51 protein-coding genes and 1 pseudogene (2 of these 52 only partly in view) are annotated in these 57671 nt (G+C 68.1%); 34 read left to right on the plus strand and 18 right to left on the minus strand.

Going from position 1 to position 57671, the window contains the following annotated elements; genetic code table 11:
- The 4 genes in view from D7316_RS04985 to D7316_RS05000 are tightly spaced (each overlapping or abutting the next) and all read left to right on the plus strand, a layout consistent with a single transcriptional unit that may run on beyond the window.
- Window positions 1-153, plus strand: the 3' end of a protein-coding gene (locus tag D7316_RS04985; protein WP_124707299.1) for an SDR family NAD(P)-dependent oxidoreductase. The gene continues 618 nt to the left of window position 1, outside the view; the window shows 153 of its 771 coding nt (coding positions 619-771); its start codon lies off the left edge, out of view; the stop codon is at window positions 151-153.
- On the plus strand, window positions 150-1343 hold the full coding sequence (gene cbiE / locus D7316_RS04990; RefSeq protein ID WP_124707300.1) for a precorrin-6y C5,15-methyltransferase (decarboxylating) subunit CbiE: 1194 nt from the start codon (window positions 150-152) through the stop codon (window positions 1341-1343). The genes D7316_RS04985 and cbiE overlap by 4 nt, the downstream gene beginning before the upstream one ends.
- The gene (cobM, locus tag D7316_RS04995) at window positions 1340-2107 is read left to right on the plus strand and encodes a precorrin-4 C(11)-methyltransferase (protein WP_124707301.1); all 768 of its coding nucleotides are present in this window, start codon (window positions 1340-1342) and stop codon (window positions 2105-2107) included. Before cbiE ends, cobM begins: the two co-directional genes overlap by 4 nt.
- Window positions 2100-2873: a cobalt-precorrin-6A reductase gene (locus D7316_RS05000; protein ID WP_124707302.1), complete on the plus strand. Its 774-nt coding sequence runs from the start codon at window positions 2100-2102 to the stop codon at window positions 2871-2873. The genes cobM and D7316_RS05000 overlap by 8 nt, the downstream gene beginning before the upstream one ends.
- Before the next feature lie 48 nt (window positions 2874-2921).
- On the opposite strand, the gene D7316_RS05005 is transcribed toward D7316_RS05000, so the two are convergent.
- Genes D7316_RS05005 through D7316_RS05015 form a run of 3 tightly spaced genes read right to left on the minus strand, consistent with a single transcriptional unit; the run spans window position 2922 to window position 6238 of the window.
- The gene (locus D7316_RS05005; RefSeq protein ID WP_124707303.1) at window positions 2922-4436 is read right to left on the minus strand and encodes a precorrin-2 C(20)-methyltransferase; all 1515 of its coding nucleotides are present in this window, start codon (window positions 4434-4436) and stop codon (window positions 2922-2924) included.
- The gene (locus D7316_RS05010; RefSeq protein ID WP_124707304.1) at window positions 4433-5056 is read right to left on the minus strand and encodes a precorrin-8X methylmutase; all 624 of its coding nucleotides are present in this window, start codon (window positions 5054-5056) and stop codon (window positions 4433-4435) included. The genes D7316_RS05005 and D7316_RS05010 overlap by 4 nt, the downstream gene beginning before the upstream one ends.
- Before the next feature lie 12 nt (window positions 5057-5068).
- Complete coding sequence (locus tag D7316_RS05015) at window positions 5069-6238, minus strand: precorrin-3B synthase (RefSeq protein ID WP_408610066.1); 1170 nt, start codon at window positions 6236-6238, stop codon at window positions 5069-5071.
- Between the two features lie 265 nt (window positions 6239-6503).
- On the opposite strand from D7316_RS05015, the gene cobN reads away from it, so the two are divergent.
- The 5 genes from cobN (at window position 6504) to D7316_RS05040 (ending at window position 14949) form a co-directional block, all read left to right on the plus strand.
- On the plus strand, window positions 6504-10133 hold the full coding sequence (gene cobN, locus D7316_RS05020) for a cobaltochelatase subunit CobN (RefSeq protein WP_124707306.1): 3630 nt from the start codon (window positions 6504-6506) through the stop codon (window positions 10131-10133).
- Window positions 10134-10242: 109 nt separating this feature from the next.
- Window positions 10243-10749 (plus strand): FxsA family protein, encoded by a 507-nt coding sequence (locus D7316_RS05025; protein WP_124711123.1) that lies wholly within the window; start codon window positions 10243-10245, stop codon window positions 10747-10749.
- A gap of 48 nt (window positions 10750-10797) precedes the next feature.
- The gene (locus D7316_RS05030) at window positions 10798-12438 is read left to right on the plus strand and encodes an amidohydrolase (RefSeq protein WP_124707307.1); all 1641 of its coding nucleotides are present in this window, start codon (window positions 10798-10800) and stop codon (window positions 12436-12438) included.
- Between the two features lie 65 nt (window positions 12439-12503).
- The gene (lnt, locus tag D7316_RS05035; RefSeq protein WP_124711124.1) at window positions 12504-14135 is read left to right on the plus strand and encodes an apolipoprotein N-acyltransferase; all 1632 of its coding nucleotides are present in this window, start codon (window positions 12504-12506) and stop codon (window positions 14133-14135) included.
- 31 nt (window positions 14136-14166) lie between these two features.
- Entirely contained in the window at window positions 14167-14949 is a 783-nt protein-coding gene (locus D7316_RS05040) for a polyprenol monophosphomannose synthase (RefSeq protein ID WP_232017130.1), read from the plus strand.
- Window positions 14950-15039: 90 nt separating this feature from the next.
- On the opposite strand, the gene D7316_RS05045 is transcribed toward D7316_RS05040, so the two are convergent.
- On the minus strand, window positions 15040-15384 hold the full coding sequence (locus D7316_RS05045; protein ID WP_124707309.1) for an RNA polymerase-binding protein RbpA: 345 nt from the start codon (window positions 15382-15384) through the stop codon (window positions 15040-15042).
- Between the two features lie 200 nt (window positions 15385-15584).
- Between D7316_RS05045 and D7316_RS05050 the strand changes: the two genes are divergently transcribed.
- From D7316_RS05050 to D7316_RS05080, 7 genes are all read left to right on the plus strand, one after another.
- Window positions 15585-15866, plus strand: coding sequence for a hypothetical protein (locus D7316_RS05050; RefSeq protein WP_124711125.1), 282 nt, complete (start codon window positions 15585-15587; stop codon window positions 15864-15866).
- The gene (locus D7316_RS05055) at window positions 15863-17002 is read left to right on the plus strand and encodes a DUF475 domain-containing protein (RefSeq protein WP_124707310.1); all 1140 of its coding nucleotides are present in this window, start codon (window positions 15863-15865) and stop codon (window positions 17000-17002) included. The genes D7316_RS05050 and D7316_RS05055 overlap by 4 nt, the downstream gene beginning before the upstream one ends.
- Window positions 17003-17042: 40 nt before the next feature.
- Entirely contained in the window at window positions 17043-17867 is an 825-nt protein-coding gene (locus D7316_RS05060) for an adenylate/guanylate cyclase domain-containing protein (RefSeq protein ID WP_164473726.1), read from the plus strand.
- A 212-nt stretch (window positions 17868-18079) separates the two neighbouring features.
- Window positions 18080-18301: a DUF3263 domain-containing protein gene (locus tag D7316_RS05065; RefSeq protein ID WP_124707312.1), complete on the plus strand. Its 222-nt coding sequence runs from the start codon at window positions 18080-18082 to the stop codon at window positions 18299-18301.
- 114 nt (window positions 18302-18415) lie between these two features.
- Window positions 18416-19396 (plus strand): oxygenase MpaB family protein, encoded by a 981-nt coding sequence (locus D7316_RS05070; RefSeq protein WP_124707313.1) that lies wholly within the window; start codon window positions 18416-18418, stop codon window positions 19394-19396.
- 145 nt (window positions 19397-19541) lie between these two features.
- Window positions 19542-19865: a hypothetical protein gene (locus D7316_RS05075; RefSeq protein WP_232016772.1), complete on the plus strand. Its 324-nt coding sequence runs from the start codon at window positions 19542-19544 to the stop codon at window positions 19863-19865.
- On the plus strand, window positions 19865-20539 hold the full coding sequence (locus D7316_RS05080) for a VOC family protein (RefSeq protein WP_124707314.1): 675 nt from the start codon (window positions 19865-19867) through the stop codon (window positions 20537-20539). The genes D7316_RS05075 and D7316_RS05080 overlap by 1 nt, the downstream gene beginning before the upstream one ends.
- On the opposite strand, the gene D7316_RS05085 is transcribed toward D7316_RS05080, so the two are convergent.
- Window positions 20527-21360 carry a glycoside hydrolase family 16 protein gene (locus D7316_RS05085; protein WP_232016773.1) on the minus strand — a complete coding sequence of 278 codons (834 nt, stop codon included), beginning with the start codon at window positions 21358-21360 and terminating at the stop codon, window positions 20527-20529. The genes D7316_RS05080 and D7316_RS05085 overlap by 13 nt on opposite strands.
- 123 nt (window positions 21361-21483) lie before the next feature.
- On the opposite strand from D7316_RS05085, the gene D7316_RS05090 reads away from it, so the two are divergent.
- Window positions 21484-23217, plus strand: a complete 1734-nt coding sequence (locus D7316_RS05090; protein ID WP_124707316.1) for an FAD-dependent oxidoreductase — start codon at window positions 21484-21486, stop codon at window positions 23215-23217.
- 43 nt (window positions 23218-23260) lie between these two features.
- Here the strand turns inward: D7316_RS05090 and D7316_RS05095 are convergent, their stop codons facing one another.
- Genes D7316_RS05095 through D7316_RS05110 form a run of 4 tightly spaced genes read right to left on the minus strand, consistent with a single transcriptional unit; the run spans window position 23261 to window position 27507 of the window.
- Window positions 23261-24391, minus strand: a complete 1131-nt coding sequence (locus D7316_RS05095; protein WP_232016774.1) for an FAD-dependent oxidoreductase — start codon at window positions 24389-24391, stop codon at window positions 23261-23263.
- The gene (locus D7316_RS05100) at window positions 24384-25292 is read right to left on the minus strand and encodes a DUF1295 domain-containing protein (protein WP_124707318.1); all 909 of its coding nucleotides are present in this window, start codon (window positions 25290-25292) and stop codon (window positions 24384-24386) included. Before D7316_RS05100 ends, D7316_RS05095 begins: the two co-directional genes overlap by 8 nt.
- Before the next feature lie 8 nt (window positions 25293-25300).
- The gene (locus D7316_RS05105) at window positions 25301-26332 is read right to left on the minus strand and encodes an LLM class F420-dependent oxidoreductase (protein ID WP_124707319.1); all 1032 of its coding nucleotides are present in this window, start codon (window positions 26330-26332) and stop codon (window positions 25301-25303) included.
- 50 nt (window positions 26333-26382) lie between these two features.
- The gene (locus D7316_RS05110; protein WP_124707320.1) at window positions 26383-27507 is read right to left on the minus strand and encodes an NAD(P)/FAD-dependent oxidoreductase; all 1125 of its coding nucleotides are present in this window, start codon (window positions 27505-27507) and stop codon (window positions 26383-26385) included.
- 122 nt (window positions 27508-27629) lie between these two features.
- Between D7316_RS05110 and D7316_RS05115 the strand changes: the two genes are divergently transcribed.
- Complete coding sequence (locus D7316_RS05115; protein ID WP_124707321.1) at window positions 27630-27977, plus strand: nitroreductase/quinone reductase family protein; 348 nt, start codon at window positions 27630-27632, stop codon at window positions 27975-27977.
- 24 nt (window positions 27978-28001) lie between these two features.
- Here D7316_RS05115 and D7316_RS05120 read toward each other — a convergent pair whose 3' ends face one another.
- The 3 genes from D7316_RS05120 to D7316_RS05130 form a co-directional block, all read right to left on the minus strand.
- Window positions 28002-29276 (minus strand): esterase/lipase family protein, encoded by a 1275-nt coding sequence (locus D7316_RS05120; protein ID WP_124707322.1) that lies wholly within the window; start codon window positions 29274-29276, stop codon window positions 28002-28004.
- 78 nt (window positions 29277-29354) lie between these two features.
- On the minus strand, window positions 29355-30875 hold the full coding sequence (locus tag D7316_RS05125; protein ID WP_124707323.1) for a catalase: 1521 nt from the start codon (window positions 30873-30875) through the stop codon (window positions 29355-29357).
- 206 nt (window positions 30876-31081) lie between these two features.
- Window positions 31082-32074 (minus strand): LLM class F420-dependent oxidoreductase, encoded by a 993-nt coding sequence (locus tag D7316_RS05130; RefSeq protein WP_124707324.1) that lies wholly within the window; start codon window positions 32072-32074, stop codon window positions 31082-31084.
- Between the two features lie 89 nt (window positions 32075-32163).
- Here D7316_RS05130 and D7316_RS05135 point away from each other — a divergent pair, with 89 nt between their 5' ends.
- Window positions 32164-32850 carry an HAD family hydrolase gene (locus tag D7316_RS05135; protein ID WP_124707325.1) on the plus strand — a complete coding sequence of 229 codons (687 nt, stop codon included), beginning with the start codon at window positions 32164-32166 and terminating at the stop codon, window positions 32848-32850.
- Window positions 32851-32890: 40 nt separating this feature from the next.
- On the opposite strand, the pseudogene D7316_RS05140 reads toward D7316_RS05135, so the two are convergent.
- The 3 genes and pseudogenes from D7316_RS05140 to D7316_RS05150 form a co-directional block, all read right to left on the minus strand.
- Window positions 32891-35484, minus strand: a pseudogene (locus tag D7316_RS05140) (LuxR C-terminal-related transcriptional regulator).
- Window positions 35485-35551: 67 nt separating this feature from the next.
- A complete protein-coding gene (locus D7316_RS05145) occupies window positions 35552-36640 on the minus strand; it encodes a catalase family protein (RefSeq protein WP_124707326.1) in 1089 nt (362 codons plus the stop codon).
- Window positions 36641-36660: 20 nt separating this feature from the next.
- Window positions 36661-38442, minus strand: coding sequence for a peroxidase family protein (locus D7316_RS05150; RefSeq protein WP_124707327.1), 1782 nt, complete (start codon window positions 38440-38442; stop codon window positions 36661-36663).
- A gap of 297 nt (window positions 38443-38739) precedes the next feature.
- On the opposite strand from D7316_RS05150, the gene D7316_RS05155 reads away from it, so the two are divergent.
- From D7316_RS05155 to D7316_RS05175, 5 genes are all read left to right on the plus strand, one after another.
- Window positions 38740-39582 carry a hypothetical protein gene (locus tag D7316_RS05155; RefSeq protein WP_124707328.1) on the plus strand — a complete coding sequence of 281 codons (843 nt, stop codon included), beginning with the start codon at window positions 38740-38742 and terminating at the stop codon, window positions 39580-39582.
- The gene (locus D7316_RS05160; protein ID WP_124707329.1) at window positions 39579-40028 is read left to right on the plus strand and encodes a helix-turn-helix transcriptional regulator; all 450 of its coding nucleotides are present in this window, start codon (window positions 39579-39581) and stop codon (window positions 40026-40028) included. The genes D7316_RS05155 and D7316_RS05160 overlap by 4 nt, the downstream gene beginning before the upstream one ends.
- 5 nt (window positions 40029-40033) lie before the next feature.
- Window positions 40034-40444, plus strand: a complete 411-nt coding sequence (locus D7316_RS05165; RefSeq protein ID WP_124707330.1) for a VOC family protein — start codon at window positions 40034-40036, stop codon at window positions 40442-40444.
- Between the two features lie 157 nt (window positions 40445-40601).
- Window positions 40602-42992, plus strand: coding sequence for an ATP-binding cassette domain-containing protein (locus D7316_RS05170; protein ID WP_124707331.1), 2391 nt, complete (start codon window positions 40602-40604; stop codon window positions 42990-42992).
- A gap of 133 nt (window positions 42993-43125) precedes the next feature.
- Window positions 43126-44547, plus strand: a complete 1422-nt coding sequence (locus D7316_RS05175) for a cytochrome P450 (protein ID WP_124711127.1) — start codon at window positions 43126-43128, stop codon at window positions 44545-44547.
- On the opposite strand, the gene D7316_RS05180 is transcribed toward D7316_RS05175, so the two are convergent.
- Window positions 44509-45465, minus strand: coding sequence for a LysR family transcriptional regulator (locus D7316_RS05180; protein WP_232016775.1), 957 nt, complete (start codon window positions 45463-45465; stop codon window positions 44509-44511). The genes D7316_RS05175 and D7316_RS05180 overlap by 39 nt on opposite strands.
- 175 nt (window positions 45466-45640) lie before the next feature.
- On the opposite strand from D7316_RS05180, the gene D7316_RS27375 reads away from it, so the two are divergent.
- From D7316_RS27375 to D7316_RS05195, 4 genes are read left to right on the plus strand one after another with little or no spacing between them, the layout of a single operon-like run.
- A complete protein-coding gene (locus D7316_RS27375; protein WP_232016776.1) occupies window positions 45641-46780 on the plus strand; it encodes an acyclic terpene utilization AtuA family protein in 1140 nt (379 codons plus the stop codon).
- Complete coding sequence (locus tag D7316_RS27380) at window positions 46777-47439, plus strand: AtuA-related protein (protein WP_456298016.1); 663 nt, start codon at window positions 46777-46779, stop codon at window positions 47437-47439. Before D7316_RS27375 ends, D7316_RS27380 begins: the two co-directional genes overlap by 4 nt.
- Window positions 47436-48950 carry a CoA transferase gene (locus D7316_RS05190; protein ID WP_124707333.1) on the plus strand — a complete coding sequence of 505 codons (1515 nt, stop codon included), beginning with the start codon at window positions 47436-47438 and terminating at the stop codon, window positions 48948-48950. Before D7316_RS27380 ends, D7316_RS05190 begins: the two co-directional genes overlap by 4 nt.
- 16 nt (window positions 48951-48966) lie before the next feature.
- Window positions 48967-50244, plus strand: a complete 1278-nt coding sequence (locus tag D7316_RS05195) for an acyl-CoA dehydrogenase family protein (protein WP_124707334.1) — start codon at window positions 48967-48969, stop codon at window positions 50242-50244.
- On the opposite strand, the gene D7316_RS05200 is transcribed toward D7316_RS05195, so the two are convergent.
- Window positions 50232-51071: an alpha/beta hydrolase gene (locus D7316_RS05200; RefSeq protein ID WP_124707335.1), complete on the minus strand. Its 840-nt coding sequence runs from the start codon at window positions 51069-51071 to the stop codon at window positions 50232-50234. The two genes, D7316_RS05195 and D7316_RS05200, sit on opposite strands and share 13 nt — an antisense overlap.
- A gap of 260 nt (window positions 51072-51331) precedes the next feature.
- Between D7316_RS05200 and D7316_RS05205 the strand changes: the two genes are divergently transcribed.
- Genes D7316_RS05205 through D7316_RS05220 form a run of 4 tightly spaced genes read left to right on the plus strand, consistent with a single transcriptional unit; the run spans window position 51332 to window position 55150 of the window.
- On the plus strand, window positions 51332-52171 hold the full coding sequence (locus tag D7316_RS05205; protein WP_197718188.1) for an alpha/beta fold hydrolase: 840 nt from the start codon (window positions 51332-51334) through the stop codon (window positions 52169-52171).
- Between the two features lie 27 nt (window positions 52172-52198).
- Complete coding sequence (locus D7316_RS05210; protein ID WP_124707336.1) at window positions 52199-53164, plus strand: AraC-like ligand-binding domain-containing protein; 966 nt, start codon at window positions 52199-52201, stop codon at window positions 53162-53164.
- Window positions 53165-53178: 14 nt separating this feature from the next.
- Window positions 53179-54165 carry a helix-turn-helix domain-containing protein gene (locus D7316_RS05215; RefSeq protein ID WP_124707337.1) on the plus strand — a complete coding sequence of 329 codons (987 nt, stop codon included), beginning with the start codon at window positions 53179-53181 and terminating at the stop codon, window positions 54163-54165.
- 25 nt (window positions 54166-54190) lie between these two features.
- Window positions 54191-55150 (plus strand): helix-turn-helix transcriptional regulator, encoded by a 960-nt coding sequence (locus D7316_RS05220; protein WP_124707338.1) that lies wholly within the window; start codon window positions 54191-54193, stop codon window positions 55148-55150.
- 15 nt (window positions 55151-55165) lie between these two features.
- Here the strand turns inward: D7316_RS05220 and D7316_RS05225 are convergent, their stop codons facing one another.
- Window positions 55166-55750, minus strand: a complete 585-nt coding sequence (locus tag D7316_RS05225; RefSeq protein WP_124707339.1) for a universal stress protein — start codon at window positions 55748-55750, stop codon at window positions 55166-55168.
- 175 nt (window positions 55751-55925) lie between these two features.
- Between D7316_RS05225 and D7316_RS05230 the strand changes: the two genes are divergently transcribed.
- Complete coding sequence (locus D7316_RS05230; protein WP_232016778.1) at window positions 55926-57083, plus strand: sensor histidine kinase; 1158 nt, start codon at window positions 55926-55928, stop codon at window positions 57081-57083.
- Window positions 57080-57671: the 5' portion of a response regulator transcription factor gene (locus D7316_RS05235; protein WP_124707340.1), read on the plus strand. It continues 113 nt past the right edge of the window; only the first 592 of its 705 coding nucleotides appear in the window; its start codon is at window positions 57080-57082; its stop codon lies beyond the right edge, outside the window. The genes D7316_RS05230 and D7316_RS05235 overlap by 4 nt, the downstream gene beginning before the upstream one ends.

Genomic DNA, 57671 nt, shown 5'->3' on the forward strand with positions numbered 1-57671 from the left:
CCGTTCTCGGTGAACGCCGATCAGGTCGCCGAAGCGGTGGCCCGCGCCTATCGTCGCGGCCGCGGCGAGGTGTGGATTCCCGGCATCCTCCGGCCCGTGTTCGTGGGCATGCGGCTTCTGCCGCGCGCGATCTGGCGGCGGTTGCCACGATGAGCGCCCGGTTCGTGGTGATCGGCGTCGGCGCAGACGGCTGGGACGGCCTCGGCCGACGCGCTCGCGATGAGCTGACCGGCGCCGACGTCGTCTACGGATCGGCGCGACAACTCGCCCTGCTGCCGGAACTCACCGCGGAGCGCCGACCGTGGGCCTCGCCGATGAGTGCCCACCTGGCGCGAGTCCTCGACGACGACCGATCGGGGATCGTGCACATCCTGGCCAGCGGCGATCCGATGTTTCATGGCGTGGGCACCTCCATCGTGCGTGCCGTCGGCGCGGATCGTGTGCACGTGATCCCGACGGTCTCGAGCGCCACCCTCGCGTGTGCGCGGCTCGGTTGGGATCTCGCCGACGTCGCGATCGTCACAACGGTGACCCGCGACGTCGATTCGGTCGGTGACGCGATCACCGACGGCCGCGATCTACTGGTCCTCAGCCGCGATCAGGACACGCCGGAACAACTCGCGGAGTTGTTGATCGCCAACGGGTTCGGCTGGTCGGCGATGACCGTCCTGGAGCAACTCGGCGGTCCGGACGAGCGCATCATCCGCGGTGTCGCGCGGACTTGGGCGGAGCCGGCCGGCGATCCGCTCAACGTCGTCGCGATCAGTTGCGTCGGGCCGCGCCGAAGCCGAACTCCGGGCCGCGACGATCACGAGTACGACCACGACGGCCAGATCACCAAACAGCCCGTCCGCGCGTTGACGGTGTCCGCGCTGGCGCCGAGCCGTCGACAACTCTTGTGGGACATCGGGTCCGGGTCCGGCAGCGTCGCGATCGAATGGCTTCGCGCCGAGGCGACGGGTCGGGCGATCGCGTTCGAGCAGGACGCGACCCGCAGCGCACAGCTCCTCGTCAACGCCACCCGCCACGGTGTGCACGAGCGGCTCACCGTGCGCGGTACGGCGCCGGAGGCGTTCGCGGACACACCCGATCCGGACTCGATCTTCATCGGTGGTGGCCTCGGTGAGCAGCTGCTCACCGAGGCCTGGGCGGCACTGCCGAGCGGCGGGCGATTGGTGACCAACGCGGTCACGCTGGAGAATCAGACGCTGCTCGCGCAATGGTATGGGCGACAGGGTGGTTCCCTTCGGCGCCTGTCGGTCGAGACGGCCGCGCCGCTGGGGACGATGACCACCTGGCGACCGTCACTGCCGATCGTCCAGTGGGCGGTGGACAAGCCATGACCGTCTACGTCATCGGCGCCGGCCCCGGCGCGCCCGACCTCATCACCGTCCGTGGCGCGGAGATCCTCGGCCGCTGCCAGACCTGCCTCTACGCCGGTTCGCTGGTGCCGACGGAACTGTTGGAGCGATGTCCGCCGGGTGTGACCCTCATCGACACCGCGCGGATGCGGTTGCCGGAGATCATCGCCCACATCGTCGCGGCCGATGCCGCGGGCCATGACGTGGCACGCCTGCACTCGGGCGACCCCTCCCTGTACTCGGCGATGACCGAGCAGCGCCGGGAACTCCTGGCGCGGGGGATCGAGGTGGAGGTGGTCCCCGGCGTGCCTGCCTTCGCCGCCGCCGCGGCGGCGCTCGACGGAGAGCTGACCGTGCCGGGGGTGGGCCAGAGCCTGCTGATCACGCGGGTCTCGACGCTGTCCACCGACATGCCGCCCGGCGAAGATCTCGATCGGCTGGCCGCCACCGGTGTCACGCTCGCACTGCATCTCGCAGCCCACCGGACCGAACAGATCGTGGACGCGTTGGCGCCGCATTACGGTCGCGACTGTCCCACGGCCACAGTCGCGTTCGCCAGCCGTCCCGATCAGCAGATCGTCCGCTGCGCGCTGACCGAGCTGCCCACCGCGCTGAGCGAGGCGGGTATCCGTCGTACCGCGGTGATCTTCGTCGGACGGGTTCTCGACCCGAACGCCTCGACCACTGTCAGCGACAGCTATCTCTACTCCGAGGCCCGGATGACGAAGCTCCGCACCGATGGGTGACCGACCCATCCTGCTGTTGGGCGGGACGGGGGAGGCGCGGGCGCTGGCCGCCGAGCTGACCACGGCGCGGTTGCCGGTCGTCAGCTCGCTCGCCGGGCGTGTCCGCGACCCGCGGCTGCCGATGGGCGAGGTCCGGATCGGTGGCTTCGGGGGCATCGACGGTCTCGTCGACTGGCTGCGCGCCCACGACGTGATGGCGGTCGTGGACGCCACACATCCGTTCGCGGCGACCATCAGCGAGCACGCAGCCGCCGCCGCGGCCACCGTCGACCTGCCACTGCTCCGGTTGCGGCGCCCGTCGTGGACGCCGGGTCCGGCCGACACGTGGGAATCGGTACCGGACATGACTGCGGCGGCACAGGCTGTCGCCGCACACGCGGCCGCGCGCGGCGACCTCCGCGTGCTCCTCACGACGGGCCGACAGGACGTCGGCGTGTTCGCCCCCATCGAGGCGGCCTGGTTCCTGATCCGGGTGGTCGACCCGCCGACCGCCGAGCTCCCACCTCGGCACCGCATCCTGCGGTCACGGGGCCCCTACGACGTCGAGGGGGAGCGAACACTGTTGCAGCAGAACGGGATCGGCCTGCTCGTCACCAAGAACAGCGGAGGAGAACTCACCCGGGCGAAGCTGGTCGCGGCCGCCGAGCTCGGCGTCGGGGTGATCATGGTGCAGCGACCGCCCGAACCCGGTCATGGTGACTCGGTCGAATCGGTCTCGGCAGCCATCGAGTGGATTCGTCATGGCGTCACCCCGTCGGAATCGTGACCGTTGCGCTGCGACCCGTTCGAGCCATGACCCCGACGACGGAGCCCGTCAGCCGGAGTGATGGCGGGGTGTGTAGACCAGGTCACCGGCGCGGCGCCGCACGGCCGTCGTCGCCGACGAACCGACGATGAGCAGCGTGCGCATGTCCACGATCTCCGGGTCCAGCGCGCCCACCGTGGTGGTCGTCAGTCGCTCCTCGGGTCCGCCCACATCCCGCCCGAGCACCAGCACCCGGTCCGCGGACGCCGACTCTAGCAGGATGTCCTTGAGCGCGCCGACCTGCCAACCACGGGCCGCCGACCCCGGGTTGTAGATGGCGACGACCAGATCGGCGGCGACCGCATGACGGATCCGATCGGCGATGACGTCCCACGGCTTGAGCCGATCCGACAGCGAGATCACCGCGAAGTCGTGACCCAGCGGCGCGCCCACGGCCGCGGCGACCGCACTCGCCGCGGTGACGCCCGGCGCCACCCGGATCGGCACATCGTGCCAGCGGGGCTCGGCGGCGACCTCGGCCACCGCTGCCGCCATGGCGAAAACTCCCGGATCGCCCGACGAGACCACCGCGACGCGCGCACCGCGGGTGGCGAGATCGAGAGCGAACTCCGCCCGCTCGGCCTCCACCCGGTTGTCGCTGGCGTGCACTCGTTGACCCGGTCGCGGAGTGACGCGCGCGAGGTAGGTCTTGTAACCGACCAGGTCGGTGGCGCGCGCCAACTCGGCCTGCACAGCCGGTGTGGTCAGGTCATCCGCACCGGGCCCCAACCCGACGATCACCACCTCACCGCTCACGCTCCCCACCACCTGCCGATGGGGGTTGTTCCGCGGTCCGGGCACCACCACCATCGAGAAGTACGGCACGTCTTGGGGATTCACCTCGGTCAACGGCAGAACGCGCTGCACCGATGTGGAGGCCCGTTCCACATACCATGCCTCGTCGGCACGTCCGGCGGCCTGCAGTGCGTCCCGCACGCGGACGAAGGTGCGCCCCAGCTTCAGCACGGCGATGGCATCGGCGGCCCGGAACCGAGCCGTCAACTCGGTCGCCGGCAGCGTGCCGGGCACCACGGTCAGCGTCTCGTCACCTTCCACGAGGGGGATGCCGACCGCGGCCGAGGTCGCACTCACCGACGTCACGCCCGGGATGATCTCGGCGTCGAACTCGTCGACGAGCCGCTTGTGCATGTGCATGTAGGAGCTGAAGAACAGCGGATCACCCTCGGCCAGCAACGCCACGTCGCGGCCGGCGCGCAGATGGGCGGCGAGACGTTCGGCGCTGTCGGCGTAGAAATCCTGCAGGGCGCCGGCATAGCCGCCCGGGTGGTCGGTGCCCTCGGTGGTCACCGGGTACATCAGTCGTTCCTCGACCTGGCCGTCACGCAGATACGGCGCCGCCACCGAGCGAGCGATGCTGTTGCCATGTCGCGCACAGTGATACGCGATCACGTCGGCGGCCCCGATGACCCGCGCCGCCTTCACCGTGACCAGCTCGCTGTCGCCGGGCCCCAGACCGACACCCCAGAGCTTGCCGGTCGAACTCGTGTCAGTCACAGATCTCACTCCTCGGGTGACGCGAGCGCGTTGATCGCCGCGGCGGTGATCGCGGAGCCGCCGCGGCGTCCGGTCACCGTGATGAACTCGAGGTCGGCGCGGGCGGCCAACGCAGCACACGATTCCGCCGCACCGACGAAGCCGACCGGGGCGCCGACGATCGCCGCGGGCCGTGGGGCGCCCGCGTCGATCATGTCCAGCAGCGCGAACAGTGCGGTCGGCGCGTTGCCGATCGCGACCACCGATCCGGCGAGGTTCGGTCGCCAGAACTCGAGGGCGGCCGCGGTTCTGGTGGTGCCCATCCGGACCGCGAGATCCGGCAGCGTGGGTTCGGACAGGTGGCACCGCACATCGTTGTCGGCCGGCAGTCGTTTGCGGGTGACCCCCGCCGCGACCATCGATGCATCGCACAGGATCGGCGCACCCGCACGGAGTGCGGCGCGTGCGGCATCGACGACACCTGCGGTCGCGACCACATCGTCGGTGAGGTCGGTCTGCCCGCATGCGTGGATCATCCGCACCACCACGCCGGCGACGTCGGGACCGAACGACGACAGGTCGGACTCGGCTCGGATGGTGGCGAAGGACTGGCGATAGATGGCGGCGCCGTCACGCAGGTAGTCGGTCATGGTGGCGCAAGCCTATCGACGGTGGGTGCGATACCCGCCGTCGGGATCGGCCTCGACACCGGTGTGCGGACCGGCCGGGGAACCGCAGCGCCGCCCGCAACCCACCCAGTGCTCACGCTCGTCCACGGGTTGTCCGTCGCGTACGCGCGCCAGCAGGTCATCCCGGACCGGGGCCAGCGCGTTGGAGCAGCCGGGTGCACCGACACAGCAGCTCACCAATGCCCACGGCGAGGTCGCGTCGAAGATCAGTCCCATCGGAGCGAGCACCCGGACGACGGTCTCGGCGACGCCCTCGTCCAGGTCGCAGAGCAGGATCTCCCGATCGGGCGTGACGATGATCGGGGCGTCGACGGCGGCCAGGAATTCGGCAAGGCGCGCGGGGATACGGCCCAGTTCCACCACGGCGCCGAGCAGGACCCGTCCGTCGTCCTGATCGAACCAGCCGACGATCGGGTCGGCGGGCGCCGGATCGGGCCCGCCGATGGGTGGGGCCAGGCGTGCCCTCGCCCGGGCGCAGAGTTCATTTCTCTGCGCGTCATCGAGATCGGCGACCCGCCAACTCCCGGGCGCGATGTCGATGAGGTCATGGACGACGTCGATCAGCGCGTCCACGACGTCGCCCGCTCCACGCGCCGAACCGACCGCGCTGCCGCCGACGAGCACGTCGGCCGCCATGTCGTCCGTTCCCGCCGAGACCCGGACCACCGCGCACACGTCGGGGTCGTGGCGCACGATGTCGCCGCGGCCGTCGTCGAGTCCGAACAGGAACCGACCGGACATACCGGCGGCGGCGACATCACCGCGCAACCGCTCGTCGAGCAACTCGGCCAACGGCGCGACGTCGGCGAGCCCGCCGATGCGGCCGGTCAACGGACTGACCTCGATGTTGCGGACCTTGTCATGCGTCGTACTCGGCGCGAGCCCGGCCTCGATGACGGCGTCCGCGACCGCGTCGACGTCGGTGATGCCGCGCAACTGCAGATTGCCGCGGGCGGTGAGGTCGAGATGGCCGTCGCCATGGGCTGCCGCGGCCTGGGCCAACAACTGCAATTGTTCGGCCCGGAGCCGACCGCCGGGCAGTCGCACGCGGGCGACTGCGCCGTCGGCGGCGGCGTGGGTGCTGAAGACACCGGGGCAGCGATCAGCGCCAACACGTGGGGCGGGCTCGGTCACGGTCTCCAGGGTAGGTGGCACCGCGGAAGCGAGCCGCCCGCCACCGGAACCAGGCCTCGCCACCGGGCCGATGATCGTCTCCCACTAGGCTGAACGCACCGAGAGCGGCAGAAGCCGGTGCAAGTCCGGCACGGTCGCGCCACTGTGACGGTGCACCCGATCATCGACCGGGATCACCGAAGTCAGACCTGCCTCTCGGGACAACCGACAGCACCATCGTCCACCGGCACCACCGACCACACGCACCGGGCGCGGATTCCCGGCGAGGAGACCCATGATCCTGTTGCTCTCGACCTCGGACACCGATCTCATCACCGCGGCCGCCGGCGGCGCCGACTTCGTGGGTGCCAACCCATCCCGCATCCTGGTCGACGACATCGGATCAATGTCTGCCGACGCCGACCTGATCGTCGTGCGCATCCTCGGTGGCATCCGGGCGTGGGAGGAGGGCCTGGCCGCCGTCGCGGCGACGGGCAAGCCGGTCGTCGTCTGCTCCGGCGAGCAGCAACCCGACCCCGATCTGATGGCGCGGTCGACCGTCCCCGCAGGCGTCGTCGCCGAGGCGCACAACTACCTCGCGGCCGGTGGCGTCGAGAACATCGTCAATCTGTACAACTTCCTGTCCGACACCGTGCTGCTCACCGGCCGGGGATTCGACCCGCCGCAGCAGACCCCCGCCTGGGGAATCCTGGAGCGCACGCAGCGCGCATCGGTAGAGGGCGCCCCGACCGTTGCCGTCCTCTACTACCGGGCCCAGCATCTCGCCGGCAACACGCGATACATCGACGCGCTGTGCTCCGCACTCGAGGACCGCGGCGCCCGCGCCCTGCCGATCTTCTGCGCCTCATTGCGGACCGCGCCCGACGATCTGATCGAGCTCCTCGGCACCGCGGACGCGCTCGTGGTGACCGTCCTCGCGGCCGGTGGCGCGACGCCGGCAACGGCATCGGCCGGCGGCGACGATGACGCGTGGAACATCGAACAACTCGCCGCACTCGACATCCCGATCCTGCAGGGCCTGTGCCTCACCGGTTCCCGCGCCGACTGGGCCGCGACCGACGACGGGTTGTCCCCCCTCGACGTCGCGACCCAGGTCGCCGTGCCGGAATTCGACGGCCGGATCATCACCGTGCCGTTCTCCTTCAAGGAGTTCGACGACAACGGGTTGCCCTGGTATCAGCCGGACACCGAGCGCTGCGCCCGCGTGGCCGGCATCGCGGTGGCCCACGCGCGACTGCGCACCATCGCGCCGGCGGAACGCCGTGTCGCCCTGATGTTGTCGGCTTATCCGACCAAACATGCGCGTATCGGCAACGCCGTCGGCCTGGACACGCCCCGCAGTCTGCTGCACCTGTTGACCGCGTTGCGAGCGGCCGGTTACGACATCGGCCCCGTCGCCGGACCCGACGCGATACCCGGGCTGGCCGAGGACGATTCCGATGCCCTGATCCACGCGATCGTGGAGAAGGGCGGCCAGGACGCCGACTGGCTCACCGAGGAATCGCTGAGCGCCAACCCGATCCGGGTCTCGGCCGACGACTACCGCCGTTGGTTCGCGACCCTGCCGGATGGACTTCGGGAATCCGTCGAGCACCACTGGGGACCCGCACCCGGTGAGCTCTTCGTGGACCGTTCGGCCAACCCCGACGGCGACATCGTCGTCGCGGCGATGCGGTTCGGCAACATCGTGCTGATGGTCCAGCCGCCCCGCGGCTTCGGCGAGAACCCGGTGGCGATCTATCACGACCCCGACCTGCCGCCATCGCATCACTATCTCGCGTCTTACCGCTGGCTCACCGGCCGCGATACCGGCACCGGCACCGACATCGCCGGCTTCGGAGCCGACGCGATCGTGCACGTCGGCAAACACGGCAACCTCGAGTGGCTGCCCGGCAAGACGCTGGGCATGTCGGCCGAATGCGGCACCGACGCCGCCCTCGGCGATGTCCCGTTGATCTACCCGTTCCTGGTGAACGATCCCGGCGAGGGCACGCAGGCCAAACGTCGGGCCCATGCCGTCCTCGTCGACCACCTGATCCCGCCGATGGCCCGCGCGGAGTCCTACGGCGACATCGCCCGTCTCGAACAGCTGCTCGACGAGCACGCGAACATCTCCGCCCTGGATCCGGCCAAGCTGCCCGCGATCCGCCAGCAGATCTGGACACTGCTGACGGCCGCGAAGATGGACCACGACCTCGGTCTGTCCGAACGTCCCGACGAGGACGTCTTCGACGACATGCTGCTGCACGTGGACGGCTGGCTGTGCGAGATCAAGGACGTGCAGATCCGCGACGGCCTCCACGTGCTCGGCTCGCCACCCGAGGCCGACGCGGAGGTCGACCTCGTCCTGGCGATGCTGCGGGCCCGCCAGCTGTGGGGTGGGAGCCAGGCGCTGCCCGGTCTCCGCGAAGCCCTGGGGCTGAACGAGGACGGCACCGCGGCGCGCGGCACCGTCGACGACGTCGAGGCCACCGCACGCGGTCTGGTGGCCGCCTGCGCCAAGGGGGAATGGACCGGGCAGGCCGTCGCGGACGCAGCAGACGGACACCCGGCAGCGGTCGCCGACGTCCTGGCCTTCGCCGCGACCGAGGTCGTGCCGCGCCTGCGCCGGACGACGCGTGAGATCGACCAGATCCTGCGGGCCCTCGACGGCAGGTTCATCGAGGCGGGTCCGAGCGGGTCACCACTGCGCGGCCTGATCAACGTGCTGCCGACCGGGCGCAATTTCTACTCCGTCGACCCGAAGGCGGTGCCGTCGCGGCTGGCGTGGGAAACCGGTCGCGCCCTTGCCGATTCGTTGGTGGAACGCTATCTCGGCGAGCACGGCGGGTACCCGGCGTCGGTCGGCCTGTCCGTGTGGGGGACGAGCGCGATGCGGACCTCCGGCGACGACATCGCCGAGGTGCTCGCCCTGCTCGGGGTGATGCCGGTCTGGGACGAGGCCTCTCGTCGCGTGGTCGATCTCGAACTCATCGACATCGCCGAGCTCGGCCGCCCGCGGATCGACGTCACCGTCCGCATCTCCGGGTTCTTCCGGGACGCATTCCCGCATGTGGTCACCATGCTCGACGATGCGGTGGCCCTGGCCGCCGCGGCCGACGAGTCCGACGAACAGAACTTCGTCGCCGCCCACGTGCGGGCGGCGATCGCCGACCACGGTGACCGCCGGCGGGCCGCGACCCGGATCTTCGGCTCCAAGCCGGGCACCTACGGTGCCGGCCTGCTGCAACTGATCGACTCCCGCGAGTGGCGGAGCGACGCCGACCTCGCCCGGGTCTACACCGAGTGGGGCGGTTACGCCTACGGCCGGGACCTGGCCGGCGTCCCCGCGGTCGACGACATGCAGGCCGCCTATCGGCGGATCGCGGTCGCCGCCAAGAACACCGACACCCGCGAACACGACATCGCCGATTCCGACGACTACTTCCAGTACCACGGCGGCATGGTCGCGACCGTGCGTGCGCTGACCGGATCCTCACCCGATGCCTACATCGGTGACAGCACGCGGCCGGATTCGGTGCGCACCCGCACCCTGTCGGAGGAGACGAGCCGGGTCTTCCGCGCGCGCGTCGTGAATCCCCGCTGGATCTCCGCGATGCAGCGTCACGGATACAAGGGTGCGTTCGAGATGGCGGCCACCGTCGACTATCTGTTCGGCTATGACGCGACCACCGACGTGGTCGCCGACTGGATGTACGAGAAGCTGACCGAGGCTTACGTCCTCGACGAGGACAACCAGCGGTTCATGCAGCAATCCAATCCGTGGGCGTTGCACGGCATCGCCGAACGCCTCCTCGAGGCCGTCGAGCGTGACCTGTGGGAGGAGCCGCCCGCCGACATGCTCGACCAGCTGCGCCAGGTCTACCTGCAGACCGAGGGCGACATCGAGGGCCGGGCGGACTGACATCGACGCCCCGATCCAGAAATCGGGTGAGATCGGGAGAAAAACGCGACATCCGATCGTTGAACGGGGTGATGGACCGGAAATGTCCGGTCAGAAAGGCAGAGTCCCCATGCGGATGTTCTATGTACTCGCCTATTTCGCACTCGAGATCGGTGCCTTCGTGGCGATGGCGCACTTCCTCGGAATCGGCTGGGCGGTGCTGATCACGCTCGGCGCGGTCGTCGCCGGCTTCGTCCTGCTCCAGCAGCAGGGCCGCAAGGTCTTCGCCGAACTACGGCGTGCCTCGCGCAACGAGGTCGATCCACGCGGTCCGCTCACCGACACGGCGCTCCTCGCACTGTCGAGCCTGCTCCTGGTGATCCCCGGCATCGTGTCCACGCTGGTCGGCGTCGTGCTGCTCATCCCGCCGGTGCGCCGGATGATGCGCCCGGTGGTCGCCGCCGCCGGAGCGCGTCGATTCGCCGCGTCGATGGATCGCGCCGGCCTGTACGCCAGCGGTATGTACGTGCGTGGCGGCACCGTCATCGACGGTACGGTCGTCGACGACGACGGCACCGTGGTGTCCTCACCCTCGCCGACCACGATCGTCGGACGCGAACTGCCGCGCGGCCACTGACCGGGGGCGTTGAGACCGGCGCCGATCCGCAGGGCACACTGGACACTCGTGACAACGGAACTGCTCCTCGGCGGCGTCGTCTATTCGCCGGCCGCACCGGACGCAACAGCGATGGCCGTCACCGACGGGACCGTCGTCTGGGTCGGCAGCGACGACGTCGGGCGCGCACTGCACCCCGACGCGCAGATCACTGATCTGCACGGCCGATTCGTCGCTCCCGGATTCGTCGACTCGCACGTACACCTCACCTCCACCGGCCTGGGTCTGGCCGGTCTCACCCTCAATGACGCCACCGATCGGTCCGACTGCCTGCGCCGGGTGGCCGAGTTCGCGGCGGTCACCGACGAGGGCGAGCTGATCTGGGGCCTGGGCTGGGACGACTCGGCATGGCAGGGTGTCGATCCCGACGAGGGCCGGTACCCGACCACCTCCGAGATCGATGCGGTCGTCGGTACGTTGCCGGTCTATCTCGCCCGGATCGACGAACACTCCGCGGTCGCATCGACCGCGCTCCGACGGCTCGTACCCGACCTCGCCGATGCGGTCGGACATCATCCCGAGGAGCCGCTCGTCGCCGAGGCCCATCACCTGGTTCGCGGCGCGGCACGCCAGCTCGTCACCGCTGCCCAGCGCACGCGTGCCCAGCGACGGGCCCTCGACCTCGCCGCCGCCCACGGTGTCGTCGCCGTTCACGAGAACGGTGGTCCCGACATCAGCGGCCTCGACGACTTCCTGTCGCTCGCCGACCTCGAGCATCCGGTCGAGGTCCGCCGGTACTGGGGTCAAGCCGTCGAGACCGCCGAGCATGCGCGGGAACTGCTCGCCATCAGCCGGGCGGACGCGCTGGCGGGCGACCTGTTCATCGACGGCGCCATCGGCTCGCACACGGCGTGGCTGACCAGTCCCTACACCGACGAACCCGGTCACACCGGGATCAGCTATCTCGACTACGAGACGATCCGTGACCACATCCGCGCCTGCACCGAGATCGGCGTGCAGGCGGGCTTCCACGTCATCGGCGACGCCGCGACCGAGTCGGTCGTCGCCGCGTTCGACGAACTGGCCACACAGCTGGGCACACCCGCCCTCGCACGGTGCGTCCATCGTCTGGAGCACGCCGAGATGGTCTCGGTCGCGCAGGCCGCGGTGCTCGCGCGGTGCGGGGTCGTCGCCAGCATGCAACCACTCTTCGACGCGGAGTGGGGCGGGCCGGGCGACCTCTACGAGCAGCGCCTCGGCCCGGAGCGCGCGGCCGGCCTGAACAACTTCGCCGCGCACGCACGGGAGGGCCTGGCCCTGTCGTTCTCCTCGGACGCCCCGGTCACCCCGATCGACCCGTGGTCGTCGATCCGTGCGGCCGTGCATCATCACCAGCCGCGCAACGCCATCTCCGCTCGTGGCGCCTTCGCTGCCGCGACGCGCGGCGGGTGGCGGGCGGCGGGGATCAACGACGGCCTCACCGGGACGCTGGTTCCGGGCGCGCCGGCGAGTTATGCGGTGTTCGACATCGACGATCTGGTGGTCGCGGGTTCGCACGCGAGCGTGCAGCGCTGGTCCACCGACCCCAGATCGCGGGTCCCGGCGTTGCCGGACCTCGCGCCGGAGGCACGGCTGCCACGCTGCGTGCGCACGGTGCACCGCGACCGGGTCGTGTTCGACGCCGGGATCCTCGACGGCGGTCCCGCGTGACGTGGACCCCGCCCGGTCGGGATCTCCTGCTCCGCACGGCGGCGGCCGCGTCCGCGGGTGTGGCGATGTGGGCATCGTTCCCACCGCGGAACCTGTGGTTCCTGGCAGTCCTGGGCCTCGGCGTGATGGCTGCGATTCTGGGCATCGGTCGACCACGTGCACGAACCGGTGCGTGGCTCGGGTTCGTGTTCGGCCTGGCGTTCTTCGTCCCCCTGCTGCCGTGGATCGGCGTCTATGTCGGACCGCTGCCGTGGCTGGCGCTCGCGGCGGTGCTGTCGGTCTACCTCGCGTTGTTCGGGGTGATGGCGACGGTGACCATGCGACTGCCGGTGCCGCCGGTGTGGTTCACCCTGGCCTGGGTGTTCGTCGAGGGCATCCGATCTGCGTTTCCGTTCGGTGGATTTCCTTGGGGGAGAGCAGCCTTCGGTCAGGTGGACGGACCACTGCTCCCGGTGGCGTCGGTGGTCGGTGCGCCCGGCCTGTCGGCCGCGGTGGCATTGCTCGGCGCGGCCATCGCATGGCTCTGCCAGATCATCGTCCGCGCGGTGCGCGATGGTGAGTACCACGGGCGTGCGATGGTCCGTTCCGCCGCGCTCGCGGTGGTCCTGGCGCTCCTCGGGCCGATCGCCGCGATCGCCCTGACCCCGGCCACCGTCGACCGCAACGTCGCCGCGTCGTCGATCCGGGTCGCCGCGGTGCAGGGCAATGTGCCCCGGCTCGGACTCGACTTCAACGCGCAACGTCGGGCCGTGCTGGACAACCATGTCCGCGAGACCGAGCACCTGGCCGATCAGATCCGCGCCGGCACCGCCGAACAACCCGACTTCGTGGCATGGCCGGAGAACGCGTCGGACATCTCGCCGCTGACCAACGCCGACGCCGCCGAGGAGATCACTGCCGCGTCGATCTCGGTCGGCGCGCCGATCCTGGTGGGCACGCTGGTGATGAACCCCGACGGACGACCCACCAACACCGTGCTCGTCTGGGATCAGGAGCGCGGCCCGGTCGACCGGTATGACAAGCACATCGTCCAGCCGTTCGGCGAGTACCTGCCGTGGCGTGGTTTCTTCCGCATGTTCTCGTCCTACGCGGACATGGCCGGCAACTTCCGGCCCGGGACGGGACCGTCGGCTCTCACTGTGCCCGGACGGTCCGGGGACGTGCGGGTCGGTGTCTCCACCTGCTGGGAGGTCGCCTTCGACCGATCCGCCCGCCAGGCCGTCGACGACGGCGCCCAGATCCTCTACGTCCCCACCAACAACGCGACGTTCGGCCGCACCGAGATGACCTACCAGCAGCTGGCCATGTCCCAGGTGCGTGCCGTCGAGCACGGGCGTGCCGTGGTCGTCGCCGCCACCAGCGGTGTGAGCGCGATCATCGATCCCGACGGGATGATCATCGCGCAGAGCGGCATCTTCACGCCGGATGTGTTGTCGAGCCGTCTGCCCCTGCATGACCAGAAGACCGTCGCCACCCGGTTGGGCGCCTGGCCCGAGATCGTGGCGATGATCATCGCGGCGCTGGGCTTTTTGTTCGCGCTGGGACGGCATACTAGGTTCTCATTCAGGCCACGCACTCCGCGTGGCCCGGATTCGGACAAAGCGTCCGCAGACCTGGCACAGCCGAATGGCCAGGTGGCGTCGAGGGAGCCGGCGGGGCCCAAGGATCAAGCAAAGGAGCTCGGTGGCATTGGGTAGTCCGACATCTGGGAACGATCAGCCGGAGAACATCCGTCCTGCCGACGACGCACAGTCCGTCGTCGGCGCGCAGGGCGGTCACGCGCTGGTCGTCATCCCGACATTCAACGAGCGGGAGAACCTGCCCACCATCGTCACGCGTCTGCAGGCTGCCCTGCCGGACATCCACGTGCTGATCGTCGACGACTCCAGCCCGGACGGCACCGGCGAGATCGCCGATCAGATCGCCGCCGACGACGCCGACAGCCGTGTCCACGTCCTACATCGGACCGAGAAGGACGGTCTGGGCAAGGCCTACCTGGCCGGCTTCGCCTGGGGTCTCGATCGCGAGTACGCGGTCATCATCGAGATGGATGCCGACGGCAGCCATGCTCCCGAGCAACTCCACCGACTGCTCGACGCCATCAATGGCGGTGCCGATCTCGTGATCGGCTCCCGGTACGTCCCCGGCGGGCGCCTGGTCAACTGGCCGAAGCGACGTGAGGTGCTGTCCCGCGGCGCCAACACCTACGCACGCCTGGCCCTCGGGGCCCGGGTCCACGACATCACCGCCGGCTTCCGGGCCTATCGTCGGCAGGTGCTCGAGAAAATCGCCCTCGAGTCGGTCGAGTCGGCCGGGTACTGCTTCCAGATCGATCTGGCCTGGCGGACCGTGCGCGCCGGGTTCGACGTCCGCGAGGTCCCGATCACCTTCACCGAGCGTGAGGTCGGGGAGTCGAAGATGAGCGGTGGTGTGATGACCGAGGCTTTCCTGATGGTCGCGCGTTGGGGGCTCGAGAGCCGGGTCGAACGATTCGGGGCGCGCAGACGGTGACCTCGCGGTCGGCGCCTGTGCGCCGGCTGCCCCCGACAACGCGAAACGGCCGGACGAGACGAGGTCTCATCCGGCCGTTGTCGACGTCGATCAGTTCGTGACGCCCTTGCGGCGCTGCTTGAGCAGGTCGAGGCGCTCGTTGAGCAACACCTCGAGTTCCTCCTCGGAGCGGCGTTCGAGCAGCATGTCCCAGTGGGTACGCGGCGGCTTCGTCTTCTTCTCCTCGGGCTCGGCGCCCTCGAGCAGAGTGCCCTCCATACCGTTCTTGCACGGCCACTTCGACGGCACCTCGGCGTCGTCGGCGAAGGGCACGTCGAAGATCTCACCGTTGTCGGTGCGGTACTGGACGATGCGTCGTGGTGCGAGGTCGTGATCGCGATCGGTTTCGTAGCTCACCGCACCGAGGCGGCTACCCCGAAGTACTCGATCTGCCATGGACAATTCCTCTCAACATTTCACGGGCATGAAAAACAGGGCCAACGGCCCGTTCGTCATCGCTCAACATATCTATTCTACGCGTTCCGACCGTTCGGCCGAGCACGCCACGTGGCGCGCCACCCGGAGGGCGCAGGTACGGTCATACCGTGGACGACCCCCGCCGACGCCCGTATTCCTGCGCGTGGTGTGGCCGCAGCATGATCGACTCCGAATCCGGACGACGCCGCAAGTACTGCAAACAGTCCTGTCGGCAGCGCGCCTACGAACAGAGAGCGCTCACCCAGGGCACATCTATTCCCGCGGATGCGGTGATCTTGACGGCCGCCGAGGCCGAGGACTTCGGTGACCGTCTCTTCGCGCTCCGATGTGCGGCCGAGGATCTGGTGACCGCGGTGTCCGAACGCGCCGACACCGCGACGCTCACCGGTCTCGGCGACGACCTCCTGAATCTCGCCCGGGAAGCCGAGCGCCTGCGGTGATCGTCCGCATCTTCGGCCTGTCCGCGGTCGTCACCGTCGCCGCACTCGTCGCCGCATTCCTCTATCAGGGGTGGACGGGCCTCGCCCTGTGCGCGATCCTCGGTGTCCTCGAGGTCTCGTTGTCCTTCGACAACGCGGTGATCAACGCCACCGTCCTCGAACGGATGAGCCTGTTCTGGCAACGGATGTTCCTGACCATCGGCGTCATCATCGCCGTGTTCGGCATGCGGCTGGTGTTTCCGCTGGCGATCGTCTGGATCACCGGCGGGCTCAACCCGGTCGAGGCGTTCGACCTGGCGATGAACCCGCCCGCGGGCGGCGCGGAGACCTTCCCGGACGGCAGTCCCAGCTACGAGACCATCCTGACCGACGCACATCCGCAGATCGCGGCGTTCGGTGGCATGTTCCTGTTGCTGCTGTTCCTCAACTTCGTGCTCGCCAACCGTGACCTCACCTGGCTGTCGTGGATAGAGCGGCCACTGGGCCGGCTCGGCCGGCTCGATCAGCTGTCGGTGGCCCTCGCGGCGATCCTGCTGGTCGTCGTCGCCGAATACCTGGTACCCGACGACGGTCGGTCGACCGTGCTCATCTCGGGCCTGCTGGGCCTGATCACCTACATCCTGGTCGACGGCCTCAGCTCGCTGTTCCAGCAGGAGCAACCGGGTGGAGGCGAAGCGGTGGCCGAGCCCACGCCGGCGGCCGGCCCGACGCGGGGTCCGACGCCGGTCACCGTCGCGGCCGGCAAGGCGGGCTTCTTCATGTTCCTCTACCTCGAGGTGCTCGACGCGTCGTTCTCGTTCGACGGGGTGATCGGCGCCTTCGCCATCACGCCCGACCCGATCCTCATCGCGCTGGGCCTCGGCTTCATCGGGGCGATGTTCGTCCGATCGATCACCATCTACCTGGTCCGGCAGGGCACGCTGGGGGAGTACCGCTATCTCGAGCACGGCGCGCACTGGGCGATCGGTGCACTCGCCGTGATCCTGTTGCTGAGCATCCATTTCCACATCAACGAGGTCGTCACCGGTCTGGTCGGGGTCGCGTTCATCGGGGCGTCGCTGGTGAGCAGCGTCCGCGCCAATCGCCGGGATCAGCGCCGCAAGCAGGAACGAGCGGCGGTGGGGGCGACACGCTGATCGCCTCGGTGGGCGACTGCCTGCCGATAGACTTGCGCCCGTGACCGGCACCGACCCGCACGATGGGCCCCACCAGGAGGACGACGGCACCGGCCGGGAGCCGCGACGACCCGTGCGTCGCGCGGCCGAGGCGCTGGCCCGCTCGGACGCCAGCGCAGGAGCGGTGAAGGCCGCGCGTGCGGCGCGCGACCTCATTCCCGGCACCACCCCGTCGGTGGCCGGCCCGCGGACCTCGGACCGGGTCGCGCGGCTGATCGCCGAGTCACGCCCCGAGCAGCCCAGTGTGCTGCGCGAGCTGGGCCTCGGCGCCGTGGCGGCATGGCAGGCCCTCATCACCCGTTGGGGTCCCCGGGACGACAAGCCGGTACCCGCGACCATCCTGTTCACCGACCTGGTGGGCTTCTCCACGTGGGCGCTCGGTGCCGGCGACGACCAGGTGCTGCGTCTGCTCGCCGAGGTGAACACGGCGACGGAGACGGTGGTCTCGGCCCGGGGCGGGAGCATCGTGAAGCAGCTCGGCGACGGGGCGATGGCGGTGTTCCTCGACGGCACCGAGGCCATCGAGGCGGCGTACGAGGCGATCTGCGCCGTCAGCGCACTCACCATCGACGGTTACCGGCCGCAGTTGCGGGCCGGCCTGCACACCGGCGCGCCGCGCGCGGTCGGCGACGACTTCCTCGGCGTGGACGTGAACATCGCGGCTCGGGTCGCCGCGGCTGCGGGTCCCGGCGAGTTGTTCGTCAGCGAGGCCACGCTCACCGCCGCTGATGCCGCCAGATACCACAGCCGGCGCCGGCGATTCAAGGCGAAGGGCGTCCCGCGCGACCTCGCCGTGTTCGCCGTCGTACCCCGCTACGACGATTGAAAGTTATTGTCCAGAAGGACAATCGGGATCGGTCAATCAGGCGCCATGTCGCGTTCAGATATCCGACGGCACCGGTTGGCCTCACCCGGTGACACTGGCGTGCAGCCGGGGCAGAATGAGTGGCATAACTGTCGGTCGACCGGGCCTGGGCCGGGAGTCGGCCGGGGCCGGCCGGTAGGAGTGTCCGGGAACGAGCGCAGGGCGTGGTGGCAATGGACAACAAGCAACAGCAGATGATCGATTTCGAGAGGCGTTGGTATCCACTCGGTGGGGGATCGTCGAGCGCGATCACCGAACGGTTCGGCCTCGACGACCGGGATTTCTTCCGCGAGGTCGACCGTATCGTCGAGAGCGATCCGCCCGAGACGCTGACCTCCGCGGAACTACGCCGCATGCGCAGCGTCATCCGCCGCCGCCTCTGGATGGCCCGCTGACCGGCGCCATCGGTCCGGAACACGAAAGTCCTCGACTGTGCGGTACGCGCACGCTAATCTGACTACAGCAGTTATCAGATTGCTCGGTTCCTCGATGCGCGGAGGTCGGAAGAAATGACACTCACCCAACCGTCACCGGTCGTCCCCGATGACGCGGTGATCTCCCATGCCGACGACGAGATCGAACTCGTACCGCCGGATTCGCTGACCGCCGAACTCACCGGCCGGTTCACGTTCCTGCCGGTCAACGGCGCCGCCTTCGTCATGCAGGTGATGCACCCGGTGATCGGAGACGTCGTCGGCAAGTACTCGGTCTATCGCACCGATCCGCTCGGACGGGCGATCCGGTCGATCGATTCGGTGTTGCGCTGGGTGTACGGCGGGCAAGAGGCCATCGAAGAGGGCAAACGGCTGCGTCGCATGCACCGGCCATTGCAGATGCGCAACGCCGAGGGTCGCCACATCAGCGCCCTCGACCCGGAGGCGTACCAGTGGGTGATCGCGACCGCGTTCCCCACCTCGTGCAGCGCCGCCCCGCTGATCCTCGGGCGTGACTTCACCGAGGCCGAGCGCGAGGAGGTCTTCCGCGACAACCGTCGGATCGCAAAGATCGTCCAGGTGCCGATGCGGGGGTATCCGGAGTCGATCGACGAGTTCGGGCCGTACTTCGACGACATGGTGGAGAACACGCTCATCGCGCACCCGGTGGCGATCGACCTCATCGAGCAGATGCAGGCCGCACCGAGGCTCGACGGCGCGGTGCCACCGGCGGTCGTGCGGCTCGCCAACACGGTCGCTCGGGTGGCGTCGGTGCCGGTCCAGAAGCTCAACTACCTCACCACGGTCGGCGTGATGGACCCGCGGGTCCGGGAGATCCTCGGATTGTCCTGGACCACCGACGAGCAGCGGGAACTCGAACGGATCCATGCAGCCATCCGGCTGTCCTATCGTGTTCTCCCGGAACGGCTGACCTACTTTCCGTTGGCCTACCACGCCCGCCGGCACCACGCCGCCATCCAGGCGATGAAGCGCCGCGAGGGCGCCGGAGCGGCGTACAAGGTGGACCGCTCACACGGACAGGTCACCACGAGCTGACCCGACATCCCGGTGGCTAAACTGGGTTCGTGCCGTTCTCCGACGACGATCTCGACGCCTTCTATCGGGAGATCGAGGCGCGCACCGAGGCGGCATCCGGTCGACACCGGCGCGAGAACGGCATCCCGCCACGGCGCCCCCGGGAGTGAGTTCGGCCCCGCCCGGGTCGTCGGCGCCACACGCCGATCCGCCACCGAAGGGCGCGATGTCCGACGACGATCTCGCCGCCTACTACCGGGAGATCGAGGCCCGTACCGCGGCCCGACCGGTTCGGCGTCGCACGCGTGATCGCCCGTCGCGGAGAACCGCGCTCGCCTGCCCGACGCCCGACAAGGAGGCGTTCGACGCGGAGGTCCTGGCCCGCGACGGCATCACCCGCATCCGGCAGCGCTCCGGCCCGGGCGTCCCGCTCCGATGCTACGAATGTGTCTGCGGTGCATGGCACATCACGAGTAAGCCGGTCTGGTGATGGGACTCTCCCCACGTGGCGTCGTCGTCGATCTCGCCACCGCAGCGGGCGAGGACACCGAGGTCGCCTACGCCCGGTTCCTCGGTCGGCCGCCGACTACGACCGTGTCCGTGGGCAATGGCTCGCTGCGCTGGCATGCCGAATCCGGCGGCGCACATCGGGTGCAGTTCGGAGTTGCCGATCTGCCCGGTGCCACTCAGTTGCTCCGCCGCCGGGGTCTGTCACCCGAGGAGCCGGTCGCGGTGACAGACGATCCGCGCGCAACCGTGATGGCGCACGCCGACATCCCGGCCATCGATCACCTCGTCTTCACCGCTCCCAACCGTGACCACGCGCTGGCCCTGTTCGGCTCGACCCTGGATCTCGACTTCCGACTCGATCGTGCGATCGGTGACGGCGCACGGCAGTTGTTCTTCCGTGCCCAGGATCTCGTGGTGGAGGTGGTGACCGGGGCGGAGTCCGTGACGGGTGGACTGCCGCGGTGCGCGTTGTGGGGAGTCGCATGGCTCAGTGTCGACGCCGACGTGACCCATCGCCGACTGACCGACAGCGGGGTGGCGACGAGCGGGATCCGGACGGGCCGGAAACCGGGTACCCGGGTCTTCACCGTCCACGACCGCGCCCTCGCCACCCGCACCGTGGTGATCGAGACGACCCCGCGTCAGGCGGAGTAGGCGCGGATCCAGTCGGTCAACATGTACGACGGATTCGGTGTCGTGAGATCCGGTGCGCCAGGCCAGTTCCCGCCGATGGCGAGTGAGAACAGGACGTACGTCGGCTTGTTGAAGACCCATTGCTGGCCGGACCGCAACTGACCGGCCCGGTAGGTGCCGACCGTTCGGCCGTCCAGGGAGATCGTGATGGCGTTGCGCGACTTGGTGACCGAATAGACGTGGTAGTCGGTGGACAGATCCGCGATCGCGCCACCATTGCCGAGCTGCCAGTGGCCACCGGATGTCGTCGGCCCGTGCAGGTGATTGGTGTACGAGGTCGTCACCGACGGCGTCTCGATGACGTCGACCTCACCGCTGCGTGGCCAGCCGACCGAGTAGATGTCGGTGCCCATCAGCCAGAACGCCGGCAGCAGCCCTTTACCTGCGGGCAGCTTGATCCGGGCGGACACGGTCCCGTAGGTGAACGAGAACTTGCCGAGCGTGTTCATCCGCGCCGACGTGACGAACCCGTTGTCCAGCCGCCCGACGATCGCCAGTCGGCCGTTGCCGTCGAGGCGGGAATTGACCCGTGAGTTGGTATACGTCTGCCATTCATTGTTGCCCCAACCGCCGCCACCGGTTTCCCAGTTCCACCGGCTCGCCGCGGGGGAGGTACCGCCCGTGCCGGTGAACTCGTCCGACCACACCAGGGTGGCCGCCGATGTCTGCGGCGGGTCGACAACGGTCGCGCCGACCGCCACCGCGACGAGGATGGGTAGTGAGGCAACACGTCTGCGCCACCGTCGTCGGCTGGTCACTGTCGATCCGGATTGTCTCGTCACTGCTCGACTCCTGTCTGTGGTGGCCCGAGGATCAGCTTCACGGAGGAATCCGGACATATCGGGAAAACAGCGCCGTCGACGCCAAGCAGAGACCAATGCGAGATCTGATGGAAGACTGGGATCATGACCACACCGTCCGCGAACAGCGGCCCACGACCGGCGATCGTCGTGGTGGGCGCCGAGAACACCGAGACCCTCATGGCCGAGTTCGAGCGGTATGGGCGCGACTACGACATCACGTGCGCCGCTTCCGCGATCGAGGCGATCACGCTGCTCAGCCGGTTGCGCAGCGACGGCCATCCGGTGGCGCTCATCCTGGCCGAGTCCGAACTCCCCGACATGAACCTGTTGGAAGCCCTCTCGACGTTTCGGAGCATCGTCCCGACCGCCCGACGCGTGGTGGGCATCGGATGGAACCGCTTCGCGTTGCACACCGAGACCCTGCGCCCGGCCTTGCAGAAGGGCAAGTTCGACACCTTCCTGCTGATCCCACGCGGGGCCCGGGACGAGGAATTCCATTATGCGATCACCGAACTCCTGTCCGACTGGGGTGCGACCGTGGCCGCGCCCGAGGTCGAGGTACTCCGGATCATCAGTTCCGGGCTGACCCCGCTGACGATGGAGATCCGCGACCTTCTCGACCGCATCGGGATGCCGTACCGGACCTACCCGCCGGACAGTTCTCAGGGCCGCACCGCGATGGCCCTGCTACCGGCCGACGTGGTCGCCGCCCACCCCGACGGCGAGATCCCGCTGCCGCTGGTGCAGTCCCTGCGGGGCACCGGCGACGAGGTCATCGCGCCGGCCGCGGTCCGCGACGTGTCGGCGATGATCTACGGGCGGCCATCGGACATCGAGGTGGACACCGTCGTCGACCTCGCCGTCGTCGGGGCCGGGCCGGCCGGCCTGGCCGCCGCGGTGTACGCGGCCTCCGAGGGACTGAGCACGGTCGTCGTCGAGTCCGAGGCGGTGGGCGGTCAGGCGGGCACCAGTTCGATGATCCGCAACTACCTCGGCTTCCCGCGCGGCATCTCCGGCATGCGGTTGGCCCAACGGGCGCGGACCCAGGCGCTCCGATTCGGCGCCCGGTTCTACTCCGGCTGGCCGGTCCAGGGGATGACGATCGAGGACTCCGTCGCGCCGTACCGGGTGATCACCGAGGGTGGCGACGTCTGCGCGCGGTCGGTGCTGGTCAGCACCGGCGTCGCCTATCGTCGGCTGGGGGTGGGTGACCTCGAGGCACTTGTCGGCATGGGCGTGCACTACGGCGCGGCGATGAGCGCGGCGCGCGAGATGGACGGACAGGACGTCTTCGTGGTCGGTGGCGGCAACTCCGCCGGTCAGGCGGCGATCCACCTCGCCCGCTATGCCCGGTCGGTCACCATCGTGGTCCGACGGCCGGATCTCAGCGCGACGATGTCGCAGTACCTGATCGGCGAGATCGCCTTCAATCCGCGGATCACGGTGTGCGGTTCCTGCGAGGTCGTCGACGGCGGGGGAGCCGGTCGCCTCGAATGGATCACGTTGCGCGACAGCTTCTCCGGCACCGAGGATCGTCGGCCGGCGGGCGGCCTCTTCCTGCTTCTGGGTGCCTCACCGCAATGCGACTGGCTTCCGGTCGAGGTGGCACGTGACGCCAACGGCTTCATCCTGACCGGTCGCGACGTCCCGCGGGACCGATGGTCGGACGACGTACCACCGGCCAACCTGGCGACCAGCGAACCGGGACTGTTCGCCGCGGGAGACATCCGGGCAGGATCGATGAAGCGGGTCGCGGCCGCCAGCGGGGAGGGTGCGAGTGTGGTCCCGTTGGTGCACACCTGGCTCGAATCGCTGCGTCAGGTGCAGACGCCCTGACGGGCGCGCATCGGTCACCTCAGCCGGTCACGCACCCCCACGGTCACGCACGCCGGTCTCGGACCCCGCCGTAGATCCCGCGCCGGACGATCCACGGTTGCAACACCGACTCGATCGACCACGCGGGGAAGCGGAACCGGCTGCCGTTGGGAGCGAACACCTCCAGGCCGTCATCCTGGACACCGAGTACCGACCCCCACCGACGGTGTCGGGGTCGGTACTCGCGCAGGCGTTTGCCGCGGAACATCGCCTCGACGTTGCGGGCGAGCAACCGGTCGGCGCGATTGCGCGCGGAGTTACGTAGTGGATCCGTCGCCGCGACGTCGCCGACCGCGAAGACGTTGTCGTGGCCGTGCACACGCAGGTCCGCCGTGACGCGGACGAATCCGCGATCATCGAGGATCTCCGGCGGCAGCCAGTCGGTGTTCGGCCGGACCGCGCCGATCGCCCACACCACGGCGTCGGCATGGACCGGGGCCTGGCCGGTGGACCATTCGACCGGATCGTCGGTGATCCGGTCCGCGGTGAAACCGGCGGGCAGTGCGGCACGGTGTCCTGGGTGGACGTCGACCCCGAGCGACACGAGCCGTTCACGGACCTGCTGCCAGACCCGTGGATGATGTTGTGGGAGTGCGCGGTCCCCGGGGAAGAACAGGCTCACCTCGGTCGTCGGCCAGGTCCCGGCGATGTTCGCTGCGCTGCTCACCGCGGCGGCGCCACCTCCGATCACCGCGACGGATCCCGCAGCCGCGAGCCGTTCGTGGGTCGCGGCGACCTCGGCGTTGACCTGGTCCGCCGACTGCAGCGTCGGTCGGCGCCAGAAGCCGTTGCGCACTCCGGTCGAGATGACAAGGGCATCATAGGATTCGGTGATCTCGGTGTCGTCCGCCAGGCGGATACGTACGGTTCGCGCCGGCGCGTCGAGCGCGGTGAGGGTGCCCTGCACCGTACGAACCCGATCGAGTCCCCGGAAGCGGTCGAACGGGATCCAGTAGTCACGGGCCCACTGGTCCGGTCGGGCGATGCGGCTGCCGACCTCCTGCCCGCTGACGAGTCCGGGCTTCACCGACACCCCCACCACATTGTGATGACGCGCCAGGTGGATCGCGGTGAGGATGCCGGTGTCGCCCAGACCCGCGACCAGCACCCGCCGACGCGGACGGGCCTCACCCACGGGCCGGGGTCCTCGACCGGGGAGGCCGCGGGACGAAACGTGGCACGCGGTCGATGACATCCTGATAGCCCGGCCGACGGTTGAGGCTGCGCTTCTCCATCATCGGGATGCTCGCCCCCTCGAACAGTGCGAGCATCACCACGGCACCGGCGAACAGCCACCACCAATCGCCTGGCGCAGTTGCGACACCGAACAGCGCGAGGGAGAACCAGAATCCGAACTCGCCGAAGTAGTTCGGATGACGTGACCACCCCCACACGCCCTGGTCCATCACCTGACCCGGGCGGCGGGTCGATGCGAACCGGCGGAGTTGCCGATCGGCGACGGTCTCGAGTCCGATCGCGCCGAATCCGACCGCACACGCCACGATCACGAGCCAGGCGGGGCCATCGGCCTGCCTGGTCACCGCGACGTAGACCGGCACCATGCCCACGAACACCTGCAGGGTCGGCACGACGTGGATCGCGAACAGATCCACGGCGAGGCCCCACTTCCCGGCATCGTCGCGCAGGTTCGCGTAGCGCCAGTCCTCGTGGTGCAGGCCGGGGAACGTGATGACCCAGTTGGCCGTCAACCGGACCGCCCACACCGTCACGACGGCGGTGAGCAGCCACGTCCGCCAGTCGGAGATGCCGAGATCGCCCTGCCACCACCAGAAGACGAGCAGCAGCGGCGGGATCACACTCCAGTACGCGTCGTAGAAGCTCGAGTTCCGGTAGCGGCGGCTGAAGCCGAAGATGACCAGGGTGGCGAGGAGGTCGGCGATCAGGGTGTCCAGCCAGAGTGCGCCGGTGTCCGGCCCCCAGCCCAGCCAGGCGGCCGCGACGAGGACGGCCACGATGTACGCGATCGCGATGCGGATGAGCCCGGCGGCCTTGCCGGCCGGTCGGTTGTCGTGCATCCCGGTGATCAGCTCAGCGTCGCCAGGCGGTCGATCTCGGCGACGCTACCCGGGGACACCAACATCGTGGTCACACCGGCCGCCTCCCAGACCTTGATCTGCTCGCGCACATGCTCGACGTCGCCGACGATGGCCGAGTCCTGGACCACCTCGTCGGGGATGATGCGGGCGGCCTCCTCCTTGCGATCGGCACGGAACAGCGCCGTCACCTCGTCGACCACATCCGCGTAGCCCATCCGTCGGTAGACCTCCGCGTGGAAGTTGGTGTCCTCGCTGCCCATGCCGCCCATGTAGAGGGCCAGGAACGGTTTGATCGCCTCGTAGCTCGCGGCGCGATCGTCGGTGATCACGATCTGAGCGGTCGCGCAGATCTCGAAGTCCTCGCGGCTGCGGCGGGCGCCGGCCCGGGCGAACCCCTCGTCGAGCCAGTCGTTGTAGGTGTCGGCGAGACGAGGCGTGTAGAACAGCGGCAGCCAGCCGTCGGCGATCTCGGCGGCCAGCGCGATGTTCTTGGGACCCTCGGCCCCCAGCATCACCGGGATGTCGGCGCGCAGCGGATGGGTGATGGGCTTCAACGGCTTACCCAGACCGGTGGTGTCCGCACCCGACAGCGGCAGCGGATAGTGCGGTCCCGCACTGGTCACCGGCGCCTCGCGAGCCCAGACCTGCCGCATGATGTCGACGTACTCGCGGGTGCGGGCCAATGGCTTGGCGAACCGCTGGCCGTACCAGCCCTCGACGACCTGCGGCCCCGACACCCCGAGGCCGACGATGTGGCGGCCACCGGACAGGTGGTCGAGGGTCAGTGCCGCCATGGCGCACGCCGTGGGGGTGCGGGCAGAGAGTTGGAGCACCGACGTCCCGAGCCGGACGCGCTCGGTGGCCGACCCCCACCAGGCGAGCGGGGTGTAGGCGTCCGATCCCCACGCCTCCGCGGTGAAGATGCTGTCGAAACCCGCGGACTCCGCGGCGGTCACCAGTTCGGCGTGGTTGGTGGCCGGCTGCGCACCCCAATACCCCAGTTGTAGGCCGAGTTTCATGTTGCTCCCGTGTTCATCGGTGGCCGGTGACGCCGGCCGTGCCCCCAAGCCTAGTGTCCTGGGTCACTCCGGTTGCCGAGTACCTCGGCCACATCCCGGGCCAGGGCCAGGCACGAGGTCAGACCGGGCGATTCGATACCGAACAGGTTCACCAACCCGGGCACGCCGTGATCGGCGGGTCCCTGAACCAGGAAGTCGGCCGCGGGTGTGCCGGGTCCGGTCAGTTTGGGCCGGATGCCCGCATACGCGGGCTGCAGCGAACCGTCGGGGAGTTCGGGCCAGTACTGCCGGATCTCCGCGTAGAACCGATCGGCGCGGCGGGGATCGACCCCGTAGTCGACCGAATCGCACCATTCGACGTCGGGCCCGAACCGGGCGCCACCGGCCATGTCCAGGGTCAGGTGCACCCCGAGCCCGCCGTCGACGGGCACCGGGTAGATCAACCGACGAAACGGCGTACGACCGGTCGCGGGGGCGAAGTAGTTCCCCTTCGCCAATCGACGAAGGGGAATCCGATCGCCGGGAAAGCCGTCGAGTGAGCGGGCGACGTCCCATGCGCCGAGTCCGGCACAGTTGACCACCATCCGGCACGTCACCGAGCCGACGCCGTCGACATCGATCGACTTCGGCGAGCCGGGCCGGACGACGCCCGCGACCATTCTGCTGCGCAGCGCGACGACGGCACCGGCCGATTCCGCGTCGCGGCGCAGCGATCTCATCAGTGCGTGACTGTCGACGATCCCGGTCGACGGGGAGAGCAATCCGGCGACGCCGGAGAGGTGGGGTTCCAGGTCGACCATCTCGGATCGGTCGACACGTACCAGATCGTCGACCCCGTTGGCCTGCGCGCGCGAGAGGATTCGGTCGAGGTCGGGCATCTGCGCCGGGGTCGTGGCCACGATCAGCTTGCCCAGTCGTCGGTGCGGGACGTCGTGTTCGGCACAGTAGCGGTAGAGGAGCTCGCGTCCGGCGACGCAGGCCGTGGCCTTGCGGCTACCGATGGGGTAGTAAATGCCGGCGTGGATGACTTCGGAGTTGCGTGAACTCGTCTGTGTACCAACGGCATCCTCGTTCTCGAGGACGAGGACGTCGAGTCCGTCGACCGCCAGGTGCCGGGCGACGGCGAGTCCCACCACACCCGCACCGATGACCACGACATCAACAGCGTCCGCCACGACATCAGCGTAGTGCCACCGGGCAGACGGAACAGCGGCCGGACGCGATTCGGGGGTAAGGTCTGCGATTGCCGCGTCGACGGGCACGCGCGCGAGTCGCCAGAGGGATGGAGGGACGTCAGATGAACCGTTTCCAGCAATCGGCCGCGATCGTCAACCGGGTGGTCACGCCACTGCTGAACCTGCCAGGTGTGCGATCACTCGCGAGCAGCTCGATGACGGTGCTGCACTACACCGGCCGCAAATCGGGCAAACGGTTCGAGCTGCCGGTGAGCTACCGACGCGACGGCGACACCGTCGTCGTCGGTGTCGCGATGCCCGACAAGAAGTCGTGGTGGCGCAACTTCAGCGGCGACGGGGCGCCGATCTCATTGACCCTCGACGGCGCGAGCAGGTCGGGCCACGCCGTCAGTCACCGCGACGACAAGGGTCGCGTGCACGTCCGCATCGCCCTCGACTCGGCATCCTGAGCTCCCGACTGCTCGCCGAGATCCTCAGCCGACGGCGAATCCCCGGTCGAGGTCGGCATGCCGTGCCGTCAGTTGCGCCTGCGGCCCCAGCCGTTCGCGCAGCCAGCGATGGACCTCGTCGTCGTTCAGCAGCGTGAAATGGTGTGCGCCACCGATGTGTAGACCGTCGTCCCCATGAAATCCTATGTGGCGTATGCGATCTCGTCCCCGGCCACTCGATCCGCGCACGAGGCCGTCGCCGATCAGCCGGCCGACGGGGTGATCGGGATCGTGCGTGATCGACGCCGTGACGAACAGGTGCCGCGCGGTGTGCATCAGCGGCGGATTATCAACGGCCGGCTGACGGATGGCGTCGCGATCGACGACGTTGCGGCCGTCGGCGGTGATCGTGCCGTGGAGCAGGTCCCGCACCCCATCGCTGCGACGGCCGAGGAAGTCGCCGAACGGCCTCGTCATCGCGGTGGCCCGCAGTGCAGCAGTCGCCACGTGGACGCCCTTCGCCATGGGTGCGCCCAGGTGCGGCGTTCCGAGGCATACCGTGTGCCGCACCAGCGAAGGCCAGTAGGCGCCGCTCTCGACGCCGGTATGGCATGCGCTCCGCAGGACCAGGCCGCCCATCGAATGTCCGATGAGTGAGACGGAGGTCACCGGAACCGGCCAGAGCAGCACGATGTCGGCCAGCAACTGTGCCAGGTCGCGGCCGTTGTCGCTGATGTGGCGTCCGGAGTTGTATCGGATCAGCACCTCGGTGCTGCCGATGTCAGCTCGCAGCCGCGCACCATAGGTGGCCTGCCCGCCGAAGTCCCAGGCGTACTCGGTCTCCATGAGCCCGTGCAGGAACACCGTGATGTGCCCGGTCGCGTCCGGGTAGGCCCGGGCGAGGTCGTCGGCGGTGGTCGCGACGCGCACGCCGCCCGAGCGGAGCGACATCTCGGTTGCCAGCGGTGAGCGCTCGTCGGCGAGCTGGTCGCCGATGAGCCCGTTGAGGAAACCTATCGCCGCGGCCCCGCGGCGGGTCTGCGACGGCACCTCGCCGGCGGTGTCGGCGGCGAGCTCGGCGAGACCACCGGCGATCTCGACCGATTCGGCGGTCGTCGTGTAGACGGCCATGCTGATCGCGTCGTGGATGGTGCGCGCCGACCGGGACCATCCGCCCAGTGCCCGATCGAGCCCGGCGAACACGCCACGCGAGATCGACGCGTGGATGCCCGCGACACCGGAGACGGCCCGGCTCAACTCGACGCGTCCGAGAGACGCCAGAGCGCGGATCTCGCGGCTGCGATCAGACGACAGGTCCATGCGTGTGAGTGTACATGTGTTCACTCAACCGCATGGACCTGGTCGAAGGGTGCCCCGGCAGTCAGGGGAGGGACGCGGTCAGACCTTGGCCTGCATCGAGGTCCTCGCCGGATTGCCCTGCTCGTCGACCTTGGGATCCGGTTCGTCCTTCTTCTCGGTCACACCCGCCTTGATGCGGGCGCCGATATCCGGATCGACCCTGGTCCAGTACTCGAACGCGCGCGCCAGGATCGGTTCGGAGACGCCGTTGAGGAGGTGGCCGACGACATTGTCGACAAATCGTTCCCGTGCGCCGTCGTCGAACACCTCGCGGATCATGGTGCCCGCCTGGCCCCAGTCGTCGTCCTCGGGATGATCCACATAGGCGCTGCGGACGATGTCGCCGTCCGCGGTCCATTGGGGTTCCGCCTGGCCGGGGTACACCGCGGCCGGTCCGCCCTTCGAGTTCGGGGCATAGACCGGGTCGGTCACCGGATTGATGCGCATGGCACCGTCTTTGGAGTAGCTGTGCACCTCGTTGTGTGGTGCGTTCACCGGGATCTGCTTGTAGTTGCCGCCCAGGCGGGCACGATGCGCGTCCGCATAGGCGAACACTCGTCCGAGCAGCATGCGGTCCGGGCTGAACCCGATACCCGGCACCACGTTGTTCGGCTCGAAGGCCAGTTGTTCGATCTGGGCGTGGTTGTCGGTCGGATTCGTGTGCAGGGTCATCGTGCCGACCTCGTGCAACGGGTAGTCGCCGTGTGGCCACACCTTGGTCAGGTCGAACGGGTTGAACCGGTAGCCGACCGCATCGTCATAGGGCATCAACTGGACTTTCAGGGTCCAGCTCGGCCGGTCGCCGCCGGCCAGCGACTCGAACAGATCGCGGGTGTGGAAGTCGGTGTCGGCCGCGGCCATCTGGTCGGCCTCGTGCTGAGTGAAGAACTCCACGCCCTGATCGGAGATGAAGTGGTACTTGACCCAGTGCTTGACGCCCTGCGCGTTCACCCACAGGTATGTGTGTGAGCTGTATCCGTTCATGTGCCGCCACGTCTTCGGGATGCCGCGGTCACCCATCAGCCAGGTCACCTGATGCGCGGACTCCGGTGACAGCGTCCAGAAATCCCACTGCATGTCGTGGTCGCGGAGGTTGTTGTCGGCGCGTCGCTTCTGGGATCGGATGAAGTGCTGGAACTTCATCGGGTCCTTGACGAAGAAGACCGGCGTGTTGTTGCCGACCATGTCGTAATTGCCTTCGGACGTATAGAACTTCAGCGCGAAACCACGCGGGTCGCGCCACGTGTCCGGGCTCCCGCGCTCACCCGCGACCGTCGAGAACCGGGCGGCCATCTCGGTTTTCACGCCGGGCTGGAACAAGGCGGCGCAGGTGTACTCGGAGACGTCCTCGGTCGTCTCGAACGTGCCGAACGCGCCACTGCCCTTGGCGTGTGGCTGTCGCTCGGGGATCCGCTCACGGTTGAACTGCGCCATCTGTTCGATCAGATAGTGATCGTGCAGCACGATGGGGCCACCGGCGCCGACGGTCAGTGAGTGCTCGTCACTTCCGGCGGGAGCTCCCGAATCGCGCGTGGTGTACAGGGGAGTGTCTTCGGACATGTCGCCTCCGAGAAGGTCGATCCGTAAAGGGCTGCGGTACCCGGGCTGTTTCAGGTTCCTCGCTGGAGTCTACGCCGATGCCCCCGGAGCCGGGCCGCATACCGCTGGGCGCGATGAGCGTCAGATCACGAAACATGTAGTGCGGCAGACCGCTACACGGTCACGTCGGCCGATCTCACCGCACCCGGCCTGCCCAGAGCGAACAGCTACCGCGGCGACGCGGCGCGCAGTTTCTCCAGAAGTGGTCCGGCGGCCTTCGCGAGGAACTCGTCCTGGTGATCGCCGCCGATCTGGACGAGCGCGATGTCGGTGAAGCCAGCCTCCCAGTACGGCCGTACCGCATCGACAACGGTATCCAGATCGGGTCCGCACGGTATCGACCCCGCCACGTCGTCGGGAGTCACGAACTGCGTCGCCGCGGCGAACCCTGCAGTGGTGGGCAGGTCGGCGTTGACCTCCCAGCCTCCGGCGAACCACCGGAACTGATCGTGGGCGCGCGCGACGGCCGCATCGCGGTCGGTGTCCCAGCAGATGGGAATCTGTCCGATGGCCCGACTGTCCGCGCCGATGGTGCCGGTGGCCTCGTTGCGGTTCCACCGGTCGATCAGGCCGGCGTCGGGTGCGACGGCGATCAGGTGGTCGGCCAGTCCGCCGAACTCGTCGATGCCCCGCTCGCCGGAGACTGCGATCCCGATGGGCACCCGGTCGGCGGGCAGATCCCAGATCCGCGCCGAGTCGACCTGGAAATACTCTCCGCGGAAGTCCACGAGCCCACCGTCGTGCAGTCGGCGGATGATCTCGACCGCCTCGGCCAGCATCGCCTGACGGTCGGCCACCGCCGGCCATCCGGTGCCGACGACGTGCTCGTTGAGGTTCTCACCGCTGCCGAGTCCGAGGGTGAACCGCCCGTCGGCGAGAATCTGCAGTGTCGCGGCCTTCTGCGCCACGATCGCCGGGTGATAGCGGATGGTCGGGCACGTCACGTAGGTCATCAGTTCGATGCGTTCGGTGGCATGAGCGACCGCACCCAGCACGCTCCAGGCGTACGACGCGTGCCCCTGCGACGACAACCAGGGGAAGTAGTGATCGCTCGACACCTCGAAATCGAATCCCGCCTTCTCCGCGTCGACGGCGAACCGGACGAGATCCTTGGGTCCGGCCTGTTCGGTCATCAAGGTGTAGCCGAAACGTGTTGCCATGATGTCTGGCTCCTTCGCGGGTGAGAGGTTCCCGAAAATCTGGAAGGGTGGGTCGAGCACGTGATCGGCGCCGAACCAGGAGGCCACGGATGGATGGTTCAGACTCTGCTTCACCGACCGACACCACGTCACCTGTCGACACGGTGCTGCTCGATGTCGACGGTACGCTCATCGACTCGACCTACCTGCACGCCTTGGCGTGGATACGGGCGTTCGCGGCCCACGACCTGAGGCCGGCGTGGTGGCGGGTCCACCGCACCGTCGGCATGGGTGGTGACCTGCTGGTAGGTGAGTTGTGCGGGCCGGACGTCGAAGATCGACTCGGTGACGCACTGCGGGCGGAGTGGGCCGATCGATATCGCGAGGTGCTGCCCGAGGTGCGACCGCTGCCCGGTGCCCGGCGGTTCGTGGAGGACCTGAACGGTGCCGGCCTCACGGTGGCACTCGCATCATCCGGCGCTGCCGAGTTCACCGATGCCGCACTCGACATCCTGAGGATGAATCGCGACGACTTCGCCGCGGTGACGTCGTCGGAAGACGTCGACGTCTCCAAGCCGGAGCCGGATATCCTCGCCACCGCCCTCGATCGCGCCGGCGGCACGCGGGCCGTGCTGGTCGGCGACACCGTGTGGGACATCGAGTCGGCGCGGCGACTCGATGCCGAATGTGTGGCGGTGCGCAGTGGCGGATTCGCCGAGGCCGAATTATCCGGCGCCGGAGCCGTTCTCGTGGTCGAAACGGTCGGTGACCTCGCGGATCGTGGCTGGCGTCCGTGACCGTGGCGCCGGCGGTACGGGGCGCGTCTCTTCCCGTTGTCTACTTCTCGTTGTCCCAGACGATCCGCGCCAACGCGTCCCGGTCGGCGACGTCGAGTTTGATCGACGCCCGGTAGATATGACCCTCGACGGTCCGGACCGAGACGGTCAGACGTTCCGCGATCTCCCGATTCGACAAGCCCTGCGCCACCAGGGCGATGATCTCGCGTTCCCTCCCGGTCACCGGGAGGGGTTTGGCCGACGCCCTCAGCGCGGGTGTGGTGGCCTTGTCGCAGAGCACCGAGAGGCGCAGTGCGCGCGCACTCGACTCCGCACCGCCACGACCTCCGGCGCGCTCGCGGACGGCCGCCGCCTGCGCCGCGGAGTCCGCGGCCGAGAGCAGGAATCCCGCGGTCTCGAAATCCTCGCTGACGGCGTCGAGTGCCCGGGCATCCGCCTCGGCCACCGCCGCCGCGTGACGCGCGTACAGTTCGGCGACCGATCCGTCGAGCAGGGGCACCAGTGCGGAGATCCGATCCGCCACCGTGCGATCACCGAACCGCGCCGCGTGATGCAAGGCCTCCGCCTCGAGGGCGTACTGCCCGGCCGAGTGCGAGATGTCGGCGGCCTGGGTGCAGAGCGTGATCGCAGAGGTCGGACTTCCGCCTGCCGCGGCGATCCATGCCCGGGCGATCACGCGTTGCGGCTCGTGGATCGCGGTCTGCGGACCCGAGTGCTCGTCGGCATCGTCGAGGACCCGCTGCGCCCCGTCGAGGTCTCCCAGAGCGGCGTACGCGCGGGCGAGCAGCAGGCGGGCCGGTAGGCGCCATGGCAGGGAGTTCTCGGCGTTCAGTGCCGCCAGGGCCTGTTCGAAGGCGCTGATCGCCTCGAGGAACGAGCCACGATAGGTGGCCACGACGCCGGAGGTGATCCTCGCGATCGCCCAGCCCAGGAACTGGCCCGACGATGAGAAGGCGTTGTACTCGACGGCCCGTTGCTCTGCGCAGTCGAGGTCGCCGACCATGGTCAACGCGAGCACGTCGCAGTACCGGACCATCACCTTGATCATCCCGTCGGTGGGCTTGCGCTCGGCGCGACATCGAGCGGCGATCGGCTCGAACGCGTTGCCCTGGCCGGCGACCGGCATGGCCAGCCCCGCCGCGAACGCGGCGAAATCCGATGCCTGCGGTGGCACCTCGGCGGCGTCCAGAACCTTCTGTGCCGCGGCGATGCCTTCGTCGATGCGGTTCTCGTGCACGGCCATCATCGCCGCGGCACCGTCGACGATGAGCCGCAGGACGGGATGCTGCACGCGTTCGCACAACAACTCGAGGATGGCGGTGGCCCGTTCCGCCTCGCCGAGCGACCAGAAGAGCAGGCTCATGCGCGGGATACCCCACACCGCGAGCTCCAGCTCGTCGAGCTCGTCCGGGTCGAAGGTCGCCAGCGCCTCGTCGGCCTCCACCGGGCGGCCCTGCCACAGCAGAGCCCGCGAGAGCAGTTCCGCGGCGGCCAGACCACCGCCGCGATCGTTGGCCGCCTTGGCCAGACGTTCGCCCAGTGGGAGATTCGCCAGCGCGACCGCGTCCTTGGCGGCCGAGATCAGCAGCTTGGGTTCCAGATCCTGATCGCCGTCAACGCACAACTGCGCCAGCCGGATCCGGGCGGCGGCCGTGTCGACGGGGAGGTCACGCAACACCGACACCAGGCGGGCCCGCAACGTTCGGCCGGCCGCGATGCCGATGCGCCGCCGGATCACGTCGCCGTACACCGGATGGCTGAAGCGGACGTTGATGGTGGTGCCGTCCCGGGCGATCCGGACGAGGTCGGAGTATTCGGCCGCGTCGACCGCCTCGGCGTCCGACAGTGCGACCAAGGTGTCGAGGTCGAGCGGTTCGCACAGTGCGAGCAGACGAAGCACATCCATCACGTCGCCGCCGGCCCGCTCGATCCGGCTGTCGACGAGGTCGACGAGGCCCGACGGCACGGCGGTCGGACCGCGGAGCTGCCACACCCCGTTGACCTCGGAGAGCGTCCCGGCGGCGACTGCCCCCTCGACGAGGTTGCGCAGGAACAGCGGATTGCCGCCGGACGAGTCCCAGATGACGTCGGCGCTCAGTCCCTCCAGGTACCCCCGAGGACCAGCTCCACCAGTTTGGTGCATTCCGGCTTGTCGAAGGCCTCGAGCTCGACGCGGGTCAGGTACTGGTCCTTCCACAACGACGTCACGGCATCGGGCACCACCTCGCCGGTGCGCACGGTGGCCACGATCCGTGCGGACCGATCCATCGCGAGTTGGTGTAGCAATGTGGCCGACAGCTGATCGAGATGATGGGCGTCGTCGACGCCGATGATCGTGCCGGGCTGCGCCAGAAGTGATTCACGCGCCGAGACCAATGCGGTGATCGGGTCGCGGGAGGACGTCGACTCGACCCACGGCGCGAAGGCGCCCAGCGGGATTCCGCGTGAGGATTCCGTGCATGCCGCCCAGCGCACGGGCACACCGAGTTCCTCGGTGACCACGCGCGCCAACGTCGTTTTCCCCACCCCGGCGGAACCCACGAGGACGACACCGCTTCCGGCGGAACCCGTGAGTGCGGCCCGGATCGCCTGCTGTTCGGTCGGCCTGCCGAGCAACTGCCAACGGGCACCCATGGGGCGCAGTATAGGTCCGCCCGACCGACGGTGGGTAGTCAAGCGGCACCGCACCGGTCGGCGACGGTCAGTCGGGGAGGTCGGCCGCGCTACGGGGTTCCCGGATCGGCGCGTTGTTAACGCTGTGCCGGAACTGGCTCGAGGCGTCGTAGACCTTGCGTTTGAGCCGGTTGATGGAGCCGAGCGGCCGGTGCTCACGGATGCAGCGCCACGAGTTGAACGAGAGGATGTCGTCACCGTAGGCACGTCGCTCGGGAGTGTACGGGTCCTGCTTCGGGAACCGGATGACGGCGACCGTGCGGTGCGGGGAGGCCTCCTCGGACCAGTCGACGGTGGCGTCCTCGATCGGCATCGTCCGCAGGTCGGTGCACAGTTGCACGCGCAGTTCGTATTCCGCGTCGTGTTCGCCGAAGAAGTCGACGACCATGTCCTGCAGGGCGTTCACGCCGGGGTAGTGCGCCGCGGACTGTCCGGCCAGCGCTCGCACCTCGGGAGAACGGGGGGCGTACAGCATCCTCGCGACGTAGTCGCCGTACCGGAGCGGCGCCGACGAGTAGAAGGTGTCACCGAGGATGTGGGTGTTCGGGCGGACGAACACGGCGAGCGTCGGACGCAGCGGAATGAGCTTGTTGACGAGAGCGAGTCCCTCGCTGAGGACGTTGATCATCGTGTCCGACAGATTCGCGAGCAGGATCGCGAGCGGGATCCCTTTCTTCAGGTACGCCTCGGCGTCGGGGAACAGGAACTCGCGATGGGTGACCATGATGAAGTCCTGGGTGACCTCGTGATCGTCCGGGAGCGTCTTGTTCTCCGGATCGACGCCGATGACCTTGATCCCGAGTCCCCGGACGCCGCGGATCTGGTCGCTCCGGATCACGCCGGAGGTCGTGGAGAGTCGGGTGATCACCGGGTACGTCCCGGGTGTGGCGAAGAATCCCTGCGCCAGCTCTGGAGGGAGGTCGGGGAGGACTTCCAGTTCGCCCCGCAGGATGCCGTGGCTCTTCGCGTGGGCATCCCGCAGCCCGCGTTTGTGTTTGCGATAGGCCTTTTCGTTGTTCGCTCGGAGCTTGTTCGCCATCTCGTCGAACAGCTTTTCCTCGTTGTCGGTGGGCTTCTCGATGTCGGGGTGGTAGGCGACGTATCGCGGATCGGTCATGCGTGGTGGGTCCTCTCGACTCATGGCGCGGGCCAGGGGGCGAATGGGTTGGCGACGTCGGCCAGCGTCGGGGCCAGTGTCGGGAAGTGGCGGAGCAGAACCGATCTCATCGAGTTCTGCCGGACCCACGACATCCCGACCTCGGTGTAGATCTCCGGCCGGAAGTCGACCGTGAGGAATCGATCGCTGGATATTCGCCGCGACGCCATCAGGATGAACACCCGGAACGCGGTGTCGCTGAACCCGAATCCCTGCGGCCGCGTCTCCGCGTAGAGGCCCACCATCAGGTCGACCTGTTCGACGTCGCCGTCGTACACACGCGCGAGTTCGCACGCCCACTTCGGGTTGTCGGTGAGGTCGTCGAAGGTCTTGGCGGGCCGCAACCGCAGCTGTCGACGGAACTCGTTGTACCGCGGCACCCCGCGCTCGCGATTTCGCAGGATGTCGACCGTGGCGAGGTCCATGAGACTGCCGTCGGGGCGGGGGAGCTCCCGCAGCGCGTTCGGGAAGTTGTGCAGGTCCAACGCACCGGGGTGTGCACGACCGAACGAGTGGAACAAGTCGGCCGCGGATTCGACGCCCAGCGTCGGACGGACGTCGTCGGCCAGCAGGTCCGACAGTCCGATCGTCCGCTTCGGCCGATCACTGCCGGCCTCGCGGATCGTGAGTTCGTCCGGCAACAGCGGATGCATACGGTAGACCGCGACGAAGTCCTCCGTGAGGGAGTACGGCACACCGTGGAAGTCGGTGCGGCCGCCGGGGATTCCGGACAGCACCTCGCTGTCGAAGACGCGTCCATGGTGCAGGCCGAATTTCTCTCCGAGCAGACCGAACCAGTTGCCGCGCATGGCCGCCACCGTGGTGGGGTGGGCGATGATCGCCGGCGTCCAGTCGACCGTGTGGATCTTCGCCATGAGGGCGGTGTTCGCCAGTCGGGCGGTGTCGTAGAGCTGCTGATCGGTCATCTCCGGATAGGCCGAGTGCAGGCGACGGCAGATCGCGTTGTGTTCCTTCAGGAACAACGATTGCAGGAGAGCGAGACCGACCCAGGTGTTGGCGATCGGACCGTTCGGGTCGAGCGATTCCTCGGCCGCCACCGGGGGCAACCCGTCCCTGCCCAACACGATTCGCCCGCCGTCCCACTCACGGATCGCATCGGCGTACGTCGGTTCGGACCCGTAGATCTGCGAGCCGTCCCACCAATGGGTGTCCCGGTTCGGGTAGACGGTCGGGTTCGCGTGTGTCCCCGGCCGCGACAGCGTGCGGTTGACGCGCATCGGACAGTGGGCCTGCGGCCACGGATCGTCCCCGGCCAGCTCGGGTTCCCACGGTGCCTCGGCCGTCGCGTCGAAGTGACTCATCCAGTCATGCACCTCGAACTGGATCCAGGCGGCCGCGAGCAGATTGAGGCTCGTGGCCGGCCGGAAATCATCCCGCGCCAGCAACTGTCGGCTGACCAGCCGCGGCGACGGCCCACCGACGACGGCATCCGGGGCCTCCGGTCGCGCGCACGGTCCCGGCGCGACGTTGCGGCCGAAGAGACTGCCTGCCGAACCCATCCGCGGATCGTCGAGGTCGGTGTAGGTGCCGTCGATGGTCCGCACCCTCGTATCCGCGGGTGCCGGTGGCGGAGCGGGGCCGTCGGGATGTGGTCCGGCGTCGAACAGGTTGTGCGCACGCAGTCTGCTGCGCAGCCCGATCAACACCACCAGCCCGAGCGACCGGGGCAACTCGTGCCAACCGACCACATCGTCGACCCTCTCCGCAACCATTCCGGCGATCGAACGGACGACCCCGATCATCGACTACCTCCGTGGCATACCGCAGCAACGACCCTCATATCGCGGTCAAGTATGTCCGTTGGGCCCACCACATACACGGGTAGCGGACTACTCCAACGATGCCGAGCCCCGGTGACCGTCGGGAAATCCCTGCTCCCGGGCCGTCACCGTCGTTCGATCGGATGATCCGGACACCGCGCGCGCCGATTGAGGTAGCGGCTACTCGCGGAATGGGCCGCCGGAACAGTGACGATGACTCAGGCACCTTGCGCCGATCCGCCGGTGTGCCCTCTGTACCGACGACGAAGGGCAATCGTGGTGATCCCACCCATCGCACTCAAGGTCAATCTCGACAGCGATGTCGATCGAGCGACATCCATCCTCGTGCCGGACGGCAGACCCGGCCTATCCCGGAACATCTGGTTCGCGGAGGCACGCGCCGGGATCGCCGGCAGTGCGGTGCCGTTGCTGTCGAGCCGCATCATCATGCGTATGCGCAGCGGGGACCGCGACGATGTGACCGTGAAACTCCGACCGTGCGTACCGGCGGAGTTGCCGACCCGATGGGGAGAGGCGTTCTGCAACGAGGACGCGAGCTACCGCATGGAATCGGAATGGTGCGGCGACCACCGCGTCCGCTCCGCGTCGGTGATCAGTCACCGCGCTCCGGGTTCGCTGACTCCGTTGATGGACGACCGGACCGATCCGGTGGCGCTGCTCGACGCCACCCAACGCCAGTTCGTGGTCGCCTGTACGTCGTGCGGGGTCCCCATCGACCACCTGGTCACCCTGGGACCGATCGCATCCAGGACGTGGACCGACGTCAGCGTCGACGGCGCGCCGGTCGCCGTCGAACGCTGGACGGTCGGCGAACTCGACCTGCTCGAGGTCAGCATGCACCTCCGCCCACTGCGGGACGAGCCCGCCGATGCGTTCGAACTCCGTGCGGCACAGCACTTACTCCTGCTGGAGCGGTCTCTGGGTGACCGCGGTCTACCGATCGTGACGATCAGCAAGACGGAGCGGGTGCTGACGACCTTCCGGGGGCGCGCCCACGACAGCACCGTGGATGACAGCGTCCGGGATGACGGGGTCCAGAATGACGGGGTCCGGAATGACACTGGGCAACCCCGATTCGACATGGGACGATCAACTACGTGACCGGCACGCCCGACGACGCACAACGGCTCCGAGACCTCGCCCGACTGCGGCGCGTCCGCGACCGGATCGATCGCGAATACGCCCAGCCGCTCGATGTCGAGGCGCTGGCGCGCGGAGCCCACATGTCCGCCGGACACCTGAGTCGCGAGTTCCGGCGGGTCTACGGCGAGTCGCCGTATTCCTACCTGATGACGCGCCGCATCGAGCGGGCGATGGCGTTGCTGCGCCGCGGTGACCTGAGTGTGACCGAGGTCTGCTTCGCCGTTGGCTGCTCGTCGCTCGGGACGTTCAGCACCAGGTTCACCGAATTGGTGGGCATGCCGCCCAGCGCCTATCGGCGTGAGGAGGCCGACGCCACAGACGGCATTCCGGCATGTCTGGCCAAACAGGTCACGAGACCGATCAGGAATCGAGAAGCGACGCGGTCCGGGTCGCATCTACCGTGAAACCCATGAACATCAGCATCCACTACACCTTCCTCCCACACACCGACCCCGAGGCCGCCCTCGCGTTCTATCGCGACACCCTGGGCTTCGAGGTCCGCAAAGACGTCGGATACGAGGGGATGCGGTGGCTCACCGTGGGCCCTCCCGGACAGCCGGGGACCTCGATCGTGCTGCACCCGCCGGCCGCCGACCCCGGCATCACCGAGGACGAGCGCCGCACCATCCTCGAACTGATCGCGAAGGGCAGCTACGGGGCGGTCACCCTGGCCACCGACGATCTCGACGGCCTCTTCGAACGGCTCGAGGCGAGCGGTGCCGAAGTCATCCAGGAGCCAACCGATCAGCCGTACGGGGTGCGCGACTGCGCTTTCCGGGATCCGTCCGGCAACCTGCTCCGTATCGACGAGGTTCGCTGAGCGCGGCGAGCCATGTGCAGATACCGCACCGGGCACGTCCTGCCCGACGATGCCGCATACCCGTCGTCCGGTCCGATCACCTGCCCGGATGTGGTGAGATCGGATCGGGCGGCGTCGCCAGTCGAACCCCTCAGTAGCGTGACAGAACGGAGAACCGATGAGCACGGCCACGAAGGCGAAATCCAGGTCGCGTGAGGGACACGTCGCCGACACCCATGATCTGATCCGGGTACACGGTGCGCGCGAGAACAATCTCAAGGACGTCAGTCTCGAGATCCCCAAGCGACGTCTGACCGTGTTCACCGGTGTGTCCGGCTCCGGGAAGAGTTCACTCGTCTTCGCGACGATCGCCGCGGAATCGCAGCGGATGATCAACGAGACCTACAGCGCATTCGTGCAGGGGTTCATGCCCAATCTGGGCCGCCCCGACGTCGATGTCCTGGAGGGGCTGACCACCGCCATCATCGTCGATCAGGAACGCATGGGCGCCAATCCGCGCTCGACGGTCGGTACCGCCACCGACGCCAACGCCATGCTGCGGATCCTGTTCAGCCGGCTCGGCAAGCCCTATATCGGTTCGCCCCAGGCATTTTCGTTCAATGTCGCGTCGATCAGCGGTGCCGGCGCGGTGACCGTCGAGAAGGCCGGTCGTACGGTGAAGGAGCGCCGCAGCTTCTCGATCACCGGCGGCATGTGTCCGCGCTGCGAAGGACGCGGCTCGGTGTCCGACTTCGATCTCACCGCACTCTATGACGACTCCAAGTCTCTCAACGAGGGCGCGCTGACGATCCCGGGCTACAGCATGGAGGGCTGGTACGGGCGCATCTACCGCGGTTGCGGATGGTTCGATCCCGACAAGCCGATCAAGAAGTTCACCAAGCGTGAACTCAACGATCTGCTCTACAAAGAGGCCACCAAGATCAAGGTGGAGGGCATCAACCTCACCTACCTCGGTCTCATCCCGCAGATCCAGAAGTCCTTCCTCGCCAAGGACCGTGAGGCCATGCAGCCGCACATCCGGGCATTCGTCGACCGGGCGATCACGTTCACGACCTGCCCGGAGTGCGACGGTACGCGGCTCGCGGAAACCGCCCGATCGCCGAAGATCAAGGGCAAGAACATCGCCGACGTCTGCACGATGCAGATCAGTGATCTCGCGGACTGGGTACGGAGCCTCGACGAGCCGTCGGTGGGGCCGCTGCTGACCACGCTGGGGGAGACGCTCGACTCCTTCGTCGAGATCGGGCTCGGGTATCTGTCACTGGACCGGCCCGCTGGGACGCTCTCCGGCGGAGAGGCCCAGCGCACCAAGCTGATCCGCCACCTCGGCTCGTCGCTGACCGACGTCACCTACGTGTTCGACGAACCGACCATCGGCCTGCACCCGCACGACATCGCCCGGATGAACGATCTGTTGCTGCAATTGCGCGACAAGGGCAATACGGTTCTGGTCGTCGAGCACAAGCCCGAGGCCATCGCCATCGCCGACCATGTCGTCGACCTGGGCCCGCGAGCCGGCAGTGAGGGCGGCGAGATCGTGTTCGAGGGAAGTGTCGAGGAGTTGCGGGCCGCCGACACGCTCACCGGACGACACCTCGACGATCGTGCCTCCTTGAAGGAATCGGTGCGGACATCGAAGGGCGCCTTGGAGATCCGCGGTGCGTCCACCCACAACCTGCAGGACGTCGACGTCGACATCCCCCTCGGCGTGCTCGTCGTCGTCACCGGTGTCGCGGGGTCCGGCAAGAGCTCACTGATCGATGGCTCGGTGGCCGGGCTCGACGACGTGGTGTCGATCGACCAGGGCGCGATCAAGGGTTCCCGGCGAAGTAATCCGGCCACCTACACCGGCCTGCTCGACCCGATCCGCAAGGCATTCGCCAAGGCGAACGGGGTCAAGCCCGCGCTGTTCAGCGCCAACTCCGAGGGTGCCTGCCCCAATTGCAAAGGGGCCGGGGTGATCTACTCCGATCTCGCGATGATGTCGGGTGTGGCCACCCCGTGCGAGGTCTGCGAGGGCAAGCGGTTCTCCGCAGAGGTGCTCGACTACACCTTCGGCGGCAAGGACATCAGCGAGGTCCTCACCATGTCGGTCGCACAGGCGGAGGAGTTCTTCGCCGACGGTGACGGCAGGATTCCCGCTGCGCACAAGATCCTGGTCCGCCTGCGCGACGTCGGACTGGGTTACCTGACCATCGGCCAGCCGTTGACCACCCTGTCCGGCGGCGAACGACAACGCCTCAAGCTCGCCTCGCAGATGGGCGACAAAGGCGATGTGTACGTCCTGGACGAGCCGACCACCGGGCTGCACCTCGCGGACGTGGAACAACTCCTCGAACTCCTCGACCGGCTGGTCGACTCCGGGAAATCCGTCATCGTCATCGAGCATCACCAGGCCGTGATGGCTCATGCCGACTGGATCATCGACATCGGGCCGGGCGCCGGGCACGACGGCGGCCGGGTGGTCTTCGAGGGGTCGCCGGCGGATCTGATCGCGGATCGCTCGACGCTCACCGCTCAGCACCTCGCGGAATACGTCGGCGGCTGACCGGTCCGATCGGCGATTCTGATGACGCGCGTTCCCGGCGGTCGTAGACTCGGCTTGGAACATGAGTCACAATTCGTTCCATTGGTGCCCACTCGGCACCCGTGAAGCGACGACCGGTGGGGAGCGTGCAGCGATGCAGACCGCGAAGAAGACCTTTCAATCCGCACTGGGCACGTTGTCCAAGGCCTACCCGAGCAAGCCGCGGCCGCTGGCCGAACCGCCGGCGGGGTCCGGGCTGAAACCGGTGATGGGTGACGCGGGCATGCCGATCCTGGGCAACGCGCTGGAGTCTCTGGTCGATCCGCTGAGCAGCGCAATGGATCGCTACGAGAGATTCGGCGCGGTCTCGTGGTCGGGTTCGCTGAACATGAACATCGTGACGTTGATCGGCCCCGACGCCATCGAATGCGCCTGGATGAACCGGCAGAAGGCCTTCTCCAGCGAGGAAGGCTGGGAACCGATGATCGGCCCGTTCTTCCGCCGCGGCATCATGCTGATGGACTTCGACGAGCACATGCATCATCGACGCATCCTGCAGCAGGCGTTCACCCGGCCACGGCTGAACGGCTACCTGTCGATGATGACTCCGCACATCGAGAAGACCCTGTCGAACTGGGAGGTCGGCCCGGGCTTCCGCATGTATTCGCGCACCAAGGACCTGACGCTGTCATTGGCCACCGAGGTGTTCGTGGGTGCGTCACTCAACGAGAGCGACGCACACGACCTCGAGAGCGCTTTCGAGGCGGCGGTCCGCGGCGGGCAGGCGCTCGTCCGGGCCGACGTGCGCAACTGGACGTGGGCGCGGGGGCTACGCGGACGCGAGTACCTGCAGGACTACTTCCGGTCGGAGATCGCGGCCCGCCGGGCAGGCGATGGTGACGACCTGTTCAGCGTGCTGTGCCACAGCGAGGACGAGGACGGCAACACCTTCAGCGACGAAGACGTGGTCAACCACATGATCTTCGTGATGATGGCCGCCCACGACACCAGCACCATCGCGTTGTCGATGCTCACCTACTTCCTCGGGCGCTACCCCGAATGGCAGCAACGTCTGCGTGACGAGTCCCTGGCGCTCGACAAGCCCACGCTCGACTACGACGATCTCGACAAACTGCCGAGTCTCGATCTCGCATTCAAGGAGACCCTGCGGATCAACGCGCCGGTGGGCATGCTCTTCCGGAAGACCATCGCGGACACCGACATCCTCGGCCACTACGTGCCGAAGGACACCCTCGTCGGAATCCACCCGTGGGCCTCGATGCTCCGTGAGGAATGGTGGCCCAACCCGACCCACTGGGATCCGGAGCGCTTCTCACCGGAACGCAAGGAGGACAAGGTGCACCGCTTCGCCTGGGCACCGTTCGGTGGTGGCGCGCACAAGTGCATCGGCCTGTACTTCGGCGGGATGGAGGTCAAATCGATCATGCACCAGATGTTGCAGCGGTTCGAGTGGTCGGTGCCGTCGGACTATCGCCTCGATCTCACCTACGGCACCGGCCCGACACCCGCCGACGGCCTACCGATCGACTTCCGCCGCCGGGCCACCACCAGCTGACCGCTCCTCCCGATGCGCGCCGGGATCGAGCATGCTCACGGTGTCGACGAGGTCCGCGATCAGATCCTCGGCATCCTCGCGATTGGCCCGCCACACCGCGACCGTCGTGATGCGTGCTCGCACACCGTCGATCGGCAGGATCCGCACCGGCTCACCGTGGAACAGCCGATTCGCCATGCCGTTGCCGAGCCCGACGAGGGTGAACGCCTGCCCGGTCGCAACCAGATGGGCGAGACCCACGAAGTTGTCACCGGTCAGCGTGATCCGCTTGCGGATGCCGTTGCGGTTGAGGAGATCGTCGAGATTGCGGTAGATCTCCGGCGCGGCGTCATGGGTGATCGAGGCGAACGGGATCTCGACGAGATCGGCCAAACTGATCGACGTCCGCTCGTCGGCGATCGCCGCGGCACCGACCGCGACCCCTACGGGCTGGCGCTCGAGGAAAAGACTCCGCAGCCCGGCGCCTCCCACCGGACCGTGGACCAACGCGAGGTCGACGTTCCCGGCTCGCAGATCTCCCAGCAGCGGTTCGGTGCTAGCCGGCAGCAGTCGGGGGACAATGTCGGGGTGGTGCGCCGCCAGATCGGCCAGGAAGGTGTCGCGTACGGTGGCCGACACCTCCGGGGCGATACCGACGACGGCTTGTCGTGGGATCCGCGCGTCGGCCCGCCGCACCACGTCGCCGAGCGCATCCGCCCGATCCAGAACCTCGATGGCGCGCGGCAGCAGGGCATCTCCCGCCGGGGTGAGATCGACGCGGTGGTGGGCCCGGACGAACAGCGACGCGCCGAATTCGCGTTCGAGGTCCTTGATGCGCCTGCTCAGCGGCGACGCCGCCATGTGCAGACGAGTTGCGGCACGGGTGAAGCTTCGCTCTTCGGCGACCGCGACGAAGGAGCGCAGATGGATCAGGTCCACGCCGCCCACCCTATCGACCGCCACTACCTGCTCGACGCCGCAGGCGCCAGGACCGATCCGGTCATCTCCACGTGCGCACATCGATCCTGGTGGGTTCCCGGTTGCGGTCCCTAGCCTGAGGGACACCGACGACCCGGGCGGACGCCCGGGTCCACAGACTTCAAGGTGGTGGACGATGACCCGCGAAGCGATCAGGATCGCGAACTTCTCCGGATATCTCGGTGATCGCCGGACCGCGATCGACGAGGCGATCGCCGGTGACCGCGTCGATGTGCTGATGGGTGACTACCTCGCCGAGATCACCCTCGCCGCGCTGTCGGCGGCGTATCAGCGCAACCCCGACCGCGGCTTCGTCGACTACTTCGTCGACCAGCTGCGCCCGCACCTCGCCACCGTCGCCGATCGGGGCATCAAGGTGGTGACCAACGCGGGCGGCTTCCATCCCGCCGGTCTCGCCGCGGCGCTGCGCGCGGAGATCGCCGCTGCCGGCGTCGAGCTGCGCGTCGCGCATGTCGAGGGCGACAACATCTTGGGTGAGCTGCCCCGGTTGCAGGATCTCGGCCATCGGTTCGACAACCTGGACGGCGGCGCACCTCTGACCGACTGGGTCGCGACGCCGTTCGCCGCCAATGCCTACCTGGGCGGCTGGGGTGTGGCCGCGGCGCTGCGCGACGGCGCCGACATCGTGGTCTGCGGACGTGTCACCGACGCATCGTTGACCGTCGGCCCGGCCGCGTGGTGGCACGATTGGGCCGAGGACGACTGGACAGCGCTCGCGGGTGGGGTGCTCGCCGGTCACATCATCGAGTGCGGCGCGCACGCGGTGGGCGGCAATTTCTCCGGATTCCTCGACATCCCGCATCGGACGACCCCCGGCTTCCCGATCGCCGAGATCGCCGCCGACGGCACCTGCGTGATCACCAAACACCGGCGCGACGGGGGTGCCGTGACCGCCGACACCGTGACCGCCCAGATCATGTACGAGATCCAGGGGCCCGTCTACCTGAACCCCGACGTCACCGTCCATCTCGACCACGTGCGGGTCGCCGAGATCGGCGAGGACCGCGTGGAGGTCGCGGGTGCCACCGGTTCGCCGCCGCCGCCGACGACGAAGGTCGCGATCTTCGGCCCGGTCGGGGCATCGGTGGTCAACACGGTGTTCGTCACGTCGCCGCATGTCGAGGAGAAGATCGGGCTGATCCGCGACCAACTCCATCTCGGTCTGCCCGAAGGCGTCTCGCTGGATCTCACCCCATCGGCACCGCGGCCGAGGACCCCGAGTCGCAGTGGGCCGCGACCGTCGCACTGCGGGTGATGGCCACGGCGGACTCGGCGGAGGTGTTGGCACAGGCCGAGATGGGTGCCCGCCTGGGCAGTCTGTACCTGCAGGGCATCCCGGGATACTTCCACGACGGCGCCGCCGGACTGCAGTCCACCCCGCGGCCACGCATCGATTACTGGCCCGGGCTCCTCCCCATGACGGCGCTCGACCACCGTGTCGTGCTCGACGACGGACGCGTTGTACGTGTGTCACCGCCGTCGAGCACCGGCACCGTCGCCCAACCTGTGCACCCCGAACCCGCGGGGGCACCGCTGCCGGACCGGGTCACACAGTTGCCGCTCGGCACCGTCGCCCATGCGCGCAGTGGTGACAAAGGGGGCAACAGCAACGTCGGTATCTGGACGAGGGATCCGCGGGTGTGGTTGTGGCTCCGGCGATTCCTGACGACAGATGAGATCCGCCGCCTGATCCCGGAGGCGAAGGACCTCGATGTCGTCCGGCACGAATTCCCGGACCTGCAGGCCGTGCACTTCGTCCTCCGCGGATTGCTCGGCACGGGCGGGTCGTCGAACACGCGCGTGGATCAGGTCGGCAAGGCGGTCGGGGAGTACCTGCGCTCGCGTCAGGTCCTGATCCCGGACGATCTCCTGTCCGCCATCGACGTTCCGACCTCCGAGGAGTACACCCTGTGACGACCCTGACCGACCGACTACGAGCGACCATCGGCGCCGCCGCCACCGACGACGCCTTCGACGTCGCGGCCGAGCTCGACGACGTCCTTGCCGGCATCGGGATGTCCGCGGACGATGCCGGTGGCACCGTGACGTTCCGGGGCGCGGACCCCGTGGTTCCGAGCACCCTGCGTCTCGGGGGCGCCGCGGGCATCTCGCTCGCGGCCAAATCGGTGGCGATGGCGAAACTCTGGCAGCTCCGTTCCGGAGTGGGTCAGGACATCGAGGTCGATCTGCGCAGTGCCCCACATCGCCTGTGCCCCTTCTACGATCGTCGTTGGGAACTCGTCAACGGTTATCCCGCGGGCACGCCGTCCAATGCGTCGAACGCCCTCGGTTTCCGGTTCTACCGGACCGGGGACGACCGCTGGATGATGCCGCTCAACCCCTACCCGAAGATCAAGGTCAATGCCCAGCGTCTTCTCGGCGTACCCGACGACGGCGACGCGGTCGCCGCCGCCATCGCCACCTGGAAGGGTCGGGAACTCGAACTCGCGGGTGCCGAGGCCGGTGTCGTCCTGCCGATGCTACGGACCGTGTCGGAGATCCTCGAGGAATCCCACTACCGGGATGTGCTCGCCGGCATGCCCCTGATCGAGATCACCCGCATCGCCGACAGCGAGCCGGAACCCTTCGCGCCGGCCGGCGAACAGCCGCTCGACGGGATTCGAGCACTCGGAATGGGGCACGTCATCGCCGGTGCGGGCGTCGGGCGGGCGCTCGCGCTACACGGCGCCGATGTCCTGAACGTGTGGCGTCCCGATGAACTCGAACACGATGCCACCTATGTCAGCGCCAACGTCGGGGTGCGCTCGACGACGCTCGACCCGTATCGCGGCGAGGGCGCCGACCACATCCGTCGGCTCCTCGCCGGTGCCGACGTCTTCTATGCCAATCGTCGACCGGGCTACCTCGCCGACATTGGCCTGTCGCCGGAGGACGCGGCGCGTGCGCGACCCGGCATCATCCATGCGACCGCCTCGCTCAACGGTGAGTCCGGCCCGTGGTCGTCCTGGGTCGGGTTCGACCAGACCGCAGGCAGTCTGGCCGGCATGATGCTCCTCGAGGGCGGCGGAGACGTGCCCGCGCTGCCCCCGATCCTGGTGGTGAACGACTACATCGTGTCGTGGCTCATGACCGCGGGAATCGCCGAGGCGCTGGCGCGCCGGGCACGCGACGGCGGCAGCTACCGGGTGCATGTCTCCCTGACCCGGGCCGCACTCTGGATCGTCGGGATGGGGGTCTTCGACAAGGACTATGCCGCCGGCACGGCCGGGCGGCGCGTGGGTGACGACGACCGCCACGTCTATCTCGACCCGGAGACCTTCACCGCGGACACCCCGCTGGGCAGGTATCAGGGTGTCACCGACCAGGTGCACATGAGCCAGACGCCCGGCCGGTATCGGACCATCCTCGTCCCGAGGGGATCGTCACGGCCGGAATGGCTCCATCCGTCCCATCCCGATTCCTGACGAAAGAGGTTCCGACGTGGATTTCGCCCTGCCCGAGGCGCTGACCGACTATCTCTCCGAACTCGACACGTTCATCGACGAGGAGATCCGACCGCTACAGGAGGCCGACGACAACATCCGGTTCTTCGATCACCGTCGGGAGGACGCACGCACCGATTGGGACCGCGGCGGGTTGCCCAGCGCGGACTGGGAGGATCTGCTGCGCGAGGCTCGCCGGCGCGCCGATGCCGCCGGGCATTTTCGCTATCCGTTCCCGGCGGAGTTCGGCGGCCGCGACGGCTCCAATCTCTCCATGGCGGTTATCCGCGAGCATCTGGCGGCCAAGGGGCTCGGGCTTCATTGCGATCTGCAGAACGAGCACAGCATCGTCGGCAACAACATCGGCCTCCTGCTGATGCTGGAGTACGGGTCACCGGAACAACGGGACGAGTGGGTCGAAGCGCTCGCGGCGGGAGAACGGTTCTTCGCCTTCGGGATCACCGAACCCGAGCACGGATCGGATGCCACCCACATGGAGACCACGGCAGTGCGCGACGGCGACACGTGGGTGATCACCGGCGAGAAGACCTGGAACACTGGTATCCACGCGGCGCACCGGGACATCATCTTCGCCCGCACCAGCGGCGGGGCCGGCGATGCACAGGGCATCACGGCCTTCCTGGTCGATCCGCAGAGCGAGGGCTTCACGGTGGAGGAATACCTGTGGACCTTCAACATGCCGACCGACCACGCGCACATCTCGCTGCGTGACGTGCGCGTCGCGCACTCCGCGATCATGGGGGAGGAGGGACGCGGCCTGCAGATCGTCCAGCATTTCTTCAACGAGAACAGGATCCGCCAGGCAGCGTCGAGTCTGGGTGCCGCCCAGTACTGCATCGACCGCTCCGTCGCGTACGCCAACGAGCGGTCACCGTTCGGCAAGAAGCTCTCGACCAATCAGGCGATCCAGTTCCCGCTCGTCGAGTTGCACACGCGCGCAGCGATGTTGCGCGCCCTGGTCCGCGAAACCGCCTGGAAGATGGACACCTACGGACCTTTTGCGGCCTCCCAGGAGGTCTCGATGTGCAACTATCAGGCGAACCGGCTGTGCTGTGACGCCGCCGATCAGGCGATGCAGGTGTTCGGTGGTCGCGGTTACTCACGTCACGAGCCGTTCGAACACATCTACCGCCACCACCGTCGCTACCGCATCACCGAGGGGGCCGACGAGATCCAGATGCGTCGGGTCGCCGGCTACCTCTTCGGCTTCATGGCCGCAGGTGCACCCAAAGGCGTGCGCGGTCAGGCGGTCTGACGGGGACCGGGCGTACGGTCGGCCTGCTGTTCCATCGCCCACGCCAAGGCGTGATCGGCCACTTCCTCCCAACCGGGCTCGGCGCAGGTCCAGTGCGATCGGCCCGGGTATTCGTGATACTCGGTGACCGCGGACGATTTCCGATAGTGCCGCGCATTCGACTTGTTCACCGACGGCGGCATGATGTGGTCGGCGCCGCCGGCGATGAACAGCAGGGGAGCGCGGTCGTTGCGCGAGTAGTCCACCCAGGTCTCCAGGTGACGGGGCGTGAGATTCGCGAACAGTCCGTAACGCCACACCCACGCACCCGGCGCCGGGATGGCATAGCGCTCGTACGCGGCGCGGGAGTCCTCCTCGTTCAGTGTGTTGGTGAACGCGTAGCGGAACTCGTCGTGGGTGAACCCGGCGGCCTTGTGCCTGTTGGCGGGGTTCTTCAGGATCGGGAACAGCGACCTGAGCTGCGAAGGCGGGTTCACCCGGACACCCTCGGTGGGAGCGGAATCGACGACGACGGCCGCCGCCCCCAGCCCTCGGTCGACCAGGAGCTGCGTCATCGTTCCGCCGAAGGAGTGCCCGATGAGGATCGGCGGCGTCGGGAGATCGGTGATGATCGAGGCGAGGTGGTCGACCGTGTCGGGCACGGTGAGCTCGGCGATGATCCGCGGGTTCTCGCGCAGCGCCTCGACCTCGATCTCGAAGCCCGGATACGCCGGGGTCAGCACGCGGAACCCCTTGTTCTCGTAGTGGGTGACCCAGTGGTCCCAGCTCCGGGGTGTCATCCAGAGGCCATGGATCAGGACGATGGTGTCGGGCGTGGAGGTTGCCATAGTTTCTCCGAAGATGCTCACCGAGTAGGGGATTGGACGATTCGTCGGCCAACGTCGTCAGGATATGGGCGCGAAGCCGCGATGACCTGGCTGGCTGTGCACAGTTTTGTGCTGAGCGAGCACAGAGCGGTGGACGCCACCGAATCGGCGGGCGGATCCCTCACTGCGCGAGCACAATGACACACACTGCTTTGCAGCAGCACGGTGACCATCGGCATCGGACCGCTCGATGGCCCGTTCTCCGACGAAAGGGATCCCTCATGCCTTCCAGCGTCAACTTCGGCCGGCCACGTCGGGCACTCGTCGCGATCACCGCGGCGATCGCAGTCGTCGTCCTCGGCATGCTGGGACTGGCGGCGCCGCCGGCTCATGCCGCGGATCCCGGCAAGCCGACGATCGTCCTGGTGCACGGCGCGTTCGCCGACTCGTCCGGGTGGCGCGACGTCGCCGCCACCCTCAGAGGCGAGGGCTACCCGGTGCAGACCTTCGACAATCCGCTGCGCGGGCCGGCCCACGATTCGGCGCTCCTCGAGAAGAAGCTCGCCACCATCTCCGGGCCGATCGTCCTCGTCGGACACTCCTACGGCGGCGCAGTGATCACCAACACCCATGATCCCGATGTCGTGGCCAACGTCTACATCGCAGCCTTCGCACCGGAACGCGGCGAGTTCGTCCAAGGGCTGCTGAACCCGATCACGTATCCCGGCAGCCGACTGCTCCCGCCGGCGCTGCAGCTCAAGGTCGTCGATGATCCGTCCGGTCCGGGTGGCAAGAACCTCGACGGCTACATCGCCCGCCCCTACTTCCACGAGATCTTCGCCCAGGACGTGAGCACGGCGACGGCGGCAGACATGTATGCCCACCAGAAGTCCGCCGCACTGGTGGCGAACCTCGAGCCGTCGGGCGATCCGTCGTGGCGGAAGGTGCCGAGCTGGTACCTGGTGTCGCGCCAGGACCGGGTCATCCCCCCGGCCCTCCAACGCTTCATGGCATCGCGGGCGGCCCCGGGGCGGACCAGCGAGATCAACGCGGCACACGCCTCACTGGTGTCGCAGCCCGACGCCGTCGCGGCGGTCGTCGTCAAGGCCGCCGGCGCCTGACCGAGCGACCCGACCCGGAGATCAACGATGGCCGTCGTCTTCGACACCGGCGACTTCGCGCCGACCGAGCGCCACGCCGCCGCGGTCGCCGCCCTCCGGGTCCGGTCGTTTCCGACGAGCGTCGAGTTCCTTGCGGCGGAGAACATCTCAGCGGTACTCGAGCTGTGGGACTACGGCAAGGTGACCGCGTTCCGCGCGCAGATGTCCGGAAATCGACAGATCCGTACGGCCCGCCACATCCGTCGCGGCGCGGTCGACACTCTCGCGATCGCCGTGCAGGAAAGGGGAATCGGACTCCTCGAGCAGCACGGGTTCCGCCAGCTCTGCCGGCCCGGTGAGCTCATGATCGTCGATCTGGACGCTCCGTACGTGTGTGGGTGGGAGGGTGCGGGCGCCGCGCGCAGCGTCCGGGTCCCGACCACCGACGCCGGTGTGCACCACGACGAGTTCCCAGATCTCGTGCGCCGGCTGGGCGCGAGTCCGTTCTGCTCATTGGTGGCCGGACACATCTGGCACCTGTGCGGACCCGGGAGTGCTTCGGATGCGTCCGGGCACCTGATCGGGTCGGCCACCACATCCCTGTTCCACGGGCTGTTCGCCGATCTCCGTGACCCAGGCGAGGAGCCGACGCCCGACTCGCTGATGGCGCGGGTGACCGATTTCGTCAGCATCCATCTGACCGATCCGGAACTGTCGGCGAGCATGATCGCCGATAATCTGGGAGTGTCCACCGTGGCGTTGCGCCGGTTGTCGGAGTCCACCCAGTTCGACCTCGAACGGTGGATTCTGTCCGAACGCCTCGGCCTGGCACGCAACGTCCTCGCCGACCAGGCAGGGACATGGCATCCCGAACAGTCGCGACGATGGGGCTTCGGAAACGCTTCGTTCTTCACAGAGGAGTTCAGCGCGGCTTATGGAGTATCCCCGGGCGAATGGCAACAGATCACGACGGCCGAGGCCGCCCCTGATCATGTCGGCGACGACCCGACCTGAGCCGGTGGCCTGACATGGTGGTCGTCTTCAGTACCGCAGGCCTGACCGCTGACGATCGGGTGGCCGCGACATGCGCCGCCATGCAGGAGCAATCCGTACCGTCGACGGTCCGGTTGGAGGACACCGCGCACATCGAATCGCGGATGGACGTGTGGACCTACGGCGACACCAGCATCTTCCGCGCGGAGATGACGGGCTTCCGCTTGATCCGCACGCAGAAACAGATCAGCAGCGGCCCCGGCGAGATGCTGGCGATCGCCGTCCACGAACGCTGTGTGGGTAAGCAGGAACAGTTCGGCGTGCAGCGCCTCGCACGACCCGACGAATTGATGTTGATGGACCTCAACTCCACCTACGACTACGCCCTCAACGGCGTCGGCGCATCACGATGCCTGCACGTGCCGGTCGATGCGATCGGCCTACCGCACGAGGTGGTGCGTGCTGCCGCAGACCGCCTGCCGGCCAGCCCGCTGTACCGGATGCTGGTCAATCACATCTCGGAACTGACGGTTCATGCCGAGGAGCTGACGACCAGCAGCGCCGCACGAACGCTGGGCGAGAGCAGTATCGAACTGACCCGAACCTTGCTGGCGTCGGCCTACGACCTCGATTACGCGCGTGGTGCGATGGCGGAATTGTTGCTGCCGAGGGTCCGCGCGTATGTCAAACAGCATCTCGCCGATCCGGACCTGAGCCCCTCCTCGATCGCGGCGGCGCACGGCATCTCCCCGCGGCATCTGTTCAAGCTGTGTGCGGCAGCGGAATTCAGCCTGGAGCAATGGATCATCGCCGAGCGACTCACCCGGGCCCGCGACGAACTGGCCCGGCCGGACATGCGCTCGACGCCGGTCGCGGCGATCGCCCGTCGCTGGGGGTTCGTCAACGACTCTCATTTCAGCCGGCGATTCCGGATGATGTACGGCGCGTCGCCGCGCGCCTGGCGGCAGATGAACTCGCCACCGACCGCGGTGCGGCCGGAACAGGTACCCCCACGCGATTGAGGCGTCCGACGAACCCGAGGCCCTGATGGCACTCCTGCTCGACACCACGACGATCGATTCTCGTTCCGTCGTCGATGAACTCCACCATGCGTTGCGCTCGGCCGGCGCAGCGCCCACCGCAACGGTGACCCCGCTGGTCCCGCATCATCGTTTCCGCGCCCAGGTCAGCGGCTGGACGATCGGCGAGGGTGCGACGCTCATGCACGTCGAGTCCGATCCGGTCTCTGTCGCGACGACCCGGTCCCGGCTCCGGACAGAGGTGTTCGAGCGTGTGGCGATCGCCGCCGTGTCACCGGGCTCCTGGAGCCATCGCCAGCACGGCGTACTCGTCGAGTCGACCGATCGTGCGAGCACGTTGCTCATCGTGGACCAGGCCTGCCCGTACGACTTCCGCCGATCCGACCGCGGATCGGCCGTCGTTCTCACCATCGATGCGGCACACCTGAATCTGCCGCCGTCGGCCCTGGCCGCAGCGGTGCGCACCCTGCGTCCATCCCATGGTCTCTATCAGCTCTACCTCTCGTTCCTGGACGAACTCCTGGGCATCGCGGTGGCCAACCCGGCGCTGCTGCCCGAACTCAACTCCACGGCGATCTTGCTGACGCACGCGCTGATCATCGACGTCGCGGACCGTCCCGCCGCCGATCAGGGTCCGGACGCCCCGGGGGATCTCGTCGCCCGGATCCGGCGACACATCGACGAGAACGTCGACGATCCCGATATCTCCGCGGATACCATCGCGCAGGCACACAGCATCTCCGTGCGGACGCTGTACAAGGCGTGGGCCGTCACCGGGATCGGGCTCCAGGATCACATCATGGGTCGTCGTCTGGACCGTGCCCGTGAGACCTTGATCCGCGAACCGGATCTGACCGTCTCCGCCGTGGCACGGCGGCACGGGTTCGTGGATTCCACGCATTTCACGCACCGATTCCGCGATCGGTTCTCCGTCACCCCGCGCGACTGGCGCCTGATGAATCCGTAGTCGCGGCCCGGTGGGTCAGACTCCTGCGGCGCGGCCGAGGTGCCCGGGGACGAACGGCCGGACCGGTACGTGGTCTCGTGTCCTGCGCCGCAGCCGCACGTGGCGCTCGCCGTTCGTCACGAGAAGGGGGACGTCGTCGGGGAGGGCTCGCGCGATGTGTCGCACCTGTCCGGTCGGTCTGGTTCCGCTCATCCCGACGACGACCTCCGCCGCGTCGAACCGCGCGACGGCACCCGCGAGAACGCGCACCGGATCGCCCTCCAGCGCAACACCGGTGACCCGGGCACGGCACGTGCCGCGCACCGATTCCATTCCCCGTCGCAGCAATTCGTCGATGACCGCTCGATCGGACAACAGGTAGGCCTCGGATTTGAGGGCGTCGTGCAGAAACGTCGCCGGCGCCGGCGGTCGGATCGGGTCGATCGCGCACACCAGCGCGATCCGCAGACCGGGACCAGCGGTCGCGCACACGGTGTCCAACGCGCGCTGCGATGCAGGGGACCCGGTGAACCCCACGACGAGCACGCCGTCGGTGGGTAACGAGACGGCCGTCGACGCGGAAAGCGGTCGGTACGAACCGAAGATGTCACTCATGGTCATGGCGCTCACCTCATGTTGTAGTGGACCTCTTGACCTCTGCTGATGACGTTAGGGAACGGCCGCCCCGGGGTCTGCATGCCGCGAGTGGAGCGCTTCTCCACCCACGGGTGGACGCGAAGATCCGTCCCGAAGCCGATGACTTCGCACGCCCGCGGCCTATCCTTTCCCTGTGTCGGTGAGTCGGTTGATCGCAGGGATGCGCCGCCGGATCGAGTTGGCGGGTGATGGATACCCGCCGCTCTATCCGGCGGTGACGCTCGGTGCGTCGGCGATCATCACCGTCGGGGCGGTGATCCAGCGACTCCCACTCGCGCCTCCCTGGTGGGCGCTTCTCGGTGCGGCGGTTGCCTTTCTGTCACTCGTGGTCGATCTCTGGGTGCCGAGCAAGGTGGCCTGCGGGGTGATCGCGGCGGCGGCCGTGGCGCTCATGTTGATGGATCCGGTCCCGGTCGATGTCGCGCCGCTGCTGCTGGCCCTCACCACCGCCATCGCGGCCGCGATGGAGTCCCTGCGATGGGGTCTGTTCGTCGCGGCGCTGTCGGTGGGCGTCATCGTCCTCGGTGGGCAGACCGAGCACCTGCAGTCGGTCCCGGCCTACATCCTCGCGATCCTGTGCGGATGGCTGGTCGGATACATGATCTTGTACCAGAAGCTGTTGTCCGAGAACGAGGTGCGCGCACAACGCGTCCGCGCAGATCACGCGGCGAGCGACGAACGTCAACGCATCGCTCGCGAAATCCACGATGTGATAGCGCATTCACTCTCGATCACCATGCTCAATGTCACCGGGGCGCGACGAGCGTTACAGGAGGGTGCCGAGGACGAGGCACTCGAGGCACTCGAGGACGCCGAGCGCCTGGGACGGCAGGCGATGACCGAGATCCGATACATCGTCAAGGTCTTGGGCTCCGAGCCGGAATCGGCCGCGCCGACACCGGGGGCCGACGACATCGACCGACTCGTCGACGACTATCGCAAGGCCGGCGTGGGGGTGTCGCTGGATGTGCACGGCGACCTGACCCGCATTCCTGCGCCGGTCGGATCCGCGCTCTATCGGATCACACAGGAGTCGTTGGCGAACGTGGTCAAGCACTCCCGGACGCCGCGCGCCGCGGTCAGCTTGTCCACACGCCCGGACATCGTTCTCTGCGTGCAGAATCCGTACATAGCCGACCAGGGGGTTCGCCGGGCCACCGACGGATCGGGGATCGACGGGATGAAACAACGTGCACGACTGCTCGGCGGCGCCGTCGATGTGAGCGGCACCCGGGAGGCGTGGATCGTTCGTGCGGTGTTTCCCGGTGCGGTCCTCGACGGCAGGACGGCCCGATGATGTCCACGCGGTCGTTGCCGACGGATCGAACGATCAGGGTGTTGCTCGTCGACGACCAGGAACTCGTGCGCACCGGTCTGCGCCGGATCCTCCGGATCAAGGACGGATTCGACATCGTCGGCGAGTGTGGCGACGGAGGAGAGGTGATCGACGCGATCTCCCAGACCTCACCCGACATCATTTTGATGGACCTGCGCATGCGGCATGTCGACGGCATCGCCGCGACAGCAGCGGTGGCCCGGCTTCCGCAGCCGCCGCCGGTTCTCGTCCTCACCACCTTCGACGATGACCAGTTGCTCTCGGGCGCACTCCGGGCCGGCGCGGCCGGGTTCATTCTCAAGGATTCACCGGCCGAGGCGTTGATCTGGGCGACGCGTGCCGTGGTCGACGACGGGGCCTACCTCGATCCGGCAGTGACGGGGCGTGTCCTGCAAGGGTTTCGGCGTGCGGCACCGGAGTCGAGGACACAGTCCGACGGTGTGCTGACCGAACGGGAGGCCGACGTCCTTCGCCTGATGGCGCGCGGCCACACGAACTCCGAGATCGGTGCGCGACTACATATCTCGGAGGTAACGGTGAAAAGCCATG

It is taken from the genome of Gordonia insulae (assembly GCF_003855095.1).
In the GTDB taxonomy this organism is placed as follows: Bacteria; Actinomycetota; Actinomycetes; order Mycobacteriales; family Mycobacteriaceae; genus Gordonia; species Gordonia insulae.

Excerpts from the sequence above, each read along its gene's own strand:
- cbiE (WP_124707300.1), top strand. The coding sequence starts at position 150 with ATGAGCGCCCGGTTCGTGGTGATCGGCGTCGGCGCAGACGGCTGGGAC.
- cobM (WP_124707301.1), top strand. The coding sequence starts at position 1,340 with ATGACCGTCTACGTCATCGGCGCCGGCCCCGGCGCGCCCGACCTCATC.
- D7316_RS05000 (WP_124707302.1), top strand. The coding sequence starts at position 2,100 with ATGGGTGACCGACCCATCCTGCTGTTGGGCGGGACGGGGGAGGCGCGG.
- D7316_RS05010 (WP_124707304.1), bottom strand. The coding sequence starts at position 5,056 with ATGACCGACTACCTGCGTGACGGCGCCGCCATCTATCGCCAGTCCTTC.
- cobN (WP_124707306.1), top strand. The coding sequence starts at position 6,504 with ATGATCCTGTTGCTCTCGACCTCGGACACCGATCTCATCACCGCGGCC.
- D7316_RS05025 (WP_124711123.1), top strand. The coding sequence starts at position 10,243 with ATGCGGATGTTCTATGTACTCGCCTATTTCGCACTCGAGATCGGTGCC.
- lnt (WP_124711124.1), top strand. The coding sequence starts at position 12,504 with ATGTGGGCATCGTTCCCACCGCGGAACCTGTGGTTCCTGGCAGTCCTG.
- D7316_RS05045 (WP_124707309.1), bottom strand. The coding sequence starts at position 15,384 with ATGGCAGATCGAGTACTTCGGGGTAGCCGCCTCGGTGCGGTGAGCTAC.
- D7316_RS05050 (WP_124711125.1), top strand. The coding sequence starts at position 15,585 with ATGATCGACTCCGAATCCGGACGACGCCGCAAGTACTGCAAACAGTCC.
- D7316_RS05065 (WP_124707312.1), top strand. The coding sequence starts at position 18,080 with ATGGACAACAAGCAACAGCAGATGATCGATTTCGAGAGGCGTTGGTAT.
- D7316_RS05070 (WP_124707313.1), top strand. The coding sequence starts at position 18,416 with ATGACACTCACCCAACCGTCACCGGTCGTCCCCGATGACGCGGTGATC.
- D7316_RS05080 (WP_124707314.1), top strand. The coding sequence starts at position 19,865 with ATGGGACTCTCCCCACGTGGCGTCGTCGTCGATCTCGCCACCGCAGCG.
- D7316_RS05090 (WP_124707316.1), top strand. The coding sequence starts at position 21,484 with ATGACCACACCGTCCGCGAACAGCGGCCCACGACCGGCGATCGTCGTG.
- D7316_RS05100 (WP_124707318.1), bottom strand. The coding sequence starts at position 25,292 with ATGCACGACAACCGACCGGCCGGCAAGGCCGCCGGGCTCATCCGCATC.
- D7316_RS05105 (WP_124707319.1), bottom strand. The coding sequence starts at position 26,332 with ATGAAACTCGGCCTACAACTGGGGTATTGGGGTGCGCAGCCGGCCACC.
- D7316_RS05115 (WP_124707321.1), top strand. The coding sequence starts at position 27,630 with ATGAACCGTTTCCAGCAATCGGCCGCGATCGTCAACCGGGTGGTCACG.
- D7316_RS05120 (WP_124707322.1), bottom strand. The coding sequence starts at position 29,276 with ATGGACCTGTCGTCTGATCGCAGCCGCGAGATCCGCGCTCTGGCGTCT.
- D7316_RS05125 (WP_124707323.1), bottom strand. The coding sequence starts at position 30,875 with ATGTCCGAAGACACTCCCCTGTACACCACGCGCGATTCGGGAGCTCCC.
- D7316_RS05130 (WP_124707324.1), bottom strand. The coding sequence starts at position 32,074 with ATGGCAACACGTTTCGGCTACACCTTGATGACCGAACAGGCCGGACCC.
- D7316_RS05135 (WP_124707325.1), top strand. The coding sequence starts at position 32,164 with ATGGATGGTTCAGACTCTGCTTCACCGACCGACACCACGTCACCTGTC.
- D7316_RS05145 (WP_124707326.1), bottom strand. The coding sequence starts at position 36,640 with ATGACCGATCCGCGATACGTCGCCTACCACCCCGACATCGAGAAGCCC.
- D7316_RS05150 (WP_124707327.1), bottom strand. The coding sequence starts at position 38,442 with ATGATCGGGGTCGTCCGTTCGATCGCCGGAATGGTTGCGGAGAGGGTC.
- D7316_RS05165 (WP_124707330.1), top strand. The coding sequence starts at position 40,034 with ATGAACATCAGCATCCACTACACCTTCCTCCCACACACCGACCCCGAG.
- D7316_RS05170 (WP_124707331.1), top strand. The coding sequence starts at position 40,602 with ATGAGCACGGCCACGAAGGCGAAATCCAGGTCGCGTGAGGGACACGTC.
- D7316_RS05175 (WP_124711127.1), top strand. The coding sequence starts at position 43,126 with ATGCAGACCGCGAAGAAGACCTTTCAATCCGCACTGGGCACGTTGTCC.
- D7316_RS27375 (WP_232016776.1), top strand. The coding sequence starts at position 45,641 with ATGACCCGCGAAGCGATCAGGATCGCGAACTTCTCCGGATATCTCGGT.
- D7316_RS05200 (WP_124707335.1), bottom strand. The coding sequence starts at position 51,071 with ATGGCAACCTCCACGCCCGACACCATCGTCCTGATCCATGGCCTCTGG.
- D7316_RS05205 (WP_197718188.1), top strand. The coding sequence starts at position 51,332 with ATGCCTTCCAGCGTCAACTTCGGCCGGCCACGTCGGGCACTCGTCGCG.
- D7316_RS05210 (WP_124707336.1), top strand. The coding sequence starts at position 52,199 with ATGGCCGTCGTCTTCGACACCGGCGACTTCGCGCCGACCGAGCGCCAC.
- D7316_RS05215 (WP_124707337.1), top strand. The coding sequence starts at position 53,179 with ATGGTGGTCGTCTTCAGTACCGCAGGCCTGACCGCTGACGATCGGGTG.
- D7316_RS05220 (WP_124707338.1), top strand. The coding sequence starts at position 54,191 with ATGGCACTCCTGCTCGACACCACGACGATCGATTCTCGTTCCGTCGTC.
- D7316_RS05225 (WP_124707339.1), bottom strand. The coding sequence starts at position 55,750 with ATGACCATGAGTGACATCTTCGGTTCGTACCGACCGCTTTCCGCGTCG.